This is a genomic window from Rhizobium subbaraonis (genome assembly GCF_900220975.1).
GTDB lineage: Bacteria > Pseudomonadota > Alphaproteobacteria > Rhizobiales > Rhizobiaceae > Mycoplana > Mycoplana subbaraonis.
Window position 1 is genome coordinate 171,245 of the sequence record NZ_OBQD01000006.1, and the last position, 55,526, is coordinate 226,770.

Sequence of the window (55,526 nt, forward strand, 5' to 3'; positions counted from 1 at the left end):
GAGGACGGCACGCTTGCTGCCCTTGAGCTGGAACACTATCCCGGCATGGCGGAGGCCGAGATCCGCCGCATTTGCGAAGAGGCGGTGGAACGTTTCTCGCTCGAAGGCATCGCCGCCATCCACCGCTTCGGCCGCATGGCACCGGGCGAAAACATCGTGCTCGTCATCGCTGCCGCGCCGCATCGCCAGGCCGCCTTCGACGGCGCGTCCTTCGTCATCGATTACCTCAAGACATCCGCGCCCTTCTGGAAGAAGGAGCATCGCGCCGATGGCAGCGCCGGCGGTTGGGTCGAGGCGAAGGACGACGACGACCGAGCCCGGGACAAGTGGCGGAAATAGCCTCCTCCGGTCGACCGGCGAGCCCGGTGCAAGCAGTTGTTCAGGGAATGGCCCGTTCGCGCCGGAAGACGACGAGAAGAAGAACCAGTGCCGAATAGATGACGAGGTCGCGCCAGAGAAAGGCGCCATAAGCGTTCCAGATCGTCTCGGCCAGGCCGAGTGCGACGCCGCCGAGCGCCGAGAGCACCGGCGTGGAATAGCCGCCGATCGCGGCGATGAAGAGCACTTTCACCCCGAAATTCAGGCCGGCGCCGAAATCCATGTTGCCGTAGTAGGCGGCGGCAAGAATTCCGGCCGCGCAGGCGATCAGCGCGGCGAGCGCGAAGGCGGACAGGAAGACGCGGGCTGCGTTTATGCCGCAGAGTTCCGCCGCCTGCCGGTCGTCGCAGACCGCGCGCCAGCGTCGCCCCCAGGCGGAGCGGGAGAGAAAGAGATGCCCGGTCAGCACGATCGCCGCCATCAGCGCGGCGTTGACAAGCTGCAGCACAGTCAGCGTCACCGGAAAGGTGGGGTCGCCCCACAGTTCGATCGGCCGGCTCCACAGCGGCGGCAGCCAGAGGCTGCGGGTATCGGAGGCGAGCCTGGCCACCTCCATCAGCACCAGCACGACACCAAGCGCAGCGACGACGACCGTGTTGTCAGAAGAAAATGCCAGCGGCCGCATCACGTGGCGGCCGACGACCATGCCCGCTCCCATGCCATAGACGACTGCCATCAGGGCGCCGAAAGCGACTGCCGCGGGCAGCACCAGCCACAGCCGGTTCCAGCCGACATCGGCAAACAGGATGAACATCTGGCCGGCAAAGGCAAAGATGGCGCCGTAGCTGACATCGGCCCGCCGCGTCACCGAAAACGCGATCGCATAACCGAAGGCGAGCACGGCATAGAGCGCGGAAACCGGCACCGCGTTGGCAATCTGCTGCAGGAAATAGGCCATGAAAATTTCCCGGATGACAGGAACACTATAACTGGTAAAGTTACTTTTACCAGTTAGGATAATCCGCATGAGCTTCACCTGGACCCCGCATCGTTTCGCCGGCGGCGCGTTGGCGCTGGACGTCGCCAATTCGGTGGTGATGCGAAGCGATCCGCAGCGCCGTGTCGACCGCTACGCCGATGCGTCTGCGCTGGAGGAATTCGCACATGCGGCCAATGCGCATTGTGCCGAACGGGACCTGGCGGGCGGCCTCGTTTCGGTAGTCCCGGAGCGGCGTTCGGCATTCATCGCCCTGCGCGAGGCGATCGACGGTCACTTTCGCGCGACCGCCGCCGGCGTGGGCACGCCCGAGCGCATGGCAATTCTGCTTGAGGCGATTGCCGGGACGCTTCGCGGCGCCGGGCATGATCCCGCATCCCTGGAGACGGCAACGGCGCAATCGGCGCTCAGGCTTTCGGCCAGCGCCGAGCCGGACCGGCTGAAGATCTGCCCCAATTGCGGCTGGCTGTTCATCGACCGCAGCCGCAATCGCTCGCGGGCCTGGTGCGACATGGCGGTCTGCGGCAACCGTGCCAAGGCAAGCCGGCACTACTACCGCCGCAGGGAGGAGAGCCGCGCATGATCGCCCTGCCCCGCCGCACCCTGCTCGCCAGCGCCCTGCTCCTCCTCGCCGCCTGCCAGCGTGAAACCGGACCGGATCCGCTGCATCTGACCGGCAAGATGTTCATCTTCAACTACCGGCTCGCCTACGCCACCTACATGATCACGCTGAACCGGACGGAGCCGTTGCCGGAGGGCGCGAAGGTGATCGCGGAGTTCGAAAATCCGGCCGGCGGATCGCCGCTGACGTTGACGCGGCAGCTGTTTCCCAAGCTCGAGAAGATCGTCCTGGAAAGCCCCGAGATCACATGCGTGAAAAAGGACAGGCCCTACCGCGTCGCGATCCGCGTGCTTGGACCCGACGGCAATCAGCTGCAGGAGATCGAAACGACCGTGATCTCCGATCTGGACCAGAGCGTTCTTCCCGCCGAGGCGCTCGTCGTCGGCCCGGCCTATGAGAAGAACCCGCGCATGTTCAGGGGCGGCAAGGCGCCTGAGCACTTCGCGCAGGCACAGTGTCCAGTCTGAACTCCCTCAGGCCTGCCGTTCGAGCGCTGCACGGAACGCGCTTGCCGCCCCGTGGAGCATGTCCGGCGGGAAGCCGGAAAAGCCTATCACGAGCCCCCGGCGAGGCGATTGCGACACCGCCATGGATGACAGCGCACGGACCCCGAGCCCCGCGGAGCGGGCAAGGATCACGAGATTGCTGTCATCCGTCGCAAGGGTCGATTCGGCCAGCAGGTGAAGGCCCTGCTCCGGAACGGTGACGGACAGCCCACGGGCGCCGTCGAGCCCGCCGACAAGGGCGTCGCGTGCCGCAATCAGCCGCCCTCTGGCGCGGCGGAGATGCGCAGCGAGATGCCCCTCGCGGATGAAATCCGTCAGTGGTGCCTCGACCAGCGTGGAGGGAAAGCGATCGGAAAGGTTGCGCAGGGCGACGAATTTCTCCCTCACGACTTCCGGCAGTACTGCATAGCCGATGCGAAGACCGGGTAGCAGCACCTTTGAGAACGTGCCGAGATAGACGACGCGGCCGGCGGCATCCAGCCCCTGCATGGCCGTCAGCGGCGGCCCGGCGTAGCGGAACTCGCTGTCGTAGTCGTCTTCGACAATCCACGCATCGTTGCGCTGCGCCCAGTCGAGCAGCGCCAGCCGGCGCCGCATGGTCATCGCCACGCCGAGCGGGAACTGGTGCGACGGCGTCACATACACCGCGCGCGCAGCCGGCAGCAGCGCCTCGCCCTGCTCGGGATCCAGTCCTTCGGAATCCACCGGCACGCCCTGCAGCCGGATGCCGTTTCCCTCGAAGGCGGCGCGGGCGCTCGTATAGCAGGGATCCTCGATCCAGGCGCCGTCGCCGGGCTTCAGCATCGCGCGGATGAAGAGGTCCAGACCCTGCTGGGTGCCCGTGGTGACGACGATCTGCTCGGCGTCGCAGCGCACGCCGCGCGCGCTGCGCAGATAGGCGGCGATCGCCTGGCGCAGCGCCGCACCGCCGCGCGGATCACCATAGTGGAAATGTTCGGGCGCGGGTCGCGCGAGATGGCGCGACAACAGCGTTCGGAAGATCTTCAGCGACCGGTCGTCGGCTGTGGCGACGCCAAGGGTACCCGGCAGCGGCATCGCGGGCTTCGGCAGCGGGCGTTCGGCCGATGGCACGTCCGCCGCAAGCTGGGGGACGGCGCCGCTGACATAGGTGCCGGCACCGACGCGCGCCACCGCGAAGCCATCGGCAATCAGCCGCTCGAAGGCTGCGACCACCGAGACGCGCGACATGCGCAACCGTGCCGCCAGATCGCGTGTCGGTGGCAGCTTGGACCCCGGCGGCACTGCCCCCGTCTCGATCAGCCTGCGCACCGCCTCGTAGAGCGCCCGCGTGCGGGGGCCGACACCGGGAAGAACGGGAACGAGCGCGGACCAGTCCGGTAGATTGGCCGGACGATTGGTCTGAATATTTGTCGATCGATTGGAGCTATTTCGAACCAATGGCATGCGGCATCTAGACCGCAGTCCAGAAGAAAGGCAAGACCACCATGTCCTCCATGCACGCCCTCGCACCGTCGGCCGAGTATCCGATCACCGACCGCAACCGGCTCAAGCGCCGGCACGACCGGGGAAGCTACGACCGCTGTTCGGTCCATGCGATCCTCGATGCGGCCATGCTCTGTCACGTCGCCTACGTCATCGACGGCCAGCCCTTCTGCACGCCGACCCTGTTCTGGCGCGAGGGCGACATGCTCTACTGGCACGGCTCATCGGCCAGCCGCATGCTGCGGCACCTGAAGGCGGGCACGCCGGCATGCCTGACCGTTTCACATCTCGACGGCCTTGTCCTGGCCCGCTCCGCCTTCAATCATTCGGCGAACTATCGCTCCGCCATGTGCTTCGGTACCGCGCGGATCGTCGATGACCCGGAGGAGAAGGCGGCGGCCATGCGCGCGGTCGTCGACCGCTTCTATCCCGGGCGCTCCGACGCACTTCGGCCGTTGACGGGCCAGGAGGCCAAGGCGACGACGTTCATCGGGATGGAGATCGAGCAGGCTTCGGCAAAAGTGCGGGCCAAGGGCGTTGCCGACGACGAGGAGGATTACGCGCTGCCGATCTGGGCAGGCGTGGTGCCGGTGCGGACCGTGCTCGGTGAAGTCGAGCCCTGTCCGCGGCTGATCGACGGCGTCGCACCGCCGCCCGAACTCGGCCTCTACCGCGCCGGCAGGTCGCTGGACGAAGGCCTGACCGAGGCGCAACACGCCTATGAGGAAGGCTGAAACGAGAGCCCCCAAATGCAAAACGCCCGGGGCACAGGCCCCGGGCGCTTTTCGTTTCACGATTGCATCTCTGCCGGCTCAGCCAATCCTATCAAGGACTTGCGAGCAGCATCTGCGACATCGATTCAGCCGACGATTTCGGTGTCGGAGAACCAGTACTTGATTTCCTGGGCGGCGGTTTCCGGGGCGTCGGAGCCGTGAACGGAGTTCTCGCCGATCGAGAGTGCGTGGGTCTTGCGGATCGTGCCTTCGTCGGCGTTGGCCGGGTTGGTCGCACCCATGATTTCGCGGTTCTTCAGGATGGCGTTTTCGCCTTCCAGAACCTGGACCACCGTCGGGCCGGAGGTCATGCCTTCGACGAGTTCACCGAAGAACGGGCGATCCTTGTGGACGGCGTAGAAGCCTTCGGCTTCGCGGCGGCTCATCCAGACGCGCTTGGAGGCGACGACGCGCAGGCCGGCATCCTCGAGCATCTTGGTGATAGCGCCCGTAAGGTTGCGCTTCGTCGCGTCCGGCTTGATCATCGAAAAGGTGCGTTCAATCGCCATAGTCTCATTTCCCTTGGTGACGGTGAAAGTGGCGGTTCATTACCCGCCAATTCGGCGCAAAACAAGGGGGCGTGGTCTCCATGGAGTTTCCGGATCGCCGCAAACGTCACGCCGCGCGAACGCTGCGACCCACGCCACCATGGAGATCCAGGCAACGCTCGAACCATAGCGAGACCGGATCGTCGGCTGCGAGCACGTCGGCGCGCGAGGTGATGCGCAGCCACTGGAGCGCGCCGAAGACAATGTAATCAGCAAAGAGCGGTGCGTCGCCGCCGATGAAGGGCTGCACCTTCAGCATATGCCGAAGGGGCTCGAGCTTGCCTGCGAAAGTCCTGATTTCGTCGGCGCGTGCCGCGGCGACCGTCTCCAGCGGCATGCCGAACCGCGCTTCCCGGCTTTCGCGGAAGTATCGCCTGTCTTCAGCGTCCAGCATGTCGTGGATGTCCAGCAGCGCGATACGGGTAACCGCCGGGTGCAAGGTGGTTTGCGACCACGCCTCGACAAATCGCGCAAGGGCGCGTCCCGCCTCTCCCTTGAACAGGGATGGCCGATCCGGATAGGCTTCGTCCAGGTGAAGGGCGATGGCAAAACTGTCTATCACCAGGCGCTCGCCGTCGCGCAGCACCGGCACCGTCTTGGTGGCACCGCCCTCAAGCTTCGGGATTTGCGTGAAGCCTACCGCTTCGACCTCGTACGGCAGACCCTTGTGGGCCAGCGCCAGCTTGACCTTCCAGACATGCGGCGAAAACGGGCGGTTGCGGTCGGTGCCGGTGAGGGCATAAAGCTTGATGTTCATGATTGCGTCCCGGAGTTGCCGCGTATCAATACCGGGGCGGCGGTTGAACTCAAATCAAAAAAAATCATTGGTGTCATCAGCAGCAGCGGCCGAAACGAGTGCTAGAGTCAGATTCGACTTGGACGGAATCTGGAAAAAACAATGCTCGAGCACTTCAAAACTTTCGCCGCATACAATGCATGGGCCAACCGGGCGATCTATGCGGAGGCCGCGGCGCTTTCTCCCTCCGCTTTCCGTGAGAACAGGGGCGCCTTCTTCGGCTCGATGCACGGAACGCTTAATCATATCCTGGCGGCAGACCAGATATGGATGCGCCGCTTCACCGGCACCGGCGACGCCCCGGGCCGTCTCGACGCCATCCTGCACGACGACGTCGAAAGCCTGCGGCAGGCGCGCATTGCCGAGGACCAGCGCATCATCGACTGGATCGCCTCCCTCGACGAGGAGAGCCTCGCCCGCGACATCACCTACAGTCCGCTCACGAACCCCGTTCCGGTCACTCACCGGCTCAGCCTGGGGCTCACCCATTTCTTCAACCACCAGACCCACCATCGCGGGCAATGTCACACCATCCTTACCTCGATGGGCCGTCCGAGCATCGTGCTCGACCTGATCTATTTCGCCCGCCAGGACAGCGGATTGGTGAAGAGCTGACCGGCGCCCCTCAATTCCCGCGCAACCCTTCCCCGAAATAGTGCTGAAACACTTCGGGCCTATGCCTGATGCGAAACGCAGTGCGGCGCCCTGTTCCTGTTACCAAAGTGACAGGTGGACCTGTCGGCCGATGCAATAGTCCGACCACCGGGGACGACCTGAAAGGCGAATGCCTGGACACCGACAACCTGCCCCGGCGGAGTGAGGGAAGACATGGCAAGAACGAGCGAGGAATGGAGCGCGCTTCTGGGGAGCGCGCTGTCGAAGATGGCCCTGGTACGCGGGACGGACAGTCCCGACGCCTATCTGCCCGACGACTGCTATCCGGTGATCGAGAAGGTCTTCGAGGTCGCGATGCAGGAGGCGCGCGCCGAGGGGTATGCGTCAGCCACGCGCGACATGCAGAAGGCAGCGGCCCAGCGCAGCAAGTCGTCCGAGGGCGGCATCTTGCGCCAGGTGATCCGCTCCGTCCCGATGGTCCGCCTGTTCGCCTGAAGGGATCGCCGCAAACATTGGCGGGCGCTGTCGCGCGGCTGGCGAAACCGATTCCGGAAACATCACTAAGCAACGGCTTCTTAAGGCTTATCAGCTAAAGATTGTAAATGCCGGCTCCGATCTGGGCCGGCGCTTCCGCGCGTTTTTACAGGCTGGTGAACCATGACCGCAAAGGCGAATGCACCGGATTGCCTCGCACGATCGGCCGCCGTCCTGGCGAAGATCGCGCAACTGATGACGAAGCTGGAAATCCCGGCCATTCCACGCAACTATGCCTTGCTCCACGAGGCCTTGACGGGAAGCAACACCGCGCTGGGCCGCGAGATCACCGCGCTCGGCAAGGCGCCGGCGCAGGACGCGCTCGATGCGATCGGCGTGCGGAACGGCCTGCCGGAGCACAATTCGCTCGTGCTCGGACACAGCGCGACAGACCTGATGCGCACGATCGCGGCGCTCGCTGCAGAAGCAGAAGGCGAGCGTCAGAAGCGCGTCAACGCGCTCACGCAGATCAATCAGATGATCGGCCGGTTGAAGGCTGATCCGGTGATGGCGATGTCGGATTTCGCAAGCCAGGCAGGCCTTCTGCTGTCGGCCGTGGAGAGCATGGTCGGCAGCGAGACCGCGCACTGCCAGCGCCTAGACACGCTCGTCGCACGGCTCGAGAACGTAGCTGCCGGTGCCGCCGCGGCCGAGACCGCGCTCCTGCACGACCCGATCACCGGGCTGGCCAACCGGGCCGCCCTGATGAACCGGCTCGCCGCCGCCTACGACGCCGAGGAGAACGCCGGCGGTGCGCTGCTGCTGATGCGCGTGGACCGGCTGAAAAGCCTGTCTGACAGCCATTCCGCCGGCGCCAGCGAGGATGCGCTGAAGCAGATCGCCACCATCTTCCGCAAGTCGATCAAGAAGCTCGACTACGTCGCCCGCGTGGGCGGCGACGGCTTTGCCTTCCTGTTCGACAAGGTCGATCGCGACAGCGTCGTGTCCATCGCCGAACGAATCCGCCAGCGCCTCGAACTGGAAGTCTTCCGCATCTCAGGGCGCGACTACCTGCCGGGCACGCTTTCGCTCACCGTTGGCGCCGCGCTGACAGAGGACGCCCAAAATTCCGGCGAACTCTACCGTCTCGCCATGCTGGCGCTGGAGGCCGCGAACGACAGCGGTACGTGCGTCTATTCGGTGGAACTGACCGAGCGAGCCGGCCGCGCCTACCGTCGCGACGTCGCCTGAAGCGGCGATCCTAGGTCGCACCGCCTGCCCGATGCCTGCGAGTGCCGGCATCGCGGGGCGCACCTCTTGCACTGCGGCGGGGTCGCACCCTATAGACGCCAGTCATGATCACGATTTCCGGCCTCTCTGCCCGCATCGCCGGGCGCCTGCTTCTCGACAACGCCTCCGTTTCGCTGCCTTCTGGCACCAAGGCGGGGCTCGTCGGCCGCAACGGCGCCGGCAAATCCACCCTCTTCCGCATCATCACCGGCGACTTTTCCTCCGAAGCCGGTTCGGTCTCGCTGCCGAAGAATGCGCGCATCGGACAGGTGGCGCAGGAAGCGCCGGGCACGGACGAGCCGCTGATCGACATCGTCCTTGCCGCCGACAAGGAGCGCGCAGCTCTGCTGAAGGAAGCGGAGACTGCGACCGATCCCCACAGGATCGCCGAGATCCAGACGCGGCTTTCCGACATCGGCGCCCATTCCGCCCAGGCGCGGGCCGCGAGCATTCTCGCCGGCCTCGGCTTCGACCACGAGGCCCAGCAGCGCCCGGCAAAGAGTTTTTCCGGCGGCTGGCGGATGCGCGTGGCGCTCGCAGCCGTTCTCTTCTCCGAACCGGACCTGCTGCTCCTCGACGAGCCGACCAACTATCTCGACCTCGAGGGCACGCTGTGGCTGGAGGACTACGTGCGGCGCTACCCGCACACGGTCCTGATCATCAGCCACGACCGCGACCTGCTCAACACGGCCGTCAACGCGATCGTCCATCTCGACCAGAAGAAGCTGACCTTCTACCGCGGCGGCTACGACCAGTTCGAGCGGCAGAAGGCGGAAGCCGACGAATTGCAGATGAAGGCCAAGGCGAAGAACGAGGCCGCGCGAAAACACCTGCAGAGCTTCATCGACCGCTTCAAGGCCAAGGCGACCAAGGCCCGGCAGGCGCAGAGCCGCGTCAAGGCGCTGGAACGCATGGGGACGGTGGCGGCCGTGATCGAGGACCACGTGCAAGGCTTCACCTTTCCCGAGCCCGATAAGCAGCCCGCCTCCCCGATCATCGCCGTCAACGGCGGCGCCGTCGGCTATGAGCCGGGCAAGCCGATCCTGAAACGGATGAACCTGCGCATCGACAACGACGATCGCATCGCCCTGCTCGGCTCGAACGGCAACGGCAAATCGACTTTCGCCAAGTTCATCTCCGGCAAGCTTGCAGCCGACAGCGGCGAGGTGAAGACCGCGCCGGGGCTGAAGGTCGGCTTCTTCGCCCAGCACCAGTTGGACGACCTCGTGCCGACCCAGAGCGCCGTCGAGCACGTGCGCCGGCTGATGGCGGATGCGCCGGAGGCCAAGGTGCGGGCGCGCGTCGCCCAGATGGGGCTTGCGACCGAGAAGATGGACACGCCCGCCAAGGACCTGTCCGGCGGCGAGAAGGCGCGGCTTTTGATGGGGCTTGCCGCCTTCGACGCGCCGAACCTCCTGATCCTCGACGAGCCGACCAACCACCTCGATATCGACAGCCGCCGGGCGCTGATCGAGGCGCTCAACGACTATCCCGGCGCCGTCATCCTGATCTCGCACGATCGCCACCTGATCGAGGCGACCGTCGACCGGCTGTGGCTGGTCAAGGATGGCACGGTGACAAGCTTCGAAGGCGACCTGGAGGAATACCGAACCCTGATCGTCGGCGGCGCGAAGCCGAAGGAAGACAAGTCGCGCCCCGTTCCCGGCGACGAGGGCCTCTCCAAGGCCGACCAGCGCAAGGCCAATGCCGACCGCCGCGCCTCTCTGGCGCCTCTGCGGAAGAAGATCAACGAAATCGAATCGTTGACGGGAAAGCTTGAGAAACAGATTCAGGCGCTCGACACCGAGCTGGCCGACCCCCAGCTTTACGAGAAGAACCCGGCCAAGGCTGCGCAGAAGGCGAAGGAGCGTTCGGATGCGGCCGCAAGGCTTGCCGCGGCCGAGGAGCAATGGCTGGAGCTGTCTTCGGAGTACGAAGAGGCGATGGCAGGCTAGTACCCCATCTTTCGGCCTTGAAGGCCACGGCCCTGGCAATTGCGGCAGGGCCGATGACGCGGCTGCCGCAAAACCAAGGAAGGCTCTCCCACCCTCCCCGCACAGGGAGGGCTCAATCTGGATATCCAAGATGGCGAGCGGGGACGGTGGTCTTCCTCTTTGCCTGTAGACAGGTGGCCGACCGACCAGAAGGTGAGCTGCCGGACGAGACCGTCCGGTGCCAAGCATGGCGATCGATTTTGCCCGGCATGACGGGAAACGCCTAAAAAACATGCAGATAGCGGCTGCAAAGGATCTTAGACCAAAGTCGCATTCACGCTCACCCGGGGATTGGACCGGCGCGCTTGAATAGGCCTTCCCGACATGGTTAGGTTTGCAACGATAACCAAGGGGCTGGGAGGCCCCGCCATTGGGAGGGAAATAATGGATCGTCGTTCGTTCTTCAAGAAAGCCGGTGCTGCCGGCGTGGGCGCTGCTGCCGCCACAGCACTCGCCGCACCGGCGCTTGCGCAGACCAATCCGAAAATCAACTGGCGCCTCGCCTCGTCGTTCCCCAAGTCGCTCGATACGATCTACGGCGGCGCGGAAACGCTGTCGAAGTATCTGTCCGAGGCCACCGACGGCAATTTCCAGATCCAGGTCTTTGCTGCCGGTGAAATCGTGCCCGGCCTGCAGGCTGCCGACGCAGCCGCCGCCGGCACCGTCGAGGCCTGCCATACGGTATCCTATTACTACTGGGGCAAGGACCCGGTCTGGGCGCTGGGGGCTGCCGTGCCGTTCGCGCTCAACGCCCGCGGTATGAACGCCTGGCAGTATCACGGCGGCGGCATCGACCTCTTCAACGAGTTCATGGCCACGCAGAGCCTGGTCGCGCTGCCCTGCGGCAACACGGGCGTGCAGATGGGCGGCTGGTTCCGCAAGGAAATCAAGACGGTCGCCGACCTGCAGGGCCTGAAGATGCGCATTGGCGGCTTCGCGGGCAAGATCGTCGAACGCCTCGGCGTCGTGCCGCAGCAGATCGCCGGCGGCGACATCTACCCCGCGCTCGAAAAGGGCACGATCGACGCTGCCGAATGGACCACGCCTTACGACGACGAGAAGCTCGGCTTCTACAAGGTCGCGCCCTACTATTACTATCCGGGCTTCTGGGAAGGCGGCCCCACCGTGCATGCGATGTTCAACAAGGCTGCCTACGAAGGGCTGCCGAAGAACTACCAGTCGCTGCTGCGCACCGCCTGCCAGGCGGCTGACGCCAACATGCTGCAGAAGTACGACTGGCTGAACCCGCCGGCGATCAAGCGCCTCGTCGCCGCCGGCGCGAAGCTCGCCCCGTTCTCGGCGGAAATCCTTTCGGCCTGCTTCGACAAGTCGAACGAGGTCTATGCCGAGATCGAGGCCACCAACCCGACCTTCAAGACGATCTGGGATTCGATCAAGGCGTTCCGCGGCGAGTACTACCTCAACGCCCAGATCGCCGAATACAACTACGACACCTTCATGATGATCCAGCAGCGGGGCGGCAAGCTCTAAGGCCGGACATTGATCGTCTTGCGATGCGACCCGGGGCAGTGCCCCGGGTTTTTCTTTGCACGCTGGGCAGTCTTGCCCTTCAGGCCCTCACGCGGCGACAAGCTGCCGTCGCGGAGAGCGGCCGGCTCATCGACAAGGCCTGCCAAACGCAAACGGGCCGGCTTTCGCCGGCCCGCGGATCCGCAGCCCCTGTAATCAGTTGAAGGACGGGGGCTGGCTCAAGTCGTTTGCAGGAGCCGCCGGCGCCGGCTGTCCGCCAGCGCCCCCATTGGTGCCGCCATTCTGGCCGCCGTCGGGTGCGGCCGGCGGTTGTTCGAGCGGATTGCCGCCCGGCAGTTGCAGCCCGCCCGGCAGGCCGAGGCCGCCGCCATTGTCGGGCAGACCGAGCCCCTGCCCACCGAAGCCCGGCACATCGATCGTAATCGTCGAGGGATCGACTGTGGACGCATCGCCCTTGTAGTGCATGACCATCTGCGGGAGCATGATCGTCAGCGCGACCATCACGAGTTGGATGCAGACGAACGGCACGGCACCCCAATAGATCTGCCCGGTCGTCACCGGCGCGATCTTCTTGCCGGTGATCTTGTCGATATACGGCACCTTGGCCGCCACCGAGCGCAGGAAGAACAGGGCAAAGCCGAACGGCGGATGCATGAAGCTCGTCTGCATGTTGATGCCCAGCAGCACGCCGAACCAGATCAGGTCGATCCCCAGCTTGTCGGCCGCCGGTGCCAGAAGCGGCACGATGATGAAGGCGAGTTCGAAGAAATCGAGGAAGAACGCCAGGAAGAACACCAGGATGTTCACGGCGATCAGGAAGCCGGTTTCCCCGCCCGGCAGAGAGACGAGCAGGTGCTCGACCCAGAGATGGCCGTTGACGCCGTAGAAGGTGAGCGAAAAGACGCGCGCGCCGATCAGGATGAACAGCACGAAGGACGACAGCCGCGTGGTGGCGGCCAGCGCCTGGCGGATCACGTCGAGGTTCAGCCGCCCTTTCGCCGCCGCCAGGATCAGGGCGCCGACGGCACCCATCGCACCGCCTTCGGTCGGCGTCGCGATGCCGAGGAAAATGGTGCCGAGCACGAGGAAGATCAGCGCCAGCGGCGGGATCAGCACGATGATGACCTGCTGTGCCAGTCGCGACATCGCGTTGACCTTCAGGCCCTTGTCGAGCAGCGCGACGATGTAGATGAACAGCACGCCGACCGTGCCGCCGAGAATATCCGCATTCTCGCCATGTGTCGGATAGAGAAAGACATGCGCGCCATAGGCGATCGCAGCCGCCACCACGAGCGCGACCGCAAGCGAGGTGACGCCCGAACCCAGCGAACGCGCCTCCAGCGGCAAAGCGGGCATCGAGTCGGGCCGGATGATCGACATCAGCATGATGTAGCCGGTGTAGAGGCCTGTCAGGACGAGACCGGGGATCAGTGCGCCGGCATACATGTCGCCGACGGAGCGGCCGAGCTGGTCGGCCAGAACGATCAGCACGAGCGACGGCGGGATGATCTGGGCCAGCGTGCCGGAAGCCGCAATGACGCCGGAGGCGACGCGCCGGTCATAGCCATAGCGCAGCATGATCGGCAGCGAGATCAGGCCCATGGCGATGACCGAGGCGGCGACGACGCCGGTGGTGGCCGCCAGCAGCGCGCCGACGAAGATCACCGCATAGGCCAGGCCGCCGCGGATCGGGCCGAAGAGCTGGCCGATCGTGTCGAGCAGGTCCTCGGCCATGCCGGATTTCTCCAGAACGATGCCCATGAAGGTGAAGAACGGGATCGCCAGCAGCGTCTCGTTCGACATCACCCCCCAGAACCGGTCCGGCAGCGCGTTCAGCAACGGCCAGGAGAGATTGATCGAATCCGACAGCGGCGCGAGCTCGACGCCGATGATGAAGAAGAGCAGGCCGTTTGCCGCGAGCGAGAACGCCACCGGGTATCCCAGGAGCAGGAACACCACGAGTGAGACGAACATGATCGGCGCGAGGTTGTCCGCAATGAACTCGATCATGCGCGCCCCTCCTCGGAACCGGTCTCTTCCAGAGCCTGATGGACCGGCTCATAGGGTGCCGGATCGTCCATGTCTCCGCGGATGATCGCCACCTTCTTGATGATCTCGGAAATGCCCTGCGCGCCGAGGAGCAGGAAGCCGGCCAGCAAAATCGCCTTGGCCGGCCAGAGAATCAGGCCGCCGGCGCTGGAAGAGCCCTCGCCCGAGCGGTAGGACATGCTGACATAGGGGATGAAGTAATAGATCATCAGCAGAACGAACGGCATCAGGAAGAAGCAGTGGCCGAACAGGTCGATGAAGTGCTGTGTCCGGCGCGAGAACTTGCCGTAGACGATGTCGATGCGGATGTGTTCGTTCTGCGCCAGCGTATAGGCGGCGGCCAGCATGAAGGCGCCGCCGAACAGATACCACTGCGCTTCGAGCCATGCGTTGGAGGAGATGTTGAACACCTTCCGCACCACCGCATTGCCGGCACTTACGAGCACCGCGACGAGAATCAGCCAGGACACCGCCTTGCCGATCTTTTCGGTAACAAAATCAATAATTCGGCTCAGGCCGAGCAGCGCTCCCATCGCATTCCTCCCCGCAAGGCTTTGTTGCTCTCTTGTTTGCCATGCACAGTCAGAGTGCCCATTTCAAGCCGGGTTTCAAGCGCAAAGCCCGGTTTTCCCGGTCCGAGGGCGACCATTAGACGAAAGGCGAATGGGCCCGCGACAGGATTGCACAAGAGATAGGCACAGTGAGAAAAGACTGTCTTGCCGCCGCCACGCATTCTGCTAAAACACCCTCAATTATCATACAAATCGAGCGAAGCACCATGTCCCCGATCCATCTCGCCATCGTCGGCGTCGGCAAGATCGCCCGCGATCAGCACCTCCCTTCGATCGCAAAGAACCCCGACTTCCAGCTCGTCGCGGCCGCCAGCCGTCACGGTTCGGTCGATGGCATCGACAACTTCACCTCCATCGATGAAATGCTGGAAAAGGTGCCGGGTATCGAGGCCGTGTCGCTCTGCATGCCGCCGCAGCATCGGTACGACGCGGCGTACAAGGCGCTCAACGCCGGCAAGCACGTCTTCATGGAGAAGCCGCCGGGGGCGACGCTGAGCGAGGTTGAGGACCTGCAGGCGCTGGCAGACCGCAAGGGACTGTCGCTCTTTGCCAGCTGGCATTCGCGCTATGCTCCGGCCGTCGAAGCGACCAAGGCCTTCCTTGCCTCCACGACGATCCGCTCGATGAAGGTGATCTGGAAGGAGGACGTCCGTCATTGGCATCCGAACCAGGAATGGATCTGGCAGGCCGGCGGGCTCGGCGTCTTCGATCCCGGCATCAACGCATTGTCGATCGTCACCCACATCCTGCCGAAGCCGGTGTTCATCACGAGGGCAACTCTCGAGTTTCCTGAAAACCGCGACGCCCCGATCGCAGCCGACATCACCTTCACCGATGCCGACGGCCTCGACCTTTCCGCCGAATTCGACTGGCGCCAGACCGGCAAGCAGAGCTGGGACATCGTCGCCGACACCGAGGCCGGCCAGATGGTTCTCTCCGAAGGCGGCGCGAAGCTCTCGATCGACGGCGTGCTGAAGCACGAGGAGCCGGAGCAGGAATATCCGATGCTCTACAAGCGCTTCGCCGAGATCGTCAAAGCCGGAAAGTCGGATGTCGACCTTGCCCCGCTGCGCCACGTCGCCGACGCCTTCATGCTGGGACGACGCAAGTTCGTGGACGCGTTCCACGACTGAGGTGGTTTCATTCCGGGCCAGGCAAGGTGGATAGGGCGCGGCTCGCGCCCTTCGCGGATACGTCCTTCATGACGTCCGCGAGGATCCTGTAGATGCGGGGATCGAGCGTGTGGGCCACGTTGAATCGGAAGAAGCTGCCAGCACCGTGCGACACGCTGAACACATTTCCCGGCGCAAGCACGATGCCTTGCTCACGCGCGGATTGCGCGATCTGCGTTGAGTCCAGCCCCTCCGGCAAACGGCACCATAGGTTGAACCCGCCCCGCGGCATGAGCCAGGGTTCCATCCCCAGCCCGTGCAATCGGGCCGCCACCTCCCGGCGCGCCCTCACCAGTCTCTGCCGCACCTCGTCCATGTGCTTTCGATAACCCCCACCCGCCAACACATGCGCAATCAGTTCGGCAGCGACCGGGCTCGGACCTCCGAAGTTCGTCGCGACCTGCAGGTCCACCAGCCCCTCGATCCAGTCGGCCCGCGCGGCGACGTATCCGCAACGCACGGATGCCGACAGCGTCTTCGAGAAGCTGCCGATCCGGATCACGCGATCAAGGCCATCGAGCGTGGCAAGGCGCGTGGACGGTGACGGCTCGAAATCGGCGAAAATGTCGTCCTCGACGATGATCAGATCATGCTGGACTGCCAGTTTCAGCAGACGGTGCGCAGACTGGGGGGACAGCGTCGCACCGGTCGGATTGTGGAGCGCCGAATTGGTGATGTAGATGCGTGGACGTTCGGCGTTCAACAGGGCCTCGAAGGCCTGCACATCGGGACCGGACGGCGTGTAGGGCACGCCCATGATCTTGACCTGATGCGCCCCGAGCAACGCCCGGAAATTGAAGTAGCAGGGATCGTCGATCAGGACGGTGTCGCCCGGGCGCAGCACGAAACGGCATACCAGGTCGAGCGCCTGCGTGCCGCTGCCGGCCAAAATCAGCTGTGCCGGCTGCGCTTCCATACCCTCTTCCGCCAGACGGTTCAGAAGAATGCGGCGCAGCGCCGGGGAGCCGCGCGTGCTGCCGTAATAGGCGAGCGTCTCGTCGGCGCCGCGCGCCAGCGCCCGCATGGCGCGCCGGAGCGCCTCGTTCGGCATCCAGTCCGCCGGAAGCCAGCCGCATCCGGGCTTCAGCACCGCCTCGTCGGAATCGAGTGATTGCCGTGACACCCAGAACGGATCGACCGCCCTGAGACACGGCGACTGCGAATCCGAAAGCCTCAGCGGCTGCAGGGCATTGCCGGATACGAAGAACCCCGAGCCCCTCTGGGCACGGATCAATCCTTCAGCCGCCAGCCGGTCATAGGCGTCGACCACCGTGGACGGCGAAACGCCCATGGTTGCGGCAAAGCTGCGGACCGACGGCAGGCGGTCCCCCGCCGCAAGGGCGCGCGTGGCAATCCTCGTCCTGATTGCCTCCATGAGATCCAGTGTCCGTTTTCCCGCAACTCGACGCGCCATGGCAAACTCCGGCAAATTGTACTGGTCAATGTTTTGGTACAGTTTTCCGAAATTGTATCAATCTGTGCCTGTTGCCGCCAGCGCCCCGCACCTAGAAAGACGGAGGAAAGCGAGGCGACATGAGAACTTCCATGGAGGGTTGGGGCAGCGGACTGGTCGGCGTGATCATATTCAGCGGGTCGCTGCCGGCGACACGTGTCGCAGTATCGGATTTCTCTCCGCTGTTTTTGACTTCGGCGCGGGCGATCATTGCCGCATTTCTTGGCGCTGCGCTGCTCCTCATGCTTCGCCAGCCCAGGCCCGCCACCGGCGACCTCCTGTCCCTTGCGCTCGTCTCCCTCGGAGTCGTGATCGGATTTCCGCTGCTGACGGCGCTGGCACTCCAGCACATCACGGCTGCCCAGTCGATCGTCTTCATCGGGCTGCTTCCTTTGGCCACCGCAATCTTCGGCGTGCTCCGCGGCGGAGAGAGACCCAGGCCGGCCTTCTGGCTGTTCTCGGGGATCGGCAGCTTCATGGTCGCCGGCTACGCCGCAACCTCGGGCATAGCAGTGTCCGTCACCGGCGACCTGCTGATGATCGCCGCCATCGTCGCCTGCGGACTGGGCTATGCGGAAGGCGCGAAGCTGTCGCGGACCTTGGGCGGATGGCAGGTCATCTCCTGGGCGCTCATCCTGTCGCTACCGCCCATGGCAGTCATCGCGCTGGCAACGCTCCCACCCACATGGCACGACATTTCCGGCCTGTCATGGATCGGCCTTGCCTACGTGTCCGTGTTCAGCATGCTGCTCGGCTTCGTCTTCTGGTACCGGGGCCTCGCCGTCGGGGGAATCGCGGGCGTAGGTCAGTTGCAACTGCTTCAGCCCTTCTTCGGACTGCTGCTGGCGGCAGGGCTCCTCGGTGAGCGGGTGAGTTGGTTGATGTTCGCAACCACATTTGCCGTCGTCCTGTGCGTCGCCTGCGCACGACGCTACGCCCGCTGACCCCGTCCTCACCCCGCCCGCTGGCAAGCGCGTCAGCGACCGCTCGCCCCCGCCTCATGCCCGGCATCACGGCCCGATTGCGGACGTTTCGTCGTCGAGCGGGACCGGCTCATGCCAAGATCCGGCGTACGCAAGCGGCGGGCGGGCATCACGCCTTCTTCACCCAGCGTCCGTCGTTGTTCTGCTGCCAGTAGGTCAACTGGTGCCCCTCGCCCTTGAGCCGCTTCCAGTGACCGCGCGCGGCGTCGAGTTCGGGTTGGTCGTGGCCGTCGAACATGAAGATGACGCGATCGTAGCCGTCGAGCGGCGGCGGTTCGGCGCCATCGACCAGAAAGCGCACCGTCGCCGCATTCGCGTTGTCCGAACCGTTCGTCAAAAGCACCGGTTGATCGGCGGCATTGGGCTGCTCGTCGGTGCCGTGCGGCAGGAAGCTTTCCTCGCGGTACGTCCACAGATGGGTGTCGAGCGCGTCGCGCCGCTCGGCCGTACCGGTCTGGACGACGACCCGCCAGCCGCGCTCGAGGCTCTTGTCGAGCAGCGGCGGCAGGGCGTCTTCCAGTTTCGATTCGGTCAGGTGGTAGAACAGGATCTCGCTCAAGGCGATCAGCTCTCGTACTGCGCCCGCACCAGCTCGTCGAGCAGCCGCACGCCGAAGCCCGAGCCCCAGGACTGGTTGATCTCGTCGGTCGGCGAGCCCATCGCGGTGCCGGCGATATCGATATGGGCCCAGGGCGTGTCCTTGACGAACCGGTGGAGGAACTGGGCGGCGGTGATCGAGCCCGCATAGCGGCCGCCGGTATTCTTCATGTCGGCGAACTTGCTGTCGATCATCTTGTCGTATTCCTTGCCGAGCGGCAGGCGCCAGACCCGCTCGTTGGTGGCGAGGCCGGCCGCCGTCAGCCGTGCGGCCAGCGTGTCGTCGTTGGAAAACAGCCCGGCGTGATGGCTGCCGAGCGCGACCATGACCGCGCCCGTCAGCGTCGCAAGGTCGATCATGAATTGCGGCTTGAAGCGGTCGTTGCAGTACCAGAGCGCGTCGCAAAGGACGAGCCGCCCCTCGGCGTCGGTGTTGATCACCTCGATCGTCTGGCCGGACATGGAGGTGACGATGTCGCCGGGGCGCTGGGCGTTGCCGTCCGGCATGTTCTCGACGAGGCCGAGGATGCCGACGGCGTTGACCTTCGCCTTGCGGGCGGCCAGCGTGTGCATCAGGCCGATGACGGCGGCGGCACCGCCCATATCGCCCTTCATGTCCTCCATGCCGGCTGCCGGCTTGATCGAGATGCCGCCGGTATCGAAGACGACGCCCTTGCCGACGAAAGCCACCGGCTTGTCCTTCGCCTTGCCGCCCTTCCACTGCATGATGGCAAGACGCGGCGGACGAACGGAGCCCTGCGCGACCCCGAGAAGGGCGCCCATGCCGAGCTTCTTCATCTCGCGCTCGGTGAGGATTTCCACTTCCACGCCAAGCTTCTCCAGCGCCTTCGCCTTTTCGGCGAATTCGACGGGACCAAGGATGTTGGCCGGCTCGTTGACGAGATCGCGCGCCAGGAGCACACCCTCCGCGACCGCCTCGCTGTCCTCAAAGGCCTTCTTGGCAGCCGATGCGGCCGCGGTGACGATCGATACCTTGATCGCCTTCTTGCCGTTCGATTTCTGCTCGTCCTCGTCCTTTTTCGTCTTGTAGGTATCGAAACGATAGGCGCCCAGCAGGAGCCCGAGGGCGAAATCAGCCGCGGCCTGGCCGCCGGCATCGACGCCTTCCGCATCGAGATAGACCGCGACCGATTCGGCGCTGCCGATCTTGCCCGACGCCAAGCCGCCCGCCTTCAGCCAATCATTGGCCGTCAGCTTTTCGGGGGCACCGAGGCCCAGGAGAACGATGCGATCGAACGGCGAACCGTGCGGCGCGACGACGTCGAGGCTTTTCAGCGCCTTGCCCTTGAAGCGACCGACTTCGGCAGCCCGCGGCAGCACGCCGGCCGGATCGACCTCTGCCGGGGCACCGATCCCACCTGCCGTCTGCAGGACGATCGCAGTGCCGCCGGCGGGCTTGAGCGCCATTACGAAAGTGACATCGAACTTCTGGGACATGGTCTACTCCAAGGGTATGCAATCGGCCGCACCTTCGAAGGCGGCCTGGTTCCACAGGTTGCGCGGTTGACTGTCGGCAATTCCTTGTCGCTTTTGCGGCGCTTGGCAAGATGCTGCCCTCGGTTTAAAACCGGGCCAGTAGATTTGTTCGCGGCAAATTTCCGTGGCATAGCGCCGTTCCGGTCTGGTGTCGGCCGGATGATGACTTATATGGGCTCGAACGTTTTCGCATCGGTGGACCGATCGGCTGCGACCGGACGACTATAGACAACAGGAACGGGACTCCGGTTCGGAACAGACATGAAGCTGATTGAACGCTACATCCTGCGTCGCACGTTGCTGATGTTCTTCGGCACGCTGCTGCCGCTGCTCGGTATCGTCTGGACGACGCAGGCGCTGACGAACGTCAACCTGGTGACCGACAGCGGCCAGTCGATGCTGGCGTTTCTGAAACTCGCCACGCTCATCCTGCCTTCCGTCATCCCGATCATCCTCCCCTTCGCCTTCGTCATCGGCGTAGCGCAGACGCTGACGGCGATGAATGCCGATTCCGAGCTGACGGTTTTGAACGCGGCCGGCAGTTCGCGCATGATGATCATCCGTCCGATCATCTATCTGGGCGTTGGCCTCAGCGTCGTTTCCTTCGCCGTCGACAACTTCGTGGAGCCCTACTCGCGCACCGCGGTACGCCAGATGATCGCCACGGCGCATGCCGACATGCTCTCCTCGGTCATCCAGGAAAACGCCTTCCGCAAGGTGACGGACGGGCTCTATGTCCAGGTTTCCCGGCGCAAGGGCGGCGGCGTGCTGGAGGGCCTGTTCGTGGCCGACACCCGCGACCCGAAGGTGGAATACGTCTACTATGCCCGCGAAGGCGCCATCGACGAGAAGACCTCGGCGCTGGTGATGAACGACGGCGAGGTGCACCGCAAGCTTCCGAACGGCGACGTCTCGGTCATCAAGTTCGATTCCTACGCCTTCGACCTTGCCGACCTGACCGAGCGCGCCGGCGAAGCGACGATCCGCGCCAAGGACCGCGACCTGCCCTTCCTGCTCAATCCCGATCCGGCCGACGAGCAGGTGAAGCGCAATCCGGGTGCGTTCACCGCCGAACTGCACCGCCGCTTCACGGAATGGACGCTGCCGCTGATCTTCGGACTGGTCGCGCTGGTCGCCAGCGTCGACGCCCGGTCGCATCGCGAGGCGCGCGTCCACCCCATGGTCACCTCGCTGCTCGTGGCGCTCGCGATCCGCTGGGCGATGTTCTATGCCGCAAGCGCTTCGGAAACGTCGCTCTACGCCATCCCGTTCCTCTATCTGATCCCGCTCGGCGTGGCAGCGCTGGCGATACGCCAGCTTTCGCGCCACAAGAGCCTCGAATTGCCGGCCTCCATGCGGGCGCGACTGATAGATCTGCGCGACAGCCTCATGGCACGCCTGTCCGGCCGCTCCGGGGCCGCGTCCACGAGCCACGGACAACAGCAATGATCCCCACCCTCGGCCTCTATTTCTTCCGCCGCTACATGGTGACGACGATCTGGTTCATGATCGGCATCTTCGCACTCGTCTTCATCATCGATTTCAGCGAGACGTCCAGCCGCATGGGCGGGCTGCCGAAATACACAGCCCTCAGCGGATTGCTGATGACGGTGCTGCGCATTCCGATGATCCTGATGCAGACGATTCCCTTCGTCGCGCTCTTTGCCGGCATGGCCGCGCTGATCTCGCTGAACCGCCGCTACGAACTCGTGGTGACCCGTGCCGCCGGCGTATCGGTCTGGCAGTTCCTGCGGCCGTTCGCCATCGGCGCCTTCCTGTTCGGGGTCCTCGCGGTGACCGTCCTCAACCCGATCGCGGCCTGGGGTACCCGCCAGTCGCAGGTGCTGGAAGCCGAATGGGGCTCCAACCGCAAGTCTTCGAGCACGGGCATACCGTGGATCCGCCAGCGTCACGACGGCGACGATGCGATCATCGGGGCGAAGGCCGTCGAGGACGGCGGCACGCGCCTGCTGAACGTCAGCATCATCCATTTCGACAAGGACGGTCACATCAGTTTTCGGCAGGATGCCGAATCGGCAATCCTCAAAGATGGTTACTGGGAGCTTAACAAGGTGCTGGAGACGCGCAGCGGCGAGTTGCCCAAGCGTTCTCCTTCGGCACAACTGGAAACCAATCTGAGACAGGAGTTCGTCCAGGAAAGTCTCGAAAAACCTGATTCCATTTCGTTTTTTGCACTACCGCGGAAGATCGAGGCGGCAAAGTCGTTCGGTTTCGCCACCGAACCGCTCGAAACGCAGTTCCATTCGATGCTGTCGCTGCCGCTTCTTCTGGTTGCAATGACGCTGATCGCCGCTAGCGTCTCGTTAAAATTTAGCAGGTTTAATCAATCACGTGCGGTGATTCTGGGTGGAATCCTCGCCGGCTTCATGCTTTATGTCGTCACCGTGCTTGTGAAAGCATTCGGAAGCAGTGGAATAGTCCCACCATTTGTTGCGGCCTGGCTGCCAGTTGTCGTAGCAATGTCGCTGGGTGCAACAATCCTTCTGCACCAGGAGGACGGCTAGTGGCGGCATGCAACCGCGAACGTAAGACTTGGATCGCGACCGCGCTGCTTGCCGGTGTCGCCTTGTGCGCGCTTGCGCCCATGGCCGCGCTGCCGGCCCGCGCCCAGTCGGCGACGGTCGATTCGCTCGCACCGAACATTCCGCCGGATGCGAAGCTCATTCTCGCAGCCAACGAACTCGTCTACAATCGCGATGCCGACACGGTGACTGCGCGCGGTGCAGTCCAGATCAACTATGGCGGTTACCAGCTTGTCGCCAGGCAGGTCGTCTACGACCAGGCGACCGGCCAGCTCAAGGCGACCGGCGACATCGAATTCATCGAGCCGACCGGGAACCGCGTCTACGCGCAGGAACTGAACCTCTCCGACGACTTCGCCAACGGCTTTGCCAATGCGCTGCGGATCGAGACGACCGACCTGACGAAGATCGCCGCGACCAGCGGCGAGCGCGTCAACGGCGAGGAAATGATCCTCAACAACGGCGTCTACACGGCCTGCACGCCGTGCGCGACGGACCCGACGCATCGCTCGCTCTGGCAAATCAAGGCTGAGCGCGTTGTCCAGAATGGCCGCACAAAGACCGTGCGTCTGGAGCATGCCCGCTTCGAGATGTTCGGCAAGCCGATCGCCTACTTCCCGATGCTCGAGGTTCCCGACCACACTGTGAAGCGCAAGACGGGCGTTCTGTTCCCGAAATTCAGCTATACGCAGAAGCTCGGTCTCGGCATCGGCGTGCCCTACTACATCGCCATCGCACCGGACATGGACGCGACGATCACGCCGAACGTCTATACGCGCCAGGGCTTCCTGATGGAGGGCGAGTTCCGCAAGCAGTTCCACAGCGGTCTTGTCACGTTGCGCGCGGCCGGCATCCAGCAGATGCGGCCGGAGGTCTTCACCGACGGAACGAGCGACCGCGAGGTCGACGGTCGCGCCATGATCGCATCGGTCGGCACGTTCCAGCTCAATCCGCGCTGGGCCTTCGGCTGGGAAGTGATGACCCAGACGGACAACAACTTCTCGCGCACCTATGACCTGTCGGGATACGACGACCGTATCATCCGCAACCAGGTCTACCTGAACGGCCTCGGCAAGCGGAATTTCCTCGACCTGCGCGCCTTCTATTTCGACGTTCAGGACGCCGATCCGGACGACGTGGCCGAACGCCAGCAGGCAATTCCACAGACGCTCGACTACGAATACATCGCACCGAATCCGGTGTTCGGCGGCCAGTTGGCCGCGACAGTTAACCTCACAAACGTCGAGCGCGACCGCCTCGACCGCTACTTTGAGGGCTCCTCCTGGCGCTTCCCCGGTCTTGAGGGCGGCACGTCGCGCCTGACTGCGGAAATGGAATGGAAGCGCCAGTATGTCATGCCCGGCGGGCTCGTCTTCACGCCGCTGCTGGCAGCGCGCGGCGACGCGCTGCGCCTCGACATGACCGATCCGGGCTCGCGCTACGACGGCAACTTCGACACAGCCGACAGCGCCACGCGCGGCATGCTGACGGCGGGTCTGGAGACACGCTATCCGATCCTGGTGACGACCAATGGCGGCAGCCACGTGTTCGAGCCGATGGCCCAGGTCTACGTCCGCCCCAACGAACAGTTGGCGGGCGGCCTGCCGAACGAAGATGCGCAAAGCTTCGTCTTCGACGCCACCAACCTGTTCGAGCGTGACAAGTTCTCCGGCTTCGACCGTATCGAAGGCGGCACGCGCGCCAATGTGGGCATCCGCTATACCGGTACGCTGGACAGCGGCTACACGATGCGCAGTGTCTTCGGCCAGTCCTACCAGCTTTCGGGCGAGAACTCGTTCGCCTCGCCGGACCTCGTCAACGCCGGCGCGAACTCGGGCCTGGAATACGACAGCTCCGACTATGTCGGCATGGCGGGACTGACGACCCCCGGCGGCTGGGCCCTCTCCTACAGCTCCCGCCTCGATCGCAAGGATCTGTCGCTGCGTCGTACCGATACGCGCGTCGGCTTCGAGAACTACCGCCTGCAGGCGGCGATGACCTACACCCGGATCGCCGCCCAGCCGATCTACGGCTTCCCGGAAGACAACGACGAAGTCCAGACCATCGCCGCTCTGAAGTTCCGCGACTACTGGTCGGTCTTCGGCTCGGTGACCTACGACATCAACAATAGCAATCTCGCGCGCAGCGGTGTCGGCCTGACCTATGACGACCGCGACACGATCTTCTCGATCGTCTACGAGAATACGCGCGATACCGGCTCGACAATCGCCAACGACTGGTCGATCGGCGCCCGCCTCAGCTTCAGAACTCTCGGCGACATCAATGTCGGCGATACGGAGCTCGACGGTTTCGACGACTACTGAGGCAGCCTTGCGCTCTGCGGGCTTGTCATCGTTTGGCCGCATGTATTATGCAAATGGCTGATTTGAGGGCGCAATTCGTTAGGGCTGCCGCCGAGAGGCGTTTTGCGTGCATCGGAAGATGCTGCAGACGCACCGGGGCAACGCCCGGTTCACCGCTTTAATCCCGATTTCCGGGTGATGCGGAAAGACGGAAAGGGATGGAAATGACCAGAAAGATGTCGTTGATGCGGGCGATCGCTCTTGGCACCGCCATTTTTGCCGGCTCCGTCGCGGCGGGAGTGCCGATCGTCTCCCCGGCCGTCGCCGCCACCGGCGTCGAGGCCGTCGTCAACGGTTCCGCCATCACATCGGGCGACGTGGCGCGGCGCATGGCTTTCCTCCGCCTGCAAAAGACCAAGGCCACCAAGGACATCGCGCGCGAACAACTGATCGACGAGACGCTGAAGCGGGCGGAAATCGCCAGGCTTCGCATGTCCGTCAGCACGTCCGACGTCGATGCCTCCTATGCGCGCTTCGCATCCGGCAACAAGCTGACCACCGAGCAGCTCGGCCAGATCCTCGATCGCGCCGGCGTCGGCGCCGACCACTTCAAGCAGTATATTGCCGTGCAGATGAGCTGGCCGCGTGTCGTCAACGCGCGATACGGCAACTCCGCGGGCGGCAAGACACTCGTGGAGCGCATGCAGGAGCGCGGCGGCGAGAAGCCGTCGACGACAGAATACTTCCTTCAGCAGGTCATCTTCGTGGTTCCAGCCTCGCGCCGCAACGCCATCATCGGCAAGCGGAAGGCGGAGGCCGAGGCCTCACGCTCCAAGTATCCCGGATGCGAGGACGCCAAGATCTTCGCTGCGACGATGCGCGACGTCTCCATTCGCGAGCTCGGCCGCGTGCTCGCGCCGCAACTGCCCGAGGACTGGAAGCCGCTGATCGAAGGCGCCCAAGGCAACACCACCGCCACCCGTGTCACCGAACGCGGGGTGGAATATCTCGGCATCTGCAAGAAGCGCGAGGTCAATGACGACATGGCCGCCGAAATGGTGTTCCGCGCCGAGGAGCTCGGCAAGGGCGGCGACAAGCCGGATGACGGCAACAGCAAGAAATACGTGGACGAGCTGCGCAGCAAGGCCCAGATCACGATGCGCTGACCGCAACCCGCCGCCGGCGCGCCGCGCCGGCTCTTCCCCCGCCATAGAAATGCCGTTCCATGACCGTTGCGACCGTCCCCCCGCTGGCCCTCACCATGGGCGACCCGTCCGGGATCGGACTGGACGTCACGCTCGACCTGTGGCTTGAGCGCGCCCGGCTGAGCCTGCCCGCCTTCCTCTTCATCGGCGACGGCGATGCGCTTCTTGCACGCGCAGCCGCGCGCGGGCTTAAGGTGGCGGTCGCCGCAGCGACGCCGGAGACGGCGCCCGCGGTCTTCAACGAGGCGATCCCCGTGCATGCCATCCCGCTCGTCGAGCCGGCCATCGCCGGAAAGCCGTCGTCCAGCAATGCCGGACCGATCATCGCTGCGATCGAGACGGCCGTCGCACTGACGATGTCAGGACGCACCTCGGCGGTGGTGACCAACCCCATCGCCAAGGCCGTCCTCTACGATTCGGGCTTCCCCTTCCCCGGCCACACCGAATACCTGGCCGATCTCGCCGCCAGGGCAACCGGCAAGCAGGCGCTGCCGGTCATGCTGCTGGCAGGGCCGAAACTCAGAAGCGTGCCGGTAACGATCCATATTCCGCTGAAGGACGTGCCTGCGGCGCTGAGCGAAGACCTCGTCTTCGAGACCGCCCTTGTCACGGCGACCGACCTGAAGCAGCGATTCGGAATTGCCGCCCCGAGGCTGGCCGTTGCCGGGCTCAATCCCCATGCCGGCGAGGGCGGTGCCCTTGGCCTCGAGGACGCAGCCATCGTCGCGCCCGCGATAGAGCGCCTCAAGAAACTGGGGATCGATGCCGTTGGGCCGCTCCCGGCCGACACGATGTTCCACGAAGCTGCGCGTGCGACCTACGACGTTGCGATATGCATGTATCACGACCAGGCGCTGATCCCCGCCAAGGCGCTGGGCTTTGACGATTCGGTCAATGCGACGCTCGGGCTGCCGTTCATCCGTACCTCGCCCGACCATGGCACGGCGTTTTCGCTGGCCGGCACCGGCAAGGCGAAGCCGGACAGCCTGCTTGCCGCACTTCGTCTTGCACACGAGCTGGCACAGCACGAGCGGAGCGGCGACTGATGGCGGCGATAGACGGGCTTCCGCCGCTGCGCGACGTCATCCAGCGCCACGGGCTCGATGCAAAGAAGTCGCTCGGGCAGAACTTCCTCCTCGACCTGAACCTGACGCAGAAGATCGCACGCACGGCCGGGCCGCTGGAAGACTGCACCGTGATCGAGGTCGGCCCTGGCCCCGGCGGCCTGACGCGCGCAATTCTCTCGCTTGGCGCCAAGCACGTCATCGCTATCGAGCGCGACGCGCGTGCCTTGCCGGCGCTGCAGGAAATTTCCGACCATTATCCCGGCCGGCTCACCGTCATCGAGGGCGATGCACTGAAGGTCGACTTCGCAGCACTGGTGCCCGACGGCCAACCAGTCCGCATTATCGCCAACCTGCCCTACAACGTCGGCACGCAGCTGCTGTTGAACTGGCTGCTGCCGAGGAAATGGCCGCCCTTCTACAAGTCGCTGACGCTGATGTTCCAGCGCGAGGTGGGCCTGCGCATCGTGGCCCGCGAAGACGACGACCACTATGGGAGGCTCGGCGTGCTCGCAGGCTGGCGTACCCATGCGCGCCTGGCGTTCGACGTTCCGCCGCAGGCATTCGTCCCGCCGCCGAAGGTCACCTCGTCGGTCGTCCAACTGGAGCCGATTGAAAATCCCCTCGACTGCGCCGCGTCCGCGCTGGAACGGGTGACGCAGGCAGCCTTCGGCCAGCGCCGCAAGATGCTGCGGCAAAGCCTGAAGCCGCTCGGCGGCGAAGTGCTGCTCGCAAAGGTCGGAATCGATCCGCAACGGCGGGCGGAGACGCTCTCTGTCGAAGAATTCGTGGCGATCGCAAACGCGCTCTGACCGCCGGTCGCAGCCAGCTGCAATCGCCGATACCGCCCCCCCTGCGATCGCCAAAACAGCCGAGCCATCAATTCGACATGTTCCGGTCGCGCCATTTCTGTTCTACCGAGGGGGCGGCCAATGCAACAGGCCTTTGTTGCCTTCGACCAGAAGAAGCGGATCGCGTCTTTGTGGCAGCTCTCCGCATCCTTTGTCGTGGCCATCGCCCTGATCAAGCCCTACTGGCAGGACGGACCGCTCCATGAGTTCATGGAGGTCACCGGCCTGATGCTGATCTTCCTTGCGATCCTCGGCCGGCTCTGGAGCATTCTCTACATAGGCGCCTACAAGAACCGGAAGCTCGTGAGCATCGGCCCCTATTCGATGACACGCAACCCGCTCTATCTGTTCTCGCTCGTGGGCATTCTGGGCGTGGGCCTGATCTCCGGTTCGCTGGTCCTGGCCATCGCCATGACCTTCGCCTTCTACCTGGTGTACAAGCACACGGCCTTGCGCGAAGCGGCCTATCTGGAGCATCGTTTCGGTGCGGCCTATCGCGACTATGCGAAGCAGACGCCGTTGTTCCTGCCGCGCCCGTCAGGCTACCGAACCGAGGCAGGGGTCCGGTTTTCGCAGAAAGCGCTGAGCAGCACGTTTCGCGACAGCCTGTTCCTGCTGGCGCTGTTTCCGCTCCTCGAAGGGATCGAATACCTGCGCCTTAGCGGCCATCTGCCGTTCGTTGCGACAATGTTCTGAATGGTTGGACGGCCGGCTTCAGAGGACCGGCTGTTCCGTCAGCAGCTTCGAGACGAAGTCGAACATGCCGTGGCGGCGGTCGCGGCGCAGGCGTTCCGCCTTGACGATGCTCTGCACCGCATCGAAGGCGGCCGTCAGATCGTCGTTGAGGATGACGTAGTCGTATTCATGCCAGTGCTCGATCTCGGCCCGCGAATTGGCCAGCCGTGTCGCGATCACTTCCTCCGTGTCTTCCGCCCGCCTGTGCAGGCGCGACTGCAGCTCGGTCATCGACGGCGGCAGGATGAAGATCGAGACGACATCGGCGGCCATCTTTTCCTGCAGCTGCTGTGCTCCCTGCCAGTCGATGTCGAACAGCATGTCGCGGCCGGCAGCCATCGCCTCCTCCACCGGCTTTCGCGGCGTGCCGTAGAAATTGCCGTGCACCTCCGCCCATTCCAGCAAGGCATCGGAATCGCGCAGCATGTCGAATTCGGCGCGGTCGATGAAGTGGTAGTGGCGGCCGGCGATCTCGCTCGGGCGGCGCTGGCGCGTCGTGACGCTGATCGAAAGGCTGATGCCCGAATCGGCTTCCAGCAGATTGCGTGCGATCGTGGACTTGCCGGCGCCAGACGGCGAGGAAATCACCAGCATCAGCCCGCGCCGGGCGATCTGGATCGGTTGGTTCTGCTGCGGCGCGGCCATGGTCTACTCCAAATTCTGTATCTGCTCGCGGAACTGGTCGATGACGACTTTCAGTTCTATCCCCGCGGCGGTCACAGCCGCCGCGTTGGACTTCGAGCATATGGTATTCGCTTCCCGGTTAAATTCCTGTGCAAGAAAGTCCAGCTTGCGCCCCACGGGCTGATCGGCCGTGAGCAATTGCTCGGCCGCCCGCACATGGGCATCGAGACGGTCGATCTCTTCGCGCAGGTCGGCCTTGGTGGCGAGCAGCACGGCCTCCTGGTAGAGGCGGTCGCGGTCAAGCCCGCCATTGCCCTGCATGAGCATTTGCACCTGCCCTGCCAGCCTCTCGGCAATCGCATCGACGCTGCGGCTGCGGTCTGCCTCGATCGCCGCAGCCAGACCGGCGATCTTGCCGACATGGCCGCCAAGGACCTGCCGCAACGCATGCCCCTCGCCCAGCCGCATCGACAAGAGCCGCTCGATCGCAGCGTCGAGGCCGATGGAGATATCCTGATCGCGGCTTTCGCGTTCGGCCTCGCTTTCCTCGGCCTCGCGGAAATCGACGACGCCGCGGACGCCGAGCAACGTGTCCAGCCGCAACGGCGCCGAATCGACAATGCCCGACAGCTGTTCGCGCAGGGCCAGAATGGCTGAGAGTGCCGCCTGGTTGATCACCGGCTGCACCTGCGCTTCGGCCACGGAGACCGAAAGCCCGATCTGCATGTTGCCGCGGGTAAAGGCCGCCGCCGCCTTCTGCCGCACCATCGGCTCGAATTGCTCGAAGCCCTGCGGGAGGCGGATTCGCAGGTCGAGCCCCTTGCCGTTGACCGATCGCAGTTCCCACGCCCAGCGACAGCGTCCGCTCGTTCCCTCGCTGCGCGCAAACCCGGTCATGGACTGAAGTGGCATTTCGATCTCCGCTCGCGAAGGGGCTTCAGCGCCACGGAATCAGCGCCGGCACCGTTTTCCCTATATAGCCTGTTCCTGAAGGAAAAGCGTGGGCCTTGACCGCGACGGGCGCGGCCGAGGAACCGGCAGGGCGCCAGTCGCCCCGCCTCGGTCTTGTCAGACAGCCAGAGCTTCTGAGCGCCGACGGTATCGGGCGCGCCGGCTTACTGGGCGCCAGCCCCGTCAGGCGTGCCGGCCTGGCCGGCGTCCTGCGCAGCCTTGGCGGCTTCGGCAGCCTTCTCGGCTTCCAGCTTGCGCCAGCGGCGGACATTGGCGTTGTGCTCGTCGAGCGTTTCGGCAAAGACGTGACCACCCGTGCCGTCGGCAACGAAGTAGAGGTCAGACGTCCGCGAGGGATTGGCAACCGCCTCGAGCGCCGCGCGACCGGGATTTGCGATCGGCGTCGGCGGCAAGCCGCGGATCACATAAGTGTTGTAGGGGGTCTGCTTCTCGATATCCGACTGCAGGATCGGACGGTCGGCCGGTTTGCCGTCACCACCGAAGATGCCGTAGATGATCGTTGGATCGGACTGCAGGCGCATCTTCTTCTCGAGCCTGTTGATGAAGACGGATGCCACGCGCGGACGCTCGTCCGCCCTGCCCGTCTCCTTTTCCACGATCGAGGCGAGCGTCACCAGTTCCTCCGGCGAGGCGATCGGCAGGTCGTCGTCGCGCTTTTCCCAGATCTGCTGCACCAGCGCCTTCTGCGCCGCCAGCATCTGCTGGAGCACGTCGGCCCGCTTGGTGCCGCGGGAGAACTTGTAGGTGTCCGGCATCAGCGTGCCCTCTGGCGGCAGTTCGCTCGGCAGGTCACCTTCGAGAACCGGATCGTCGGTGAGACGCTGGAACACCTGTTTGACGGTCAGGCCTTCGGGGACGGACACGCTGTAGAGAATGGACTTGCCGGACTGCAGCAGCTCCAGGATGTCGTGCATCGACGCGCCGGCGCGAATTTCATACTCGCCGGCCTTGAGAACCGCGTCCTTCAGATAGATCCGGCTCATGCCGCGGAAGACGCGGCTGTCGGTGATGATGTCGTTGCGCTCGAGGCTGGAGGCGATCTCGTTGACGCCGGCGCCGTTGCGGACGATGAAGTTGGTGTTCGCCGCCAGCGGACCGGGCTTCTCGAAGCTGTCGAGCGCGTAGTAGAAGATCGCGCCGGCCGCGATCGTGACGAACACGACGACGGTCATCAGGAAATTCAGGAAGATTACAAGCTGGCTGCGGGCCTTGCGCGAGCGCCGCGGCGGACGCGGGACCGGCTCCGGCCGCAAGGCATCGTTTGCCGACTTGGGGATGATCGGGCCCTTGCTGGCGTTGTCGCCACGACCGAAAGACATGTCAGCGGTATCGTTGTTCTCGCTCACAGACACTCCTCGTAAGAACTGGCCGTCATGGTCTGCTTCCCCGCCTGCGCGCTGCCGCCCGCCATGAAACCGCGGGATAGGGGTGTGCGCACATCGTCATGGCCGACAGTGCGGCCCGACTGCGCCCCCATGCCCCAAGCGACGCACATATCACTAGGGCAGACCAATACGGCAAAAACTGGATCGGATCCCGCCCCCAGGCGAGATCCGTCGTCGTTCTCCGGCGCGCCGCTTGCGGCGCATTGGATTGTTTAACCGGGCCGCGTTCGACGCCATGGGGCGGACGCAAACCCGAACCGCCACAGGTGTGGCGGCACACTGACGGGTCAGCCGTAGCGGCGCAGGATCAGCGAGGCGTTGGTTCCGCCAAATCCGAACGAATTCGACAGCGCGACATTGATCTCGCGCTTGCGCGCCTTGTGCGGCACGAGGTCGATCGCCGTCTCGACGTCGGGATTGTCGAGGTTAAGCGTCGGCGGAGCGACGTTGTCGCGGATCGCCAGCGCCGAGAAGATCGCCTCGACGGCGCCCGCAGCGCCCAGAAGATGGCCGATCGCCGATTTGGTCGAGGACATCGAGACCTTGTCCGCATGCTTGCCGACCAGTCGCTCGACGGCGGCCAGTTCGATCGTGTCGGCCATGGTCGAGGTGCCGTGCGCGTTGACGTAGTCGATATCGTCCGGCGTCAGTCCCGCCCGCTTCAACGCCATCTGCATGCAGCGATAGGCACCGTCGCCGTCCTCGGACGGGGCGGTGATGTGGAAGGCGTCGCCCGAAAGACCGTAGCCGACCACTTCGGCATAGATCTTCGCGCCGCGCGCTAGGGCGTGCTCAAGCTCTTCCAGCACGACGATGCCGGCGCCCTCGCCCATGACAAAACCGTCACGATCACGGTCATAGGGGCGAGAGGCCTTCGTAGGCTCGTCGTTGTACTGGGTCGAAAGCGCCTTGCAGGCGGCGAAACCGGCAAGGCCCATGCGCGAGATCGGCGATTCGGTTCCGCCGGCGACCATAACGTCGGCATCGCCAAGCGCGATCAGGCGGCTTGCGTCACCGATCGCATGCGCTCCGGTCGAACAGGCCGTCACCACGGAATGGTTGGGCCCGCGCAGCTTGTGGCGGATGGAAACCTGGCCGGAGGCAAGATTGATCAGGCGGCCGGGAATGAAGAAGGGCGATACGCGGCGCGGGCCCTTGTCGCGCAGGATAAGGCCCGCCTCGACGATGCCTTCGAGGCCGCCGATGCCCGAGCCGATCAGCACGCCCGTCGAGGTCTGCTCCTCGTCGGTCTTCGGATGCCAGCCGGCATCGTCCAGCGCCATTTCGGCCGCCGCCATCGCGTAAATGATGAAGGGATCGACCTTGCGCTGTTCCTTCGGCTCCATCCACCGGTCGGCATTGTAGGTGCCTTCGGTGCCGTCGCCCGTGGGAATATAGCATGCGATCCTGGCGGGGAGGTCGTCGAATTCGAACCCACTCACCTGGCGAGCGCCGCTCTGGCCAGCAAGAAGCCTGGACCAGGTCAATTCGGTACCACAGCCCAAAGGCGATACCACGCCGGTACCTGTGATAACGACACGTCTCATCGTCGGTGATCCACCCTATATTCTCTTGGACCGAGGCGGAGCGCACAGGCGCCGTCCGCAAGCGGGGTCTCGACGGGCCGCGAGGGCCCGTCGGAAATGCGCGATCAGGCCTGGGCCTTTTCGATGAACTTGACGGCGTCGCCGACCGTCAGGATCGAGTCAGCGGCATCGTCGGGGATCTCGACGCCGAATTCTTCTTCGAAGGCCATGACCAGTTCGACGGTGTCGAGCGAGTCCGCGCCGAGATCATCGATGAAGCTCGCGCCTTCGCTGACCTTGTCGGCGTCAACGCCCAGATGATCGATCACAATTTTCTTCACGCGTTCTGCGATATCGCTCATGTCGGATTCCTCGACCTTTGTTTTGTTCGATGCCGTTCACGGCACCGGGGCACTCAACCAAGCCCGGCACGCGAAGGTTCCGGGCAATTCTTTCTCAACCGTAGATGCCCCCGGGCGCCATCAAAGAGCGCCGCACAAAGCTTATATTCCCCGGTCGACTGCTGGCAGTCATGGCCCGATTAACACGGTTTAAGTCTGCCGCAAAGTCCGAAAATCGCCCGGCAAGCCGCGGTCAACATGCTATTTTCACGCGACAAGCCGGCGTTTTGCAGACGGCTTCAGATCATTGCCATGCCACCGTTGACGTGCAAAGTCTGGCCGGTCATGTAGCCTGCCTCCGTGGAAGCCAGATAGACGACGGCGGATGCAACTTCCGCGCCGGTGCCCATCCGCTTCATCGGGATCGCTCCCATGATCGTTTCTTTCTGCTTGTCATTGAGCTTGCCGGTCATGGCAGACTCGATGAAACCCGGGGCAACGCAGTTTACGGTGACGTTGCGGGTGGCGATTTCCTGGGCGAGCGACTTGGAAAAGCCGATCATGCCAGCCTTGGAGGCGCAGTAGTTCGCCTGCCCCGGATTGCCGGTGACGCCGACGATCGAGGTAATGTTGATGATGCGGCCGAAGCGACGGCGCATCATCGGATGGGTCAGTTCGCGCGTCAGGCGGAACACCGACGTCAGGTTCACCTCGAGCACCGCATCCCAGTCGTCGTCGCTCATGCGCACGAACAGGCCGTCCTTGGTGATGCCGGCGTTGTTGACGAGGATATCGACGCCACCGAGTTCAGCCTCTGCCTTTTCGCCGAGCGCCTTCACTTCGGCGCGGTCCGCAAGGTTCGCCGGGAAAATATGCACGCGCTCGCCCAGTTCGCTGGCAAGCGTCTCGAGCTTCTCGACGCGCGTGCCATGCAGGCCAACGATCGCGCCCTGCGCATGCAGCGCCCTGGCGATTTCCTCGCCGATACCACCGGATGCGCCGGTTACGAGTGCCTTGCGGCCGGAAAGATCAAACATGGTCCTGTCCCCGTTCATTGGGTCCTGTTTCGTGGTCTCAGCCGCAGAGTTCCTGCAGCAGGTTTTCGATGTCGGTCGCGGTATTGACGGCGTAGCCGGTCACGGACTTGTCGATGCGACGGGCAAGACCGGTCAACACCTTGCCAGAACCGATCTCGTAGAGCGAGGTCACATCGTTGCCGGCGAACCACTCGACGGTCTCGCGCCAGCGCACCTGTCCCGTCACCTGCTGCACAAGCAGGCCGGCAATTTCGGCCGGGTCGGTGACAGGCTGGACGGAAACGTTGGCGACGACAGGAACGACCGGCTCGCGGATCGTGACGGCCGCAAGCGCCTCACGCATCGCTTCGGCGGCCGGGGCCATGAGCGCCGAATGGAAGGGGGCAGACACCGGCAGCATGACGGCACGCTTTGCGCCCTTTTCGGTTGCCATGCGTGCTGCGCGCTCGACGGCGGGCTTGGCGCCGGAGATGACGAGCTGACCGCCGCCGTTGTCGTTGGCGATCTGGCAGGAGCCGTGGACCAGCGCCTCATCGCAGATCGCCTGCACATCCTGATGCTCGAGGCCGATGATCGCAGCCATCGCGCCCTCCCCTACGGGAACGGCGGCCTGCATCGCGTTGCCGCGGATCCGCAAGAGCCGTGCCGTATCAGAGATGGTGAACGCGCCGGCGGCACAGAGGGCGGAATATTCGCCAAGCGAATGGCCGGCGACATAGGAGACCTTGTCGCGAAGGATGAGGCCGCGCGCCTCCAGCACCCGGATCATGGCCATCGAAACGGCCATCAGCGCCGGCTGGGCATTCGCCGTCAGCGTCAGCTCGGCCTCCGGGCCGTCGAACATGACAGCGGACAGGTTCTCGCCGAGGGCATCATCGACTTCGGCAAAGACTGCGGCCGCTTCGGGAAAGGCATCCGCGAGTTCCCTGCCCATTCCGACAGCCTGGCTGCCCTGGCCGGGGAAGGTGAAAGCAATGGTCATGGGGCTCTCCCGTCGTTGTTTTGCCCCCTCCATTCACGGAATGTGGCACCGAGTCAAGATTTGCGCGCCGGCGGCGAACTGTCCCGATACCGCCATACACGGTAGAATCGCACGCGCGATCCATGCCTTCGCGTTCGGGCTACCCAGCATCGGCATCGGCGAACACCTTCACCGGCGCGACTTGAAATTGACGAGCGAGTGGTTAAGTTCCGCGCGGTGCGAACTCCACCGCCGGCTGCGATCACCGCCCGGCCCTACGCGCCACTCCCGCAATTCCGGCGCAGCGCCGCAAGGAAGATAATCCGCCATGAAGTACAACATGCTCGGCCGGACCGATATCAAGGTCTCCGAAATCTGTCTCGGCACGATGACCTGGGGTTCCCAGAACAACGAAGCCGAAGCACATCAGCAGCTCGACTACGCGCTCGACAAGGGTGTCAACTTCATCGACACCGCCGAACTGTACCCGACGACCCCGCTCTCGGCCGAGACCTACGGCGACACGGAGCGCTTCATCGGGAGCTGGCTTTCAGCGCGCGGCAATCGCGACAAGATCGTCCTCGCCTCCAAGGTGGCGGGCCCGGGACGCGCCTACATCCGCGGTGGCCAGCCGATGACGCGCGCCGGCATCCTCGAAGCCATCGACGGCAGCCTGAAACGGCTTCGCACCGATTATCTCGATCTCTACCAGCTTCACTGGCCTAACCGCGGTCATTACCATTTCCGCCAGGCGTGGACGTACAATCCCTCCAGCCAGGATCGTGCGCGAACGGCGGACGAACTCATCGAAGTGCTCGAAACGACCGGCGAACTCGTCAAGGCCGGCAAGATCCGCGCCATCGGCCTGTCAAACGAGACGGCTTGGGGCACCATGCAGTTCCTCAAGCTTTCCGAAAGCCGCGGCCTGCCCCGCATCGCCTCGATCCAGAACGAGTACAACCTGCTCTACCGCACGTTCGATCTCGACCTCGCCGAGGTGTCCCACCACGAAAACGTCGGGCTTCTGGCCTATTCGGCGCTGGCGGCCGGCCTGCTGACCGGCAAGTATCTGGGCGGCGTCCGCCCCGAGGGCTCGCGGATCACCAAGAACGGCGACCTTGGCGGCCGCTACCAGCCGCTGCAGGAGCCGGCGGTCGCAGCCTATGTCGCGCTCGCACGCGAACACGGCCTGGACCCGGCCCAACTGGCGCTGGCCTTCTGCCTCACGCGCCCGTTCATGACGTCCGTGATCATCGGGGCGACCAGCATGGAACAGTTGGCGACGGATATCGCAGCGGCGGATCTTTCGCTGTCGGAAGACATCATGAAGGCGTTGCAGAATCTTCATCGCCGCTACCCGGCGCCGATCTGAACCGGTCGGAACAGCAGCCATCGACACGAAAAACCCGCCATCGCTGGCGGGTTTTTTGCTGTCGGATTGCGGCTTGCAGCCCTTGTTACTGTCCGTTGCCGCCGGTCGTCGGCGCAGCGTCCGGCTGAACCGGCTGCGGCGCGGGCTGCGTACCGGTTGCCTGACCGTCGGTCGGCGGGGTGACCGGAGCCGGCTCCTGCGTCGTGATCGACGAGGTGTTTGCGTTCGGATCCACACCATCGCCTGTACCGCTGCCGGTAAAGTAGAATACTCCGCCTGCGACGAGCACGGCGACGATCGCCGCTACGGCCCAGCCGGCTGCGCCGCTGCCGCCGCTGCGGGCATCCACGATTGTGCTGCGGTCCTCCAGGGGACGGTCCTCCAGCGGACGGTCTTCGCGGATCGGACGGTTCTGCTGCATCGGATCTTGCATGTTTCCTCGCTCCATCTGGTTGCGTCGAGAAAAAGAACGCAGCTTTTGCCATCTGGTTCCCCATTTTTTGCCGTGGATCTCCGCATGAACGGTGGGTGTCGCTGCACAGCCCTTGCCTTCTGCGGAAAAATCCGTATAAGCGCGCTGTTCAAAACACCCGGTCGCATCGGCTGGTGGCTGGACGGAGGGCCGCTTCCGGCGACGGGAGCGACAGGAACACAAGCGTTCCGGCCTCCCGTGTCTCCGCTCTCGACCGTATAGATCAAACGCTTTTCTTGCCCGGCCCTCTGGCCTCTAAGATCAGTCGTTGAGGCTTGGCGCCGGTTTCCGGGTGTGGATCAAACGCAAGAAAGGCAAAGCCACATGGCTCTCTACGAACATGTATTCCTGGCCCGCCAGGACGTGTCCGCCCAGCAGGTCGACGCGCTCGTCGAACAGTACAAGGGCGTGATCGAAGCGCACGGCGGCAAGGTCGGCCGGGTCGAGAACTGGGGCCTGAAGTCCCTGACATACCGCATCAAGAAAAACCGCAAGGCACACTATGCCCTGATGGACATCGACGCCCCGGCTGCCGCCATCCAGGAGATGGAGCGCCAGATGCGCATCAACGAAGACGTTCTTCGTTACATGACCATCGCCGTCGAAGCCCACGAAGAAGGCCCGTCCGCGATGATGCAGAAGCGCGACCGCGACGACCGTCCGCGTCGTGACGGCGACGACCGTGGCCCGCGCCGCGACTTCGGCGACCGTGGCCCGCGTCGCGATTTCGGCGACCGTCCGCCCCGCGGCGACCGCCCCCCGCGCGAAGACCGTGCGTAATCGAAGCTGAAGGAGACAACGACAATGGCTGATATTTCTTCCGCTCCGGCACGCCGTCCGTTCCACCGCCGCCGCAAGACCTGCCCCTTCTCGGGCGCAAACGCGCCGAAGATCGACTACAAGGACGTTCGCCTCCTGTCGCGCTACATTTCCGAGCGTGGCAAGATCGTTCCGTCCCGCATCACGGCCGTTTCCCAGAAGAAGCAGCGCGAACTCGCCAAGGCGATCAAGCGCGCCCGCTTCCTCGGCCTGCTGCCCTACGTCGTAGCCTGATACTGGCGGACCCCGCGCGCCGGCTTCGGCCGGTGCGCGGTCACTATGGCACGACATCCGGGACGGCGTACGCGCCTTCCCCTCCCTTCCGCGTTGGGCGCGGATCGGAACGCCACCGGCCCGGCGCGTCCCAACCCTCGCGCTTGAGCCAAAATCCCATGTTGGGGAGCCGTTTCTGAGGCTTTAGCTCAGGAAACTCCTCTAACTGTCTAAAAAGACAGGACAGCGCTGTGCAAAACTTGAACTGGACCTCGATTGCGACCGGGCTTGTCGCCGGTGTGACCGCTGCTCTGCTTTCGCTGAGCGCGAACGTCCAGTCGACCCTTGCCATCTTCTTTTTCGCCGGCTCGGCGCTGCCGATCCTGATTGCCGGCCTCGGCTGGGGCAATGCCAGCGCACTGACCGCCGTGATCGCCGGCGGTGCGGTTGCTGCAGCCATGGCTTCCTCGCATTTCGCGCTGCTGATCGTGATCATCACGCTGATCCCGGCCGGCTGGCTCAGCAACCTCGCCAACCTCGCCCGCCCCGCCACCGAGATCGGCGGCCCCGAGGACGCACTGGCCTGGTATCCGCTTTCGAACATCGTCACCCACCTTGCCGTCATGGTCACGCTCGGCATGATCGCCGTCGGCATGATCATCGGCTACAGCGGCGAACTCGCCAGCCAGATGGTCGACCTGATGTTGATGGCGTTGAAGGAGCAGGAGCCGCTCTACAATCCGGATCCGGCCACGATTGCGCAGATGAAGGCCATTTTCGGCCTCGCCCTGCCGCTCGTGCAGGGTGCTCTGTGGGTGATCCTGCTTTTTGCCGCCTTCTACATCGCCTCGGCCATCGTGCGGCTCTCGGGCAAGGGCCTGCGTCCGCGCGAGGACATGCCGACGTCGCTGCGCATGCACCGCAACGCCATCTTCATCTTCCTCGCCGGCCTCGTTTTGTGCTTCCTCGGCGGCACCCCGGCGATCATCGGCGCACTGGTCTGCGGCACGTTCGGCGCCGGATTCGTGCTTTCCGGCTTTGCGATCCTCCATCAGCGCACGCGCGGCAAGGCCTGGCGCCTTGCAGCCCTGTGGCTCGCCTATGCGTCGGTCGTGCTGTTCGCGCTGCCGGTGCTTTTCATCCTCATCCTAGGCCTGACGGATACGCGGCGCACGATTGCGCTGACGCCTGCGGCCGACAAGCCTCAATCGAAATCCAACAACACCTGAACATTAGAGAAAGGAACTCAACATGGAAGTCATTCTCCTCGAGCGCATCGCCAAGCTTGGCCAGATGGGCGAAACGGTAAAGGTCCGCGACGGCTTTGCCCGTAACTACCTGCTGCCGCTCGGCAAGGCGCTGCGCGCCAACGAAGCCAACAAGAAGCGTTTCGAATCCGAGCGCGCCACGCTGGAAGTTCGCAACCTCGAGCGCAAGTCGGAAGCCCAGAAGGTTGCCGAGAAGCTTGACGGCAAGGCCTTCGTCATCGTTCGCTCCGCAGGCGAAACCGGCCAGCTCTACGGTTCGGTCGCTGCCCGCGATATCGTCGATTCGCTTGCTTCGGAAGGCTTCAACATCGGCCGCAACCAGGTCGAGCTGAACACCCCGATCAAGGCGATCGGCCTGCACAGCGTCGTCCTGCACCTGCACTCCGAAGTCGAAATCGCCGTCCAGATCAACGTCGCACGTTCTGCCGAAGAAGCCGAGCGCCAGGCCAAGGGCGAGACCCTGACCTCGGCCGACGCCATCTACGGCGTAGACGAAGACGCACTGAAGCCGGAAGATTTCTTCGATCCGGAAGCGGACAACGAAGGCGAAGAAGCCTGAGACCACCTGCGGCCAGGCGGCGGGTACCCCGCCGCACCAGCACGCGGTTAACGCGAAAAACCCGGGTTGAAATCCGGGTTTTTTTGTTATCATTTAGGGAAATCAGACTGGAATGGCGGTCGGGCCGCTACCAGGCCGGTTACCCGACCAGACCCGCTCCGCCGCAGTATGCGATGGAGTGTGCTGATGAAGTTTGTGCTTGCTTCTACGGTTTCCCGACTGGTGCGACGCGGAAATCTGACGATGACATTCAGCGACGGTCGTTCGATGACGGCTGGCGACGGCACCGGAAAACCCGTTCACATCCGCCTCAACAGCAAACGCGCCGAGCGCGGTCTGGTCTTCGACCCCGCCTTCTATCTCGGCCATTACTACGGTACCGGCGATATCGATCTCGTCCAGGGCGACATGTACGACCTGCTGGAAACGGTGTTCACCGGCAATCCGGATTTCAAGTATTACGACAGCCGCTGGAACCGGCTTCTGGACCGGGCCCGCTATCTCATGCGCTGGCTGCGCGAGAGAAACGGCATCCGCCGATCCCGCAACAACGTCCAGCATCACTATGACCTGACCGGCGCCCTCTACGACCTGTTCCTGGATGAGGACAAGCAGTATTCCTGCGCCTATTTCGAAGATCCCGAACAAAGCCTCGACGATGCGCAACTTGCCAAGAAGCGGCATATTGCCGCCAAGCTGGCGATGGGGCGGCCGGGACTGTCCGTCCTCGACATCGGCAGCGGCTGGGGCGGCATGGCCCTGTATCTCGCCCGCAACCTCGGCGCACAGGTGACCGGCGTCACCCTGTCGAACGAGCAACATGCGGTCTCGAGCCAGCGCGCCAGGGACGCCGGGCTGGAGCAGGAAGTAAGCTTCCTGCTGGAGGACTACCGAAACGCGCCCGGCAGTTATGACCGGATCGTCTCGGTCGGGATGTTCGAGCACGTCGGGCGGCCGAACTACCTGACCTTTTTCCGCAAGGCCGCCTCGCTCCTGAAACGCGACGGGGTGATGCTGCTGCACACGATCGGGCGGACGGATGCGCCGGCCACCAACAACCCGTTCATCGAGAAGTACATCTTTCCGGGCGGATACATCCCTGCTCTCTCGGAGGTGATGCGGGCGATCGAGAAGTCCGGTCTCGGCGTCACGGACATCGAGATCCTGCGGCTGCACTATGCGGAAACGCTGCGGCACTGGCGCGAACGCTTCATGGCACGGCGCGACCAAGCCAAGGCGCTCTATGACGAGCGATTCTGCCGGATCTGGGAGTTCTATCTCGCCGCTTCGGAAAGCGCGTTCCGCTGGCAGAACCTCGTCGTGTTCCAGTTGCAGCTCGCCCACCAACAGGAAGCCGTACCTCTGACGCGGGACTATCTGGAGCGTGGCGAAGGCTGCCTGAAGGCGCGCGAGGGCGACGGCAAGGCCCGCGCGGGTGCGCGGAAGTTTCCACAGGAAGCCTCGATCTGAAGGACCCGGCCGGTGCCGCCGCGTGCCGGCCGCCTCAGGTCACGGGGTCGGAGTTGCTGCCGTCAGCACATCTGGAGGACGGCGCAGAAACGTGCGCCGCCAACGGCCGCCCCCCTGAAAGGCACGCAGCCGACCGCGGCAGCAAGGCAAGCCCCATCCCCGCGCCGCACTCCTGCCGCGCGAATCTTCTGCACTCTTCGTCAAGCTCGCTGCCGCGGTTTGCCGCTGGACGGGGGGAATTTTTCGCTGCTGTGGCCTTTGCGCAATGGAGCGGCTGTGGAAAGGTCGAAGACTGTGTCCAAGACTGATTCGGTGTCGCGCTACCGTCGCCCCGCATGAAGACGACGCTTGACCCGTGCGCCACCCCGGTTGAAAGCAGGCACTTCACTGCAAATGGGATTCGGGAGATTCGGGCCAGATGAACGACGCCGTACGTAAGCTTGCCAGTCCGGGCCGCGACGACCTAGGAGTGCACCATCGCGAGGCGCCGAACAACGTCGAGGCGGAGCAGGCGCTTCTGGGCGCCATCCTGGTCAACAACGACGCCTACTACCGCGTCTCGGACTTTCTCAAGCCGATCCATTTCAACGAGCCGCTGCACCGGAAGATCTTCGAGCTGGCCGGCGACACGATCCGCATGGGCAAGATCGCAACGACGATCACGCTGAAAACGCATCTGCCGGCCGACGGCCGCGTCGGCGACCTGACGATACCGCAGTACCTCGCGCGCCTTGCAGCCGAAGCGGTGACGATCATCAACGCGGAAGACTATGGCCGCGCCATCTACGATCTGGCGCTGCGCCGCTCGCTGATCACCATCGGCGAGGACATGGTCAACATCGCCTATGATGCCCCGCTCGACATGCCGCCGCAGAACCAGATCGAGGACGCCGAGCGGCGCCTGTTCGAACTGGCGGAAACCGGCCGCTACGACGGCGGCTTCCAGTCGTTCAACGATGCGGTTGCGCTCGCCATCGACATGGCCGGTCAGGCCTTCGAGCGCGACGGCTCGCTGTCGGGCATTTCCACCGGCATCCACTCGCTCGACGCCCGCATGGGGGGCCTGCAGCGCTCGGACTTGATCGTGCTCGCTGGCCGTCCCGGCATGGGCAAGACCTCGCTTGCCACCAACATCGCCTACAACATCGCAGCCGCCTATGAGCCGGAGGTGCAGGCTGACGGATCGTTCAAGGCAAAGAACGGCGGCGTCGTCGGCTTCTACTCGCTCGAAATGTCCTCCGAACAGCTTGCGACCCGTATCATCTCCGAGCAGACGGAAGTTTCGTCTTCGAAGATCCGCCGCGGCGATATCTCCGAGGCCGATTTCGAAAAGCTCGTCGCCTGCAGCCAGATGATGCAGAAGGTGCCGCTCTACATCGACCAGACCGGTGGCATCTCGATCGCCCAGCTTTCCGCCCGCGCGCGCCGCCTGAAGCGCCAGCGCGGCCTCGACTGCCTCGTGGTGGACTATATCCAGCTGATGACCGGCTCGGGCAAATCCAGCGACAACCGCGTGCAGGAAATCACCCAGATCACCACCGGCCTGAAGGCGCTGGGCAAGGAACTGAACGTTCCGATCATCGCGCTTTCACAGCTTTCGCGTGGTGTCGAAAGCCGCGAGGACAAGCGGCCGCAGCTCTCCGACCTTCGCGAATCGGGCTCGATCGAGCAGGACGCCGACGTCGTGCTGTTCGTGTTCCGCGAGGAGTACTACGTGAAGAACCTCGAGCCGCGCGATGAGTTCGACCCGAAGTACGAAGAGTGGAAGATGAAGATGGAGCAGGTGAAGGGCACGGCCGACGTGATCATCGCCAAGCAGCGTCACGGACCGACCGGCACGGTGAAGCTCGCCTTCCAGTCCGAATTCACCCGCTTCGCCGATCTCGCGGACCCCTCGTTCTCGCAGTACGAGGAACACTGAACAACCGCGTCCCGCTCGCAAGCAGCTGAAGGGCCCCGGCAGCAGGGACGCGGCGCCGCATCGCCTGCCCGCTCAGCGGACAACGGCCTCAATGCCGCACTTTCGTCCCATCAGCTCCAGCGCCGCGCGAACGCGCGCGGCCTGCTGGTCATCGATCATCGATATATCCAGGCGGTCCTCGCAGGCACTGGCCGCACCTCTGGAGGCGCCGTCGAGGGAAATGCGCGTGGTGCAGCTCAATCCACGGCCCTCCAGCACCATCTGTCGCGCGCCGGGGTCGGCGGGCGCCAGCGGATTGTGTTCCGCAATCAGGTCGTCCACCGACGCGTAAGCGACGGCGTGTTCGACCTTGCGCAGGTCCACGCGCGTCAGGGACAGCACCGCCCAGCCGCCTGGCGATTGCAGCGCGGACGTTGTCCGTACGAGGCAGGCGTTGCCGCTGACTTCCAGGCGGGTGACCAGGCGCGGAGCCTGCGCACTGTCGGGCGAGGAACGATAGACGTCCGTCTCCCCGTCCGTGACCGGCTCCTCCCCTTCCAGATCGAGGCCAAGCAGCGTCGCATAGGCGTGGCGGACGTCGATTGAGGCGGGATCGACGGGCTCGTGCGCCTCTGGTGCCTGAAGCGGCGCAGCAAAGATCGTGATGGCAATCACCCCTGTGGCGAGAAATCTGTTCATCGGATAGGCTCTGGTTCAATACGGCGTCGGTTCTCGCCGCGACGAGAATCCCGTTGCCAAAGAACCCACATCCACAACCCGTGTGCAACCGGGAACGAAGGTGGCGCGCAACGCATCCCCCGTTTGTCGTTCCGCGCCGCCGCCGCGATGAATACCCGCCTCCGCCCTCAAGCCTGTTGCTGCTGAATGCCGGACCTTGTATTCCAGAGACATGACGAAAAGTGCCGACGCCTCCACCATCTCGTCCTTTCCTGCCGGCCAGATCGGCGAAGAAGCCGCCAGACTGACCGTCGATCTCCAGGCGCTCGCCGACAACTGGCGTCTGATGGCAAAGAAATCCGGCAAGGCAAGAACGGCGGCGGTGCTCAAGGCGGATGCCTACGGGATCGGCCTGGAAGCTGCGGCGCGAACGCTTTACCGCGCCGGAGCGCGCGATTTCTTCGTGGCGACGCCGGCGGAAGGCCGGGCGTTGCGCCCGACTGCTCCGGACGGCCGCATCTTCGTTCTCTCGGGCATGTGGGCCGGATCGGAGGATCTGTTCTTCGAACACGATCTCGTTCCCGTCATCGCTTCCAGCGAGCAGCTCGCAGTGTTCATGGCGGCGATCGCAGAGCGCGGGGACTATCCGTGCGCCCTTCAGGTCGACACCGGCATGAACAGGCTGGGGCTGTCGCCCGGCGAAGCGCTGGCGTTGGCGAACGATCCCGTGCGACCGGCGAGCTTTTCCCCGGTGCTGATTCTCAGCCATCTCGCCTGCGGCGACGACCCGCTGCACCCGATGAACCGGATGCAGCTCGACCGCTTCCGCGCCGCCGCGCGTGCCTTCGACGGCGTGGAGGCGAGCCTTGCCAATTCCGCCGGCGTCTTCCTCGGCGAGGATTTCCACTTCGACCTGACCCGGCCCGGCATTTCCGTGTATGGCGGTGCAGCCGTCAACGGCGAGCCGAATCCCATGAAGCCGGTCGTTACCGCCGAGGCCCGCATTCTGCTGGTGCGCGAGGCCAGGATCGGCGAAGCGGTCAGTTATGGTGCCACCGCGGTGCTTTCGCGCGACAGCCGCATCGCAGTTGCGGCCATAGGCTATGCGGACGGGTACCTGCGAAGCCTGTCGGGCGCCGGGGTGCCGCTGCGCCAGACGGTGAGTTCCGGGGCGAAGGGCTATCTTCACGGTCGCCATGTGCCCCTGATTGGCCGGGTTACCATGGACCTCACCCATTTCGACGTGACCGACCTCCCGGCAGGCTCGGTCCGGCCCGGCGACTTCATCGAGCTGTTCGGCCCGCACATGCCGATCGAGACCGTGGCCAAGGCGGGCGGCACGATCGACTACGTGCTGCTGACCAGCCTTGGCACCCGCTACCGCCGCGACTATATCGAGGCACGGTAGGAACTGTTCTCCCCCTGTGTTAAGCTCAGCGAGAGCAGCGGAGGTCGGCATGTCGAACGCAAAGAAATCCATCGTCGTCGGCGAACATTTCGAAGCCTTTATCGACGAGCAGGTCAGCTCGGGCCGCTACAACAACGCCAGCGAGGTCGTGCGCGCGGGGCTGCGCCTGCTGGAGCGGGACGAACTGCAGCTCACCGAATTGCGGCGGCTGATCGAGGAGGGAGACGCCGACATCCGCTCCGGCCGCTTCCACGAATATGACACTGCCGAGAGCCTGCTGGACGATATTGTCCGTCGGTCGGAGTCCGGCCATTAAGCGCCGCCGGGTCGCTTATACAACGACGGCGCGCGCCGATCTCCGTGCCATTCATCGCCACATTGCCCATCAGGACCCGCCCGCCGCCGACCGCTTCATTCTCGATGTCCACGCGAAAATGCTTCACCTCGCCGATCTCGGCCTGACCGGTATCGATCGCCACGAAGTCAGCCCGGGTTTGCGATCCTTTGCTTATCGCGACCGGGCGGTGTATTTCCGGCTGACCGATTCTCATCTCCATATCATCCGCATCCTTCACGGCCGGCAGAGCCTGTCGCCGGACGACTTCACCGAAAGCGAGACCTGATGGCCAAGGCGCGCACCCAATTCGTCTGCCAGAACTGCGGCACCGTGCATGCGCGCTGGGTCGGCAAATGCGACGCCTGCGGCGAATGGAACACCGTCGTCGAGGAAGACCCGATGGGCGGCATCGGCGGCGGCCCGGGCAAGACGCCGAAGAAGGGCCGCGTGGTCGCGCTGACGACGCTGTCCGGCGAGATCGAGGAGGCGCCGCGCATCGAGACCGGGATATCCGAACTCGACCGGGTCACCGGCGGCGGCTTCGTGCGCGGCTCGGCGGTGCTGGTCGGCGGCGATCCGGGCATCGGCAAGTCGACCGTGCTGATGCAGGCGGCCGCCGCCCTCTCGCGGCGGGGCCAGCGCGTCATCTACGTCTCGGGCGAAGAGGCCGTCGCGCAGATCAGGCTTCGCGCACAGCGGCTGGGCGCTGCCGAGACCGACGTGCTCCTGGCAGCAGAGACCAATGTGGAGGACATCCTGGCGACGCTGGCCGATGGCAAGCGGCCGGATCTCGCCATCATCGATTCGATCCAGACGTTGTGGAGCGACATCGTGGAATCCGCACCCGGCACGGTGACGCAGGTGCGCACCGGCGCACAGGCGATGATCCGCTTCGCCAAGCAGACGGGGGCCGCCGTCGTGCTCGTCGGCCACGTCACCAAGGAGGGCCAGATCGCCGGTCCCCGCGTCGTCGAGCACATGGTGGACGCCGTTCTCTACTTCGAGGGCGACCGCGGCCACCACTACCGCATCCTGCGCACGGTCAAGAATCGCTTTGGCCCTACCGACGAAATCGGCGTGTTCGAAATGTCAGACAAGGGGCTGCGGGAGGTCACCAACCCCTCCGAACTGTTTCTCGGCGAGCGCAACGCAAAGGCACCCGGTGCTGCCGTCTTCGCCGGCATGGAGGGCACGCGGCCGGTGCTGGTGGAGGTTCAGGCGCTGGTCGCGCCGACCTCGCTCGGAACGGCGCGGCGGGCCGTCGTCGGCTGGGATTCGGCCCGGCTTTCGATGATCCTTGCGGTGCTGGAGGCCCATTGCGGCGTGCGGCTCGGCCAGCACGACGTCTATCTCAACATCGCGGGCGGATTGCGCATCTCCGAACCCGCCGCCGATCTCGCCGTGGCGGCAGCCCTCGTTTCGTCACTGGCCGGCCTTGCCCTGCCGGCGGATTGCGTCTATTTCGGCGAAGTCAGCCTGTCGGGCGCCGTCCGGCCGGTCTCGCACACCGGCCAGCGCCTGAAGGAGGCGGAAAAGCTCGGCTTCTCGCAGGCGGTGCTTCCCGCCGGTTCCGCCGAGCTGCCCAAGGGCAATGGCGGGCGCTGGGCAGAGATCGACAGCCTGCCGGACCTGGTGGCGAAAATCGCCGGTTCGAAGGGCGCATTGACGCGGCCGACCGACGAGGACTGATGCGCAAGCGGCAAGCCGGCCGCGAAATAGGCAAAGCTTTGTGGAAACAGTTCGTTGCCGATGAACCGAATTGAGACGCCGCTGACGCGATCGGCTAAGGTGCCGGTGCAATTCGCGTCCGGGTCGATAGACATTTCTGGTCTGGAGTAAGACAAACATGCCCATCACACTTCTCGACGGCATCGTCATCGGCGTTGCGCTGTTTTCGGCAGTGCTTGCGATGGTGCGCGGCTTCTCGCGCGAGGTCCTGTCAGTCGCAAGCTGGGTGGGAGCCGCCGCTGCCGCCTACTTCCTCTATCCCGTGCTCGTTCCCTATGCGAAGGAGTATACGGCAAGCGATACCGTCGCGATCATCGGCTCGGCCGGCGTCGTCTTCCTCGTCGCGCTTATCGTGATCTCCTTCATCACCATGCGGATCGCCGACTTCATCATCGACAGCCGCATCGGCGCGCTCGACCGCACGCTGGGCTTCCTGTTCGGGGCGGCGCGCGGCATCCTGCTCGTGGTCGTCGCCATGCTGTTCTTCAACTGGCTGGTGACACCCCAGCAGCGCCCAAGCTGGATCGAGAGCGCAAAGTCCAAGCCGCTGCTCGACAATCTCGGAAGCAAGCTGGTGGCACTGCTGCCGGAAAACGCCGACAACGAGATCCGCGACCGCCTGCTCGGCCGCCGCGCACCCGCCGAGGGCACCGAAACGCCGACCGACGGCACGGACGGGACGACAGGGCGGGCTCCCGCCACCGGCGAGGAGCCGGCAGAGGACGCCCCCGCAACGAACGGATGACGATGCAAGGCTGCTCCGCATTTTTCGCGAGAGCAGCCGCAGCGAAAATCTGGTAGGGTAAAAGCAGCTACCACTGAAGCCTCCGGACTTCGGTGGTAAAGTCGTTAAGGAATACACATATAGGCATCGCGGTCAGGCGAAGTGAATTCGGGCCGCGCCACACGCATTTCCGGTGAAGAAGCCGACACGGCGCCGGATGAAGCGAACTTAAGTGCAACCCAGTACCGTCCCGATCAAAGGCTTGCAGCACATGACCGAACTATCCGTTTCCGCCCACCGTTCCGACAGCGATCTGGACGGCGATACGCTTCATGAAGAATGCGGCGTCTTCGGCATTCTGGGCCATCCGGACGCAGCCACGCTGACCGCACTTGGCCTGCACGCCCTGCAGCATCGCGGCCAGGAGGCGGCCGGCATCGTCACCTTCGACGGCAAGCAGTTCCACAACGAAAAGCGCATGGGCCTCGTCGGCGACCACTATACCGACCCGGCGACGCTGGCCAAGCTGCCCGGCTTCATCGCGATCGGCCATACCCGCTATTCCACCACTGGCGAGGTCGCCCTTCGCAACGTCCAGCCGTTGTTCGCCGAGCTTGAAGTCGGCGGCATCGCCATCGCCCACAACGGCAACTTCACCAACGGCCTGACGCTCCGTCGCCAGTTGATCGCCGGCGGCGCCATCTGTCAGTCGACCTCCGATACCGAAGTCGTGCTGCACCTGATCGCCCGGTCGCGCTATACCTCCACCGCCGACCGCTTCATCGATGCGATCCGCCAGATGGAGGGCGGCTATTCGATGCTGGCGATGACGCGCACGAAGCTGATCGCCGCACGCGATCCGATCGGCATCCGCCCGCTGGTCATGGGCGAACTCGACGGCAAGCCGATCTTCGCTTCCGAAACCTGCGCACTCGACATCATCGGCGCGAAGTTTATCCGCGACGTAGAGAACGGCGAGGTCATCATCTGCGAGGTCCAGCCGGACGGCTCGATCTCGATCGACGCCCGCAAGGCCGGCACCGGCCAGCCCGAACGGCTCTGCCTTTTCGAATACGTCTATTTCGCGCGGCCGGATTCGATGGTCGGCGGCCGCAGCGTCTACGTCGCACGCAAGAACATGGGCATCAACCTGGCAAAGGAATCCCCGGTCGAGGCCGACGTCGTCGTTCCGGTGCCCGACGGCGGCACGCCGGCAGCCTTGGGCTATGCGCAGGAAAGCGGCATTCCGTTCGAATACGGCATCATCCGCAACCATTATGTTGGCCGCACGTTCATCGAGCCGACGCAGCAGATCCGCGCCTTCGGCGTGAAGCTGAAGCATTCGGCAAACCGGGCGATGATCGAGGGCAAGCGCGTCGTGCTCGTCGACGATTCCATCGTGCGCGGCACGACTTCGCTGAAGATCGTCCAGATGATCCGCGACGCCGGCGCAACCGAGGTGCACCTGCGCGTGGCAAGCCCGCGCATCTACTATCCGGATTTCTACGGCATCGACACGCCGGACCGCGAAAAGCTGATCGCCAACCAGTACGACAGCCTCGAAGCCATGTGCAAATATATCGGCGCGGATTCGCTGGAGTTCCTTTCGATCAACGGCCTCTATCGCGCCGTCGGCGGCGAGGACCGTAACGACACCCGGCCGCAGTTCACCGACCACTACTTCACCGGCGACTACCCGACGAGACTCCTGGACAAGGATGGCGAGACGATGGGTCGCAAGGTTTCCGTGCTTGCCAGCAACGGCTAAGGCACGCTTGCGGTTTCCATTTCGGAACGAACGCTTTAGAAGGCTGCGGTAACGCGGCCTTTTTCTTTATCTTCTGGCCGGCACGGATATGGGACGGACATGATGGATATCGATCTGAAGGGCAGGATCGCGCTGGTCACCGGCGCCTCGCGCGGCATTGGCTATTTCACGGCACTCGAACTCGGCAGGCGCGGCGCGCATGTGATCGCCTGCGCGCGCACGGTCGGCGGACTGGAAGAACTGGACGACGCCATCAAGGCCGTCGGCGGCAGCGCTACGCTGGTGCCCTTCGATCTGGCCGACATGGCCGCGATCGACAAGCTCGGCGGCTCGATCTTCGAGCGCTGGGGCAAGCTCGACATCCTCGTGGCCAATGCCGGCGTGCTCGGTACCATCTCGCCGATCGGCCATGTCGAGGCGAAGGTGTTCGAGAAGGTGATGAACATCAACGTCACCGCCACCTGGCGGCTGATCCGCTCGGTGGAACCGCTGCTTCTGAAATCCGACGCCGGCCGCGCGCTGATCTTGTCATCGTCCGCCGCACACAAGTGCAAGCCGTTCTGGGGCCCCTACTCCGCCTCCAAGGCGGCCGTCGAGGCGCTGGCGCGCACCTGGGCGGGCGAGACGCAGCGCACGCCGCTGCGCATTCTCTCGGTCGATCCGGGCGGAACGCGGACGGCGATGCGGGCGCAGGCGATACCGGGCGAGGATCCCTCGACCGTGCCCCATCCTTCCGAGGTGGCCCAGGCGCTCATGCCGCTGGTCAGCCCCGAGATGACCGAGACCGGAAAGCTGTTCATCGTCCGCGAGAAGAAGATCGTCGACTACCACATGCCGAGCTGAGAACCGCGGCAGAATTCGGACAATCGAAAGCCCCGCGCATCTGCCGGATACGCGGGGCTTTTCATTGCGTCGCCCGGCTTCAGCCCTGTGGCTGGGCGACCGTTCCCGCCGCCGCCGTATCGGTTGCGCCCCCCACGACGGTGCGGACAACCACCGAGAGCCCCGGCGCCAGGTACTTCGCCTGCTGCTGGCCGGGGTCGATCGCGATGCGCACCGGAACGCGCTGGGCGACCTTGGTGAAGTTGCCTGTGGCGTTGTCTGGCTTGATGACACTGAATTCCGAGCCTGCGGCCGGAGAGAAGCGCTCGACATGGCCATGCAGCTGCACGTTGTCGAGTGCATCGACGGTGAAGGTCACGGCCTGACCGGTACGGATGCGGCTAAGCTGTGTCTCCTTGAAATTGGCGATGATCCACGTCCCCTCCGGCACCACCGCCATCAACTGCGTTCCGGCTGACACATACTGGCCGAGCTTGACGCCGACCTCGCCGACAACCCCGTCACGCGGCGCGGTGATGCGGGTATTGGTTAGATCGATCTCGGCAAGCTCAAGCGCCGCCTTTGCGCCGGCGACCGCCGCCCGCAGCGCGTCGCGCCCGACGATGATCGATTGCAGGTCCTGATTTGCAACTTCCACCTGGGCCTTGGCCTGGCTGACGGCGGCTTCGGCCTGATCCAGCGTCGCACGGCTCTGCTCCCGCTCGCTTTCGGAGACGACACCCTTGCCGGCGAGACGCTCGACACGGTTCCAGTTCTCGTTGGCGCGACGCAGGGCCGATTCGGCACTGTCGACCGCGGCCTTGCCGGCGCCGATCTTCGCCTGGCCCGCCCGCTCCTGCTGGAGCGAGTTGGCGAGTTCGGCCTCCTGCGCCGCAAGCGTCGCCTTGGCCTGGTCCACCTTCTGGCGGAAGATGCGGTCGTCGAGGCGGGCGAGCACCTGCCCCTCCTTCACCGTCTCATAATCCTTCACCGGCACGTCGACGATGTAGCCGGACAGTTGCGGGCTGATGAGCGTGACCGAGCCGCGCACATAGGCGTTGTCGGTGACCTGGACTTCACTTTGGAACGGCGGCAGGTCCCAGGCGTAGAGGACGAGCGTCACCCCGCCGACACCCATGGCGACGGCGATGGCGGATGCGAGATTTGTCAGAAGTTTTTTCATGGCATTTACTCAGGCGGCGACCGGCGCTTCTGCGCCATGGCGGTCGCGGATACGGTTCTTGATTGCGTTGAAGGTGACGTGAGCGAGCAGGCAAAGGGCCGCACCCGCCGAAAGAACGCTGATCAGCAGGAAGACGTCGTTGTAGGCGAGCACATTTGCTTCGCGGGTGATCTGCTGGCTCAGAAGATTGGTGCCTTCGGCCTTGAGAAGCGCGCTGTCGGTCAGGGTATGCCCGTAAGCGGCCGAAAGCTGGCTGACACGGCTGGCGACGATCGGGTCCGTCATCGTGATCGTCTGCGCCAGAATATTGGAGTGGAACTTCTCCCGCAGCGTAATCAGCGTGCCGAACGCGGCAGACGCCATCTGCGCGCCGAGGCTCTGGGTCGCCAGGAAAAGGATGATGAAGGAGAAAATGTAGTTCGGCCCCTTCTTCAACGCGTTCGCGAGCCCCTGTCCCATGGTGAGAGGCAGAAACATGGCGGAAGCAACCGCAATCATCCCCTGGCTGAGATAGATGTCGTGCGGCCTGGTCAGGTTGGTGGCGCGGCTGTCCATGAAGGCGCCGATCGCGATCAGGGCCAGACAGAACAGGTGAATGTGCGGTTCGCGCCCGGGTTTGATGACGAGCGCGCACAGCAAGCCGCCGAACACGGTCGAGACCGCGATCACGGAATAGAGGCCGGTCAGCTGGTCGGCCTGCAGGCCGAGGATGAGGAAGAAGTTGGTGGCCGACGCCGTCTGTTCGGTCAGAAGCAGGCGAAACAGCAGCAGCACCACGGTGAAATGCACGATCTCGGGGCTCGTCAGCCAGCGAATGTCGAAGAACGGCTGCTTCCGGTTCAGCTCGATCAGGGCGGCCGCGGCAAGGCAGATGAACGATACGACCAGCGCCTTTCCGATCCAGGGCGCCTCCAGCCACCAGTAGAGCCGTCCCGTCGTCAGGACCATGGCCAGCGCGGCGAAGCCGACAGCGACGAACAGGTAGCTTATGACGTCCAGCGGCTCGATCACCTTCGCGCGCGGCGGGGAGGCAAGCGGCACAAGATAGATCGCCCCGAACGCCATCATGGCGAGGCCGAGTTCGAACAGATAGAGGGCATGCACACCGCCAAGATCGAAGAGGGCCGGAAAAAGCACTCGCGTCAGCGACGGCATGAGCGCGATATTGGTCAGCGCAGCCGTGAGCCCATATGTGAGCTTATGCTGGGGCGATACTTTCTCGATCATGTAGAGAAAGGCCAGTCCCGACATCGGGGCTGCGGCGATGCCGGCAATGAAGCGGATGGCGATGGCCGATTGGAGGTCGGTGACGAACAGATGCAGGATGGACACGAGCACGAAGACGCCGATGCTCCATTCAGCAAACGTCCGAATGCCGAACTGCTGTCGGACCTTGATAAGCGCCACCGATAGGCTGACATTCGGTGCCAGATAGGCTGCGATCAACCACGTGGCTTCCGTCTGCGTCGCGCTGTAGGCCCCTTGGAACTGCGGCAGGTTGCCGGCGATCATGTTCATCCCGAAGCCCTGGGCGAGCGCCAGCAGCGTGGATGCGCAGAAATAGGCGAAGGCCGGCATGGTTCGGGTCGGTGCGGCGGCGGCCGGCGGTACCGGCGCGGCTTGTTCTGCTTCGGAAGCAGGTTCCTGTGCCGCCGAGAGATCTGCCGGAGCGAGGTCGTCGTTCGCTGGCGCGGGTCGGGCGGACGCGGTCGTTGCGCCGCTGCCGATCTCCTGGTCGTTGATGGTAACCGCGCGCATGGTCACACGCTTTCCCGACAGGAGGTGGACGCGCAGGCGGAGATATTCCGCAGCACCCGCAGCGTCGTCGCCATGTCCTCTTCGCTGACCCCTTTCAAGAGGTCGCGCCTGAGCTCATGCGCCAATTCCTGTATTTCGCGGGCCACGATCTGACCGCCAGATGTCATGAAGATCTGCTTGGCGCGGCGGTCGCCGTCGACATTGCGGCGCTCGATGAAATCCTGCTTCTCCATGCCGTCCAGAAGGCGGACGAGCGTCGGCGTTTCGATATCCAGCTCCTCGGCAAGCTCGCGCTGCGTCAGGCCCTGCCGCTTCGACAGTATGAGCAGGGTGCGCGCGCGGGACAGCGTCAGCCCCCTCTCCTTCACCCGCGCGTCAAACAGCGCCCGCATCTTGCGGCCAGCACGTGAGAGTTCTTCGAGGATGACATCATTGGGGCTTGAGGCGGACATTTCATAGCTCGTATATAATTAGCATGCTATCGAATAGCATGGTAACTATCACGGCGAAGGATGCTTTTCAATGGCAAGGCAGCGGATGGAATTGCAAGGCTGATGCCCGGCATTTGCATGCCGCGCCGGACAGCCGCTAAAGGCGGAAATTGCTCGCAAGGGAAGCGCGAAGCCTCAGTGTTCGTCTTCGCCCTCGCCGGCGAACTGGTTTTCCACCGCCGTATCGGTCGACGGCCAGCCGCCGTACTTGCGATACCAGGCACGCGCGCCGAACGGAAGGGACGCCAGATAGAGCGCCACCGTCACCACCATGGTCTCCCAGGTGAAGCTCATCAGCGTCGCGACATAGATGACGACGACGAGCATGACGGGCAGGACAAGGTCCCTGCGAATGCGGCTACCCTCGGACTTGCCGGACCAGACCGGAACACGGCTGACGAGCAGAAAGGCGATCAGGACGGTGTAGGCCGAGGAGATCAGCGCGAAGGGGGTGCTGGGGGGAACGCCCAGGAAGCCGACATAGACGGGCAGGAGCACGAGCATGGCGCCGGCGGGAGCCGGCACGCCAACGAAGTACTCCGATTGCCAGCTCGCCTTGTTCTCCCGCTCGGACATGACATTGAAGCGGGCCAGCCGCAGGCCGGCGGCAATGGCGAAAATCAACGCGGCGATCCAGCCGATGGAGCGGGCCTGGTCCAGCACGAAGACATAGAGCACCAGCGCCGGCGCCACGCCGAAATTGACGATGTCGGCCAGCGAATCCATCTGCACGCCGAACTTGGACGTCGCCTTTAGCAGGCGGGCGACGCGCCCGTCGATGCCATCGAGGAAAGCCGC

At 64.3% G+C, this 55,526-nt stretch carries 54 protein-coding genes (2 of these 54 running past the window's edge); 32 read left to right on the forward strand and 22 right to left on the reverse strand.

Annotation, left to right across the window (positions count from 1 at the left end; translation table 11 throughout):
• Positions 1–339 carry the 3' portion of a molybdenum cofactor biosynthesis protein MoaE gene (locus tag CRO48_RS10880; protein WP_097139070.1) on the forward strand. Its footprint begins 138 nt before the window's first position, so 339 of the gene's 477 nt are visible here — the last part of the coding sequence; its start codon lies beyond the left edge, outside the window; its stop codon occupies positions 337–339.
• A gap of 40 nt (positions 340–379) precedes the next feature.
• On the opposite strand, the gene CRO48_RS10885 is transcribed toward CRO48_RS10880, so the two are convergent.
• On the reverse strand, positions 380–1,276 hold the full coding sequence (locus CRO48_RS10885) for a branched-chain amino acid ABC transporter permease (protein ID WP_097139072.1): 897 nt from the start codon (positions 1,274–1,276) through the stop codon (positions 380–382).
• Positions 1,277–1,343: 67 nt separating this feature from the next.
• On the opposite strand from CRO48_RS10885, the gene CRO48_RS10890 reads away from it, so the two are divergent.
• Together CRO48_RS10890 and CRO48_RS10895 are read left to right on the forward strand one after the other, a co-directional pair.
• Complete coding sequence (locus CRO48_RS10890) at positions 1,344–1,898, forward strand: CGNR zinc finger domain-containing protein (protein ID WP_097139074.1); 555 nt, start codon at positions 1,344–1,346, stop codon at positions 1,896–1,898.
• Positions 1,895–2,404, forward strand: coding sequence for a hypothetical protein (locus CRO48_RS10895; protein WP_097139076.1), 510 nt, complete (start codon positions 1,895–1,897; stop codon positions 2,402–2,404). The genes CRO48_RS10890 and CRO48_RS10895 overlap by 4 nt, the downstream gene beginning before the upstream one ends.
• A gap of 6 nt (positions 2,405–2,410) precedes the next feature.
• On the opposite strand, the gene pdxR is transcribed toward CRO48_RS10895, so the two are convergent.
• On the reverse strand, positions 2,411–3,868 hold the full coding sequence (gene pdxR / locus CRO48_RS10900) for a MocR-like pyridoxine biosynthesis transcription factor PdxR (protein WP_176526719.1): 1,458 nt from the start codon (positions 3,866–3,868) through the stop codon (positions 2,411–2,413).
• Positions 3,869–3,918: 50 nt separating this feature from the next.
• Between pdxR and CRO48_RS10905 the strand changes: the two genes are divergently transcribed.
• A complete protein-coding gene (locus tag CRO48_RS10905; protein ID WP_407071918.1) occupies positions 3,919–4,641 on the forward strand; it encodes a pyridoxamine 5'-phosphate oxidase family protein in 723 nt (240 codons plus the stop codon).
• 125 nt (positions 4,642–4,766) lie between these two features.
• On the opposite strand, the gene ndk is transcribed toward CRO48_RS10905, so the two are convergent.
• On the reverse strand, positions 4,767–5,189 hold the full coding sequence (ndk, locus tag CRO48_RS10910) for a nucleoside-diphosphate kinase (protein ID WP_097139081.1): 423 nt from the start codon (positions 5,187–5,189) through the stop codon (positions 4,767–4,769).
• A 106-nt stretch (positions 5,190–5,295) separates the two neighbouring features.
• Positions 5,296–5,985, reverse strand: a complete 690-nt coding sequence (locus CRO48_RS10915; RefSeq protein ID WP_097139082.1) for a glutathione S-transferase family protein — start codon at positions 5,983–5,985, stop codon at positions 5,296–5,298.
• A gap of 141 nt (positions 5,986–6,126) precedes the next feature.
• Between CRO48_RS10915 and CRO48_RS10920 the strand changes: the two genes are divergently transcribed.
• The 5 genes from CRO48_RS10920 to CRO48_RS10940 all read left to right on the forward strand — a co-directional run bounded on the left by CRO48_RS10920 (position 6,127) and on the right by CRO48_RS10940 (position 11,888).
• Positions 6,127–6,639 carry a DinB family protein gene (locus CRO48_RS10920; RefSeq protein WP_097139084.1) on the forward strand — a complete coding sequence of 171 codons (513 nt, stop codon included), beginning with the start codon at positions 6,127–6,129 and terminating at the stop codon, positions 6,637–6,639.
• Between the two features lie 213 nt (positions 6,640–6,852).
• Positions 6,853–7,134, forward strand: coding sequence for a hypothetical protein (locus tag CRO48_RS10925; RefSeq protein ID WP_097139086.1), 282 nt, complete (start codon positions 6,853–6,855; stop codon positions 7,132–7,134).
• 162 nt (positions 7,135–7,296) lie between these two features.
• Positions 7,297–8,364 carry a GGDEF domain-containing protein gene (locus CRO48_RS10930; protein ID WP_097139088.1) on the forward strand — a complete coding sequence of 356 codons (1,068 nt, stop codon included), beginning with the start codon at positions 7,297–7,299 and terminating at the stop codon, positions 8,362–8,364.
• A 104-nt stretch (positions 8,365–8,468) separates the two neighbouring features.
• Entirely contained in the window at positions 8,469–10,358 is a 1,890-nt protein-coding gene (locus CRO48_RS10935) for an ABC-F family ATP-binding cassette domain-containing protein (protein WP_097139090.1), read from the forward strand.
• A gap of 423 nt (positions 10,359–10,781) precedes the next feature.
• On the forward strand, positions 10,782–11,888 hold the full coding sequence (locus tag CRO48_RS10940) for a TRAP transporter substrate-binding protein (protein ID WP_097139092.1): 1,107 nt from the start codon (positions 10,782–10,784) through the stop codon (positions 11,886–11,888).
• A gap of 195 nt (positions 11,889–12,083) precedes the next feature.
• On the opposite strand, the gene CRO48_RS10945 is transcribed toward CRO48_RS10940, so the two are convergent.
• On the reverse strand, positions 12,084–13,898 hold the full coding sequence (locus CRO48_RS10945) for a TRAP transporter large permease (protein WP_097139094.1): 1,815 nt from the start codon (positions 13,896–13,898) through the stop codon (positions 12,084–12,086).
• Positions 13,895–14,470 (reverse strand): TRAP transporter small permease subunit, encoded by a 576-nt coding sequence (locus CRO48_RS10950; RefSeq protein WP_097139096.1) that lies wholly within the window; start codon positions 14,468–14,470, stop codon positions 13,895–13,897. Before CRO48_RS10950 ends, CRO48_RS10945 begins: the two co-directional genes overlap by 4 nt.
• Positions 14,471–14,715: 245 nt before the next feature.
• Here CRO48_RS10950 and CRO48_RS10955 point away from each other — a divergent pair, with 245 nt between their 5' ends.
• The gene (locus tag CRO48_RS10955) at positions 14,716–15,642 is read left to right on the forward strand and encodes a Gfo/Idh/MocA family protein (protein ID WP_097139098.1); all 927 of its coding nucleotides are present in this window, start codon (positions 14,716–14,718) and stop codon (positions 15,640–15,642) included.
• A 7-nt stretch (positions 15,643–15,649) separates the two neighbouring features.
• Here the strand turns inward: CRO48_RS10955 and CRO48_RS10960 are convergent, their stop codons facing one another.
• Entirely contained in the window at positions 15,650–17,095 is a 1,446-nt protein-coding gene (locus tag CRO48_RS10960; RefSeq protein ID WP_097139410.1) for an aminotransferase-like domain-containing protein, read from the reverse strand.
• A gap of 119 nt (positions 17,096–17,214) precedes the next feature.
• Between CRO48_RS10960 and CRO48_RS10965 the strand changes: the two genes are divergently transcribed.
• Complete coding sequence (locus CRO48_RS10965; protein ID WP_097139100.1) at positions 17,215–18,078, forward strand: DMT family transporter; 864 nt, start codon at positions 17,215–17,217, stop codon at positions 18,076–18,078.
• Positions 18,079–18,226: 148 nt separating this feature from the next.
• Here the strand turns inward: CRO48_RS10965 and CRO48_RS10970 are convergent, their stop codons facing one another.
• The gene (locus CRO48_RS10970; RefSeq protein WP_097139102.1) at positions 18,227–18,676 is read right to left on the reverse strand and encodes a DNA polymerase III subunit chi; all 450 of its coding nucleotides are present in this window, start codon (positions 18,674–18,676) and stop codon (positions 18,227–18,229) included.
• 5 nt (positions 18,677–18,681) lie between these two features.
• Complete coding sequence (locus CRO48_RS10975; RefSeq protein WP_097139104.1) at positions 18,682–20,172, reverse strand: leucyl aminopeptidase; 1,491 nt, start codon at positions 20,170–20,172, stop codon at positions 18,682–18,684.
• 300 nt (positions 20,173–20,472) lie between these two features.
• On the opposite strand from CRO48_RS10975, the gene lptF reads away from it, so the two are divergent.
• The 7 genes from lptF to CRO48_RS11010 all read left to right on the forward strand — a co-directional run bounded on the left by lptF (position 20,473) and on the right by CRO48_RS11010 (position 28,873).
• On the forward strand, positions 20,473–21,660 hold the full coding sequence (gene lptF, locus CRO48_RS10980) for an LPS export ABC transporter permease LptF (protein ID WP_097139106.1): 1,188 nt from the start codon (positions 20,473–20,475) through the stop codon (positions 21,658–21,660).
• Positions 21,657–22,736: an LPS export ABC transporter permease LptG gene (gene lptG, locus CRO48_RS10985; RefSeq protein ID WP_097139107.1), complete on the forward strand. Its 1,080-nt coding sequence runs from the start codon at positions 21,657–21,659 to the stop codon at positions 22,734–22,736. The genes lptF and lptG overlap by 4 nt, the downstream gene beginning before the upstream one ends.
• A complete protein-coding gene (locus tag CRO48_RS10990; protein WP_097139109.1) occupies positions 22,736–25,078 on the forward strand; it encodes an LPS-assembly protein LptD in 2,343 nt (780 codons plus the stop codon). The genes lptG and CRO48_RS10990 overlap by 1 nt, the downstream gene beginning before the upstream one ends.
• A gap of 197 nt (positions 25,079–25,275) precedes the next feature.
• Positions 25,276–26,223 (forward strand): SurA N-terminal domain-containing protein, encoded by a 948-nt coding sequence (locus CRO48_RS10995; protein ID WP_097139111.1) that lies wholly within the window; start codon positions 25,276–25,278, stop codon positions 26,221–26,223.
• Between the two features lie 59 nt (positions 26,224–26,282).
• A complete protein-coding gene (pdxA, locus tag CRO48_RS11000) occupies positions 26,283–27,308 on the forward strand; it encodes a 4-hydroxythreonine-4-phosphate dehydrogenase PdxA (protein WP_097139113.1) in 1,026 nt (341 codons plus the stop codon).
• Positions 27,308–28,138, forward strand: a complete 831-nt coding sequence (gene rsmA, locus CRO48_RS11005; RefSeq protein ID WP_097139115.1) for a 16S rRNA (adenine(1518)-N(6)/adenine(1519)-N(6))-dimethyltransferase RsmA — start codon at positions 27,308–27,310, stop codon at positions 28,136–28,138. The genes pdxA and rsmA overlap by 1 nt, the downstream gene beginning before the upstream one ends.
• A 120-nt stretch (positions 28,139–28,258) precedes the next feature.
• A complete protein-coding gene (locus CRO48_RS11010) occupies positions 28,259–28,873 on the forward strand; it encodes a methyltransferase family protein (protein WP_097139117.1) in 615 nt (204 codons plus the stop codon).
• A gap of 18 nt (positions 28,874–28,891) precedes the next feature.
• Here CRO48_RS11010 and gmk read toward each other — a convergent pair whose 3' ends face one another.
• From gmk to fabD, 7 genes are all read right to left on the reverse strand, one after another.
• Positions 28,892–29,557: a guanylate kinase gene (gene gmk / locus CRO48_RS11015; RefSeq protein WP_097139119.1), complete on the reverse strand. Its 666-nt coding sequence runs from the start codon at positions 29,555–29,557 to the stop codon at positions 28,892–28,894.
• A gap of 3 nt (positions 29,558–29,560) precedes the next feature.
• Complete coding sequence (locus CRO48_RS11020) at positions 29,561–30,448, reverse strand: YicC/YloC family endoribonuclease (RefSeq protein ID WP_097139121.1); 888 nt, start codon at positions 30,446–30,448, stop codon at positions 29,561–29,563.
• Between the two features lie 203 nt (positions 30,449–30,651).
• A complete protein-coding gene (gene mltG, locus CRO48_RS11025; RefSeq protein ID WP_407071919.1) occupies positions 30,652–31,827 on the reverse strand; it encodes an endolytic transglycosylase MltG in 1,176 nt (391 codons plus the stop codon).
• A 353-nt stretch (positions 31,828–32,180) separates the two neighbouring features.
• Positions 32,181–33,440: a beta-ketoacyl-ACP synthase II gene (gene fabF, locus CRO48_RS11030; protein WP_097139125.1), complete on the reverse strand. Its 1,260-nt coding sequence runs from the start codon at positions 33,438–33,440 to the stop codon at positions 32,181–32,183.
• Positions 33,441–33,544: 104 nt separating this feature from the next.
• Complete coding sequence (locus CRO48_RS11035; RefSeq protein ID WP_097139127.1) at positions 33,545–33,781, reverse strand: acyl carrier protein; 237 nt, start codon at positions 33,779–33,781, stop codon at positions 33,545–33,547.
• Between the two features lie 278 nt (positions 33,782–34,059).
• The gene (gene fabG, locus CRO48_RS11040; RefSeq protein WP_097139412.1) at positions 34,060–34,797 is read right to left on the reverse strand and encodes a 3-oxoacyl-[acyl-carrier-protein] reductase; all 738 of its coding nucleotides are present in this window, start codon (positions 34,795–34,797) and stop codon (positions 34,060–34,062) included.
• A 37-nt stretch (positions 34,798–34,834) separates the two neighbouring features.
• On the reverse strand, positions 34,835–35,779 hold the full coding sequence (fabD, locus tag CRO48_RS11045) for an ACP S-malonyltransferase (RefSeq protein ID WP_097139128.1): 945 nt from the start codon (positions 35,777–35,779) through the stop codon (positions 34,835–34,837).
• A 307-nt stretch (positions 35,780–36,086) separates the two neighbouring features.
• On the opposite strand from fabD, the gene CRO48_RS11050 reads away from it, so the two are divergent.
• On the forward strand, positions 36,087–37,130 hold the full coding sequence (locus CRO48_RS11050) for an aldo/keto reductase (RefSeq protein ID WP_097139130.1): 1,044 nt from the start codon (positions 36,087–36,089) through the stop codon (positions 37,128–37,130).
• An 85-nt stretch (positions 37,131–37,215) separates the two neighbouring features.
• Here CRO48_RS11050 and CRO48_RS31785 read toward each other — a convergent pair whose 3' ends face one another.
• Positions 37,216–37,563, reverse strand: a complete 348-nt coding sequence (locus CRO48_RS31785; protein ID WP_097139131.1) for a hypothetical protein — start codon at positions 37,561–37,563, stop codon at positions 37,216–37,218.
• A 363-nt stretch (positions 37,564–37,926) separates the two neighbouring features.
• On the opposite strand from CRO48_RS31785, the gene rpsF reads away from it, so the two are divergent.
• From rpsF to CRO48_RS11085, 6 genes are all read left to right on the forward strand, one after another.
• A complete protein-coding gene (gene rpsF, locus CRO48_RS11060) occupies positions 37,927–38,382 on the forward strand; it encodes a 30S ribosomal protein S6 (RefSeq protein WP_097139133.1) in 456 nt (151 codons plus the stop codon).
• A 24-nt stretch (positions 38,383–38,406) separates the two neighbouring features.
• Positions 38,407–38,655, forward strand: coding sequence for a 30S ribosomal protein S18 (gene rpsR / locus CRO48_RS11065; protein ID WP_097139135.1), 249 nt, complete (start codon positions 38,407–38,409; stop codon positions 38,653–38,655).
• A 230-nt stretch (positions 38,656–38,885) separates the two neighbouring features.
• A complete protein-coding gene (locus tag CRO48_RS11070) occupies positions 38,886–39,863 on the forward strand; it encodes a DUF2232 domain-containing protein (RefSeq protein WP_097139137.1) in 978 nt (325 codons plus the stop codon).
• A gap of 22 nt (positions 39,864–39,885) precedes the next feature.
• Positions 39,886–40,461 (forward strand): 50S ribosomal protein L9, encoded by a 576-nt coding sequence (rplI, locus tag CRO48_RS11075; protein ID WP_097139139.1) that lies wholly within the window; start codon positions 39,886–39,888, stop codon positions 40,459–40,461.
• 243 nt (positions 40,462–40,704) lie between these two features.
• Positions 40,705–41,931, forward strand: a complete 1,227-nt coding sequence (locus tag CRO48_RS11080) for an SAM-dependent methyltransferase (protein WP_245423490.1) — start codon at positions 40,705–40,707, stop codon at positions 41,929–41,931.
• Between the two features lie 418 nt (positions 41,932–42,349).
• Positions 42,350–43,852: a replicative DNA helicase gene (locus CRO48_RS11085; protein WP_097139143.1), complete on the forward strand. Its 1,503-nt coding sequence runs from the start codon at positions 42,350–42,352 to the stop codon at positions 43,850–43,852.
• Between the two features lie 72 nt (positions 43,853–43,924).
• Here the strand turns inward: CRO48_RS11085 and CRO48_RS11090 are convergent, their stop codons facing one another.
• Positions 43,925–44,530, reverse strand: coding sequence for a hypothetical protein (locus CRO48_RS11090; RefSeq protein ID WP_097139145.1), 606 nt, complete (start codon positions 44,528–44,530; stop codon positions 43,925–43,927).
• A gap of 211 nt (positions 44,531–44,741) precedes the next feature.
• Here CRO48_RS11090 and alr point away from each other — a divergent pair, with 211 nt between their 5' ends.
• The 7 genes from alr to CRO48_RS11125 all read left to right on the forward strand — a co-directional run bounded on the left by alr (position 44,742) and on the right by CRO48_RS11125 (position 51,317).
• A complete protein-coding gene (gene alr / locus CRO48_RS11095; protein WP_097139147.1) occupies positions 44,742–45,917 on the forward strand; it encodes an alanine racemase in 1,176 nt (391 codons plus the stop codon).
• 49 nt (positions 45,918–45,966) lie between these two features.
• Positions 45,967–46,233 (forward strand): type II toxin-antitoxin system ParD family antitoxin, encoded by a 267-nt coding sequence (locus CRO48_RS11100; protein WP_097139150.1) that lies wholly within the window; start codon positions 45,967–45,969, stop codon positions 46,231–46,233.
• The gene (locus tag CRO48_RS11105) at positions 46,175–46,540 is read left to right on the forward strand and encodes a type II toxin-antitoxin system RelE/ParE family toxin (RefSeq protein ID WP_097139152.1); all 366 of its coding nucleotides are present in this window, start codon (positions 46,175–46,177) and stop codon (positions 46,538–46,540) included. Before CRO48_RS11100 ends, CRO48_RS11105 begins: the two co-directional genes overlap by 59 nt.
• The gene (radA, locus tag CRO48_RS11110) at positions 46,540–47,943 is read left to right on the forward strand and encodes a DNA repair protein RadA (RefSeq protein ID WP_097139154.1); all 1,404 of its coding nucleotides are present in this window, start codon (positions 46,540–46,542) and stop codon (positions 47,941–47,943) included. The genes CRO48_RS11105 and radA overlap by 1 nt, the downstream gene beginning before the upstream one ends.
• 157 nt (positions 47,944–48,100) lie before the next feature.
• Complete coding sequence (locus CRO48_RS11115; RefSeq protein ID WP_097139157.1) at positions 48,101–48,727, forward strand: CvpA family protein; 627 nt, start codon at positions 48,101–48,103, stop codon at positions 48,725–48,727.
• Positions 48,728–48,977: 250 nt separating this feature from the next.
• Positions 48,978–50,474, forward strand: coding sequence for an amidophosphoribosyltransferase (gene purF / locus CRO48_RS11120; RefSeq protein ID WP_097139159.1), 1,497 nt, complete (start codon positions 48,978–48,980; stop codon positions 50,472–50,474).
• Positions 50,475–50,576: 102 nt separating this feature from the next.
• Complete coding sequence (locus CRO48_RS11125; protein ID WP_097139414.1) at positions 50,577–51,317, forward strand: SDR family NAD(P)-dependent oxidoreductase; 741 nt, start codon at positions 50,577–50,579, stop codon at positions 51,315–51,317.
• A 79-nt stretch (positions 51,318–51,396) separates the two neighbouring features.
• Here the strand turns inward: CRO48_RS11125 and CRO48_RS11130 are convergent, their stop codons facing one another.
• From CRO48_RS11130 to pssA, 4 genes are all read right to left on the reverse strand, one after another.
• Complete coding sequence (locus CRO48_RS11130) at positions 51,397–52,479, reverse strand: HlyD family secretion protein (RefSeq protein WP_097139161.1); 1,083 nt, start codon at positions 52,477–52,479, stop codon at positions 51,397–51,399.
• A 9-nt stretch (positions 52,480–52,488) separates the two neighbouring features.
• On the reverse strand, positions 52,489–54,057 hold the full coding sequence (locus CRO48_RS11135; protein WP_407071920.1) for an MFS transporter: 1,569 nt from the start codon (positions 54,055–54,057) through the stop codon (positions 52,489–52,491).
• Between the two features lie 182 nt (positions 54,058–54,239).
• Positions 54,240–54,689 (reverse strand): MarR family winged helix-turn-helix transcriptional regulator, encoded by a 450-nt coding sequence (locus CRO48_RS11140; protein WP_097139163.1) that lies wholly within the window; start codon positions 54,687–54,689, stop codon positions 54,240–54,242.
• Positions 54,690–54,863: 174 nt separating this feature from the next.
• Positions 54,864–55,526 carry the 3' portion of a CDP-diacylglycerol--serine O-phosphatidyltransferase gene (gene pssA / locus CRO48_RS11145; RefSeq protein ID WP_097139165.1) on the reverse strand. Its footprint extends 192 nt past the window's final position, so the window shows 663 of its 855 coding nt (coding positions 193–855); its start codon lies off the right edge, out of view — the gene reads right to left on this strand; its stop codon occupies positions 54,864–54,866.

Bases quoted from the DNA above. Each gene is read 5' to 3' on its own strand.
- CRO48_RS10885 (WP_097139072.1), bottom strand. From the start codon at position 1,276: ATGGCCTATTTCCTGCAGCAGATTGCCAACGCGGTGCCGGTTTCCGCG.
- CRO48_RS10890 (WP_097139074.1), top strand. From the start codon at position 1,344: ATGAGCTTCACCTGGACCCCGCATCGTTTCGCCGGCGGCGCGTTGGCG.
- CRO48_RS10895 (WP_097139076.1), top strand. From the start codon at position 1,895: ATGATCGCCCTGCCCCGCCGCACCCTGCTCGCCAGCGCCCTGCTCCTC.
- pdxR (WP_176526719.1), bottom strand. From the start codon at position 3,868: ATGCCATTGGTTCGAAATAGCTCCAATCGATCGACAAATATTCAGACC.
- CRO48_RS10905 (WP_407071918.1), top strand. From the start codon at position 3,919: ATGCACGCCCTCGCACCGTCGGCCGAGTATCCGATCACCGACCGCAAC.
- ndk (WP_097139081.1), bottom strand. From the start codon at position 5,189: ATGGCGATTGAACGCACCTTTTCGATGATCAAGCCGGACGCGACGAAG.
- CRO48_RS10915 (WP_097139082.1), bottom strand. From the start codon at position 5,985: ATGAACATCAAGCTTTATGCCCTCACCGGCACCGACCGCAACCGCCCG.
- CRO48_RS10920 (WP_097139084.1), top strand. From the start codon at position 6,127: ATGCTCGAGCACTTCAAAACTTTCGCCGCATACAATGCATGGGCCAAC.
- CRO48_RS10925 (WP_097139086.1), top strand. From the start codon at position 6,853: ATGGCAAGAACGAGCGAGGAATGGAGCGCGCTTCTGGGGAGCGCGCTG.
- CRO48_RS10930 (WP_097139088.1), top strand. From the start codon at position 7,297: ATGACCGCAAAGGCGAATGCACCGGATTGCCTCGCACGATCGGCCGCC.
- CRO48_RS10935 (WP_097139090.1), top strand. From the start codon at position 8,469: ATGATCACGATTTCCGGCCTCTCTGCCCGCATCGCCGGGCGCCTGCTT.
- CRO48_RS10940 (WP_097139092.1), top strand. From the start codon at position 10,782: ATGGATCGTCGTTCGTTCTTCAAGAAAGCCGGTGCTGCCGGCGTGGGC.
- CRO48_RS10945 (WP_097139094.1), bottom strand. From the start codon at position 13,898: ATGATCGAGTTCATTGCGGACAACCTCGCGCCGATCATGTTCGTCTCA.
- CRO48_RS10950 (WP_097139096.1), bottom strand. From the start codon at position 14,470: ATGGGAGCGCTGCTCGGCCTGAGCCGAATTATTGATTTTGTTACCGAA.
- CRO48_RS10955 (WP_097139098.1), top strand. From the start codon at position 14,716: ATGTCCCCGATCCATCTCGCCATCGTCGGCGTCGGCAAGATCGCCCGC.
- CRO48_RS10960 (WP_097139410.1), bottom strand. From the start codon at position 17,095: ATGGCGCGTCGAGTTGCGGGAAAACGGACACTGGATCTCATGGAGGCA.
- CRO48_RS10965 (WP_097139100.1), top strand. From the start codon at position 17,215: ATGAGAACTTCCATGGAGGGTTGGGGCAGCGGACTGGTCGGCGTGATC.
- CRO48_RS10975 (WP_097139104.1), bottom strand. From the start codon at position 20,172: ATGTCCCAGAAGTTCGATGTCACTTTCGTAATGGCGCTCAAGCCCGCC.
- lptF (WP_097139106.1), top strand. From the start codon at position 20,473: ATGAAGCTGATTGAACGCTACATCCTGCGTCGCACGTTGCTGATGTTC.
- lptG (WP_097139107.1), top strand. From the start codon at position 21,657: ATGATCCCCACCCTCGGCCTCTATTTCTTCCGCCGCTACATGGTGACG.
- CRO48_RS10995 (WP_097139111.1), top strand. From the start codon at position 25,276: ATGGAAATGACCAGAAAGATGTCGTTGATGCGGGCGATCGCTCTTGGC.
- pdxA (WP_097139113.1), top strand. From the start codon at position 26,283: ATGACCGTTGCGACCGTCCCCCCGCTGGCCCTCACCATGGGCGACCCG.
- rsmA (WP_097139115.1), top strand. From the start codon at position 27,308: ATGGCGGCGATAGACGGGCTTCCGCCGCTGCGCGACGTCATCCAGCGC.
- CRO48_RS11010 (WP_097139117.1), top strand. From the start codon at position 28,259: ATGCAACAGGCCTTTGTTGCCTTCGACCAGAAGAAGCGGATCGCGTCT.
- gmk (WP_097139119.1), bottom strand. From the start codon at position 29,557: ATGGCCGCGCCGCAGCAGAACCAACCGATCCAGATCGCCCGGCGCGGG.
- CRO48_RS11020 (WP_097139121.1), bottom strand. From the start codon at position 30,448: ATGCCACTTCAGTCCATGACCGGGTTTGCGCGCAGCGAGGGAACGAGC.
- mltG (WP_407071919.1), bottom strand. From the start codon at position 31,827: ATGTCTTTCGGTCGTGGCGACAACGCCAGCAAGGGCCCGATCATCCCC.
- fabF (WP_097139125.1), bottom strand. From the start codon at position 33,440: ATGAGACGTGTCGTTATCACAGGTACCGGCGTGGTATCGCCTTTGGGC.
- CRO48_RS11035 (WP_097139127.1), bottom strand. From the start codon at position 33,781: ATGAGCGATATCGCAGAACGCGTGAAGAAAATTGTGATCGATCATCTG.
- fabG (WP_097139412.1), bottom strand. From the start codon at position 34,797: ATGTTTGATCTTTCCGGCCGCAAGGCACTCGTAACCGGCGCATCCGGT.
- fabD (WP_097139128.1), bottom strand. From the start codon at position 35,779: ATGACCATTGCTTTCACCTTCCCCGGCCAGGGCAGCCAGGCTGTCGGA.
- CRO48_RS11050 (WP_097139130.1), top strand. From the start codon at position 36,087: ATGAAGTACAACATGCTCGGCCGGACCGATATCAAGGTCTCCGAAATC.
- CRO48_RS31785 (WP_097139131.1), bottom strand. From the start codon at position 37,563: ATGCAAGATCCGATGCAGCAGAACCGTCCGATCCGCGAAGACCGTCCG.
- rpsF (WP_097139133.1), top strand. From the start codon at position 37,927: ATGGCTCTCTACGAACATGTATTCCTGGCCCGCCAGGACGTGTCCGCC.
- rpsR (WP_097139135.1), top strand. From the start codon at position 38,407: ATGGCTGATATTTCTTCCGCTCCGGCACGCCGTCCGTTCCACCGCCGC.
- rplI (WP_097139139.1), top strand. From the start codon at position 39,886: ATGGAAGTCATTCTCCTCGAGCGCATCGCCAAGCTTGGCCAGATGGGC.
- CRO48_RS11080 (WP_245423490.1), top strand. From the start codon at position 40,705: ATGACATTCAGCGACGGTCGTTCGATGACGGCTGGCGACGGCACCGGA.
- CRO48_RS11085 (WP_097139143.1), top strand. From the start codon at position 42,350: ATGAACGACGCCGTACGTAAGCTTGCCAGTCCGGGCCGCGACGACCTA.
- CRO48_RS11090 (WP_097139145.1), bottom strand. From the start codon at position 44,530: ATGAACAGATTTCTCGCCACAGGGGTGATTGCCATCACGATCTTTGCT.
- alr (WP_097139147.1), top strand. From the start codon at position 44,742: ATGACGAAAAGTGCCGACGCCTCCACCATCTCGTCCTTTCCTGCCGGC.
- CRO48_RS11100 (WP_097139150.1), top strand. From the start codon at position 45,967: ATGTCGAACGCAAAGAAATCCATCGTCGTCGGCGAACATTTCGAAGCC.
- CRO48_RS11105 (WP_097139152.1), top strand. From the start codon at position 46,175: ATGACACTGCCGAGAGCCTGCTGGACGATATTGTCCGTCGGTCGGAGT.
- radA (WP_097139154.1), top strand. From the start codon at position 46,540: ATGGCCAAGGCGCGCACCCAATTCGTCTGCCAGAACTGCGGCACCGTG.
- CRO48_RS11115 (WP_097139157.1), top strand. From the start codon at position 48,101: ATGCCCATCACACTTCTCGACGGCATCGTCATCGGCGTTGCGCTGTTT.
- purF (WP_097139159.1), top strand. From the start codon at position 48,978: ATGACCGAACTATCCGTTTCCGCCCACCGTTCCGACAGCGATCTGGAC.
- CRO48_RS11125 (WP_097139414.1), top strand. From the start codon at position 50,577: ATGGATATCGATCTGAAGGGCAGGATCGCGCTGGTCACCGGCGCCTCG.
- CRO48_RS11130 (WP_097139161.1), bottom strand. From the start codon at position 52,479: ATGAAAAAACTTCTGACAAATCTCGCATCCGCCATCGCCGTCGCCATG.
- CRO48_RS11135 (WP_407071920.1), bottom strand. From the start codon at position 54,057: ATGCCGGCCTTCGCCTATTTCTGCGCATCCACGCTGCTGGCGCTCGCC.
- CRO48_RS11140 (WP_097139163.1), bottom strand. From the start codon at position 54,689: ATGTCCGCCTCAAGCCCCAATGATGTCATCCTCGAAGAACTCTCACGT.